Source organism: Mycobacterium sp. SM1 (assembly GCF_018361265.1).
Taxonomy (GTDB): Bacteria; Actinomycetota; Actinomycetes; order Mycobacteriales; family Mycobacteriaceae; genus Mycobacterium.
This window is the reverse complement of sequence record NZ_JAFLNH010000001.1, coordinates 516699-574369: the sequence shown is the minus strand read 5'-3', so window position 1 is coordinate 574369 and position 57671 is coordinate 516699. Positions and strand designations below refer to the sequence as shown.

Genomic DNA, 57671 nt, shown 5'->3' with positions numbered 1-57671 from the left:
GATGGTGGTGGAATATGTGCAGGAGGAGATTGGTCCACGCACGCTGTACTCTTTCGAACCGGACGCCACCACGCTCTTTGAGTCGCTGCTGCCGCGGTATCTGACCACGCGGGTCTATGCGGCGCTATTAGAATCTGCGGCATCGGAATTGGCATCGCGTCAACGAGCGATGAAGTCGGCTACTGACAATGCCGACGACCTCATCAAAGCCTTGACGCTGGAAGCCAACCGCGAGCGGCAAGCCCAGATCACTCAGGAAATCAGCGAGATCGTCGGCGGCGCGAACGCGCTCGCCGAGGCCACGAAGTGAGCTCTTATCAATAGTCCCCACGAGGAAGCGCAGAAGATATGACTACTACCGCTGAAAAGATTACAAAATCGCAAGGCACGAGCGCCAATGGCCGTGTGGTTCGGGTAACCGGGCCTGTGGTCGATGTCGAATTCCCCCGGGGTTCGATACCCGAGCTGTTCAACGCGCTGCACGTCGATGTCACCTTCGAATCGCTGGCTAAAACTTTGACGTTGGAGGTTGCGCAGCACCTCGGCGACCACCTAGTGCGCTGCATTTCTATGCAGCCCACCGACGGCCTGGTGCGTGGCGTCGAGGTGATCGATACGGGCGGCCCTATTTCGGTCCCGGTCGGTGAAGGTGTCAAGGGCCACGTCTTCAACGTGCTGGGTGATTGCCTAGATGAGCCGGGATACGGAAAAGACTTCGAGCGCTGGTCTATTCACCGTAAGCCGCCCTCTTTCGAGGATCTTGAGCCCCGCACGGAAATGCTCGAGACCGGCTTGAAGGTCATCGACCTGCTGACCCCGTATGTGCGGGGCGGCAAGATCGCGCTGTTCGGTGGTGCCGGGGTGGGGAAGACGGTGTTGATACAGGAGATGATCAACCGCATTGCCCGCAACTTCGGTGGCACCTCGGTATTTGCCGGTGTCGGCGAGCGCACCCGCGAGGGCAATGACCTCTGGGTGGAGCTGAGAGAAGCCAACGTCCTCAAGGACACCGCCCTGGTTTTCGGCCAAATGGACGAGCCACCCGGCACTCGCATGCGGGTGGGGCTGTCAGCGCTCACCATGGCCGAATGGTTTCGCGACGAGCAGGGCCAGGATGTCCTGTTGTTCATCGACAACATCTTCCGGTTCACCCAGGCCGGTTCGGAGGTGTCGACGCTGTTGGGCCGCATGCCCTCTGCGGTGGGGTATCAGCCCACACTGGCCGACGAGATGGGTGAGCTGCAGGAGCGTATCACCTCGACTCGCGGCCGTTCGATTACGTCGATGCAAGCGGTCTACGTGCCAGCCGACGACTACACCGACCCGGCGCCGGCGACCACGTTCGCACACCTGGACGCGACTACCGAACTGTCCCGCGCGGTGTTCTCTAAGGGTATCTTCCCGGCTGTAGATCCGTTGGCATCGAGCTCGACCATCCTTGATCCCAGCATCGTGGGCGACGAGCACTATCGCGTCGCACAGGAAGTCATTCGGATCTTGCAGCGTTACAAGGATTTACAGGACATCATCGCCATCTTGGGCATCGACGAGCTGTCTGAAGAGGACAAGCAGCTGGTCAACCGGGCTCGTCGCATTGAGCGGTTCCTCTCGCAGAATATGATGGCGGCTGAGCAGTTCACTGGCCAGCCGGGTTCGACCGTCCCCGTGAAAGAGACCATCGAGGCGTTCGATCGGTTGTGCAAGGGCGATTTCGATCACGTTCCTGAACAGGCGTTCTTCCTGATCGGTGGCCTTGACGACTTGGCTAAGAAGGCTAGGAGTTTTGGCGTCAAGCTGTGATGTCGCGAGGGGCAAAGGTGGTGTGTGGGCATGGCTGAAATGGACGTCGACATCGTCGACGTCGACCGGAAGATGTGGTCGGGTAAGGCTACGTTCATTTTCACTCGCACCACCGTCGGTGAGATCGGCATCATGCCTCGCCATATCCCGTTGGTGGCTCAACTGGTCGAAGATGCCATGGTTCGCGTTGAGCGCGCAGAGCAGGAAGACTTGCGCATCGCAACGCATGGCGGATATTTGACGGTAACCGAAGACGGCGGTGTCACCATCCTTGCCGAATCAGCGGAATTCGCGTCGGAGATCGATGAGGCTACCGCCAGGCATGACGCCCAGTCCGGGGACCCTAGGATCGCGGCCCGGGGGCGGGCGAGGTTACGCGCCTTGGGCGTGCTCGACTAAGCAGGCCGTGGCCGGTGAGCGCGCCCATGATCGCGGTGGTCGTGCTGGCCGCTGTGTTGCTGCTGATTGTCGTTGCGCTGAGCTATCGGTTGTGGAAGTTGCGTCAGGGCGGAACCGCGGCGATCATGCGGGACATCCCCGCGGCCGCGGGCCAGGGGTGGCGGCACGGCGTCGTTCGTTATCAGGGCGGAGAGGCCGCGTTCTATCGGCTTTCCAGTGTCCGTTTGTGGCCCGATCGTCGGCTTAGCAGACGGGGAGTCGAAGTTGTTTCGCGGCGATCGCCGCGCGGCGACGAGTTTGACATCATGACCGAGGAGATCGTGGTTTTGGAGCTGCGCGACACCACGCAGGTTCACCGGCGCGGTTATGAGCTCGCGTTGGACCGGGGTGCGTTGACCGCGTTTTTGTCATGGCTGGAATCCCGGCCGTCGCCGCGCGCACGCAGGCGCAGCCCGTGATCGGTTGCCGTATTCAGCTCTCGGGCCGCGCTGTCTGAGTGCCACCGCCTGGTTTCCAGAGTACGTCGCCGCCCGGGTTGGCCCGCCGCGCCAGGATGAACAGCAGATCCGAGAGCCGATTCAGATACTTTGCGGGCATTGCACTTACACTCTCCGGGTAGGCTTCGGCCGCGGCCCACGCAGAGCGCTCGGCGCGACGAACAATGGTGCGGGCGAGGTGGAGCAGGGCTGAGAGCGAGGAACCACCAGGCAGAACGAAAGAATTCAGTGCAGGCAAATCGGCGTTGTGTTCGTCACACCATTTCTCTAGCCGTTCGATGTAGCGTTGGGTGATTCGCAGGGGCGGATACTTCGGACTCTTGACGATCGGAGTGGACAGGTCCGCGCCGGCGTCGAACAGGTCATTCTGGATGCGCTGGAGTACATCCCTGAGGTGCTGGTCAGGATTTCCAAGCGCGAGCGCAAGGCCGATTGCCGCATTCGCCTCGTCGCAGTCCGCATACGCCACCAACCGGACGTCGGTCTTGGCGACCCGCGAGAAATCGCTCAAGCCGGTGGTGCCGTCGTCCCCGGTACGCGTATAGATGCGCGTCAGGTGAACAGCCATACGTCAAACGGTACCGGGCCAGCGACTGGGCTGACTGACAGGGGCGGCACCGTCTCGCTAAACTAACCCGAGTGGCTGAGCGGTTCGTGGTTACTGGCGGCAATCGGTTGTCGGGCGAGGTTGCTGTCGGCGGTGCCAAGAACAGCGTGCTGAAGCTGATGGCCGCGGCCTTGCTGGCCGAGGGTACCAGCACGATCACCAACTGCCCCGACATCCTCGACGTCCCGTTGATGGCGGAGGTACTGCGTGGGCTCGGCGCTCACGTAGAACTCGCCGGCGACACGGTCCGAATCACCTCGCCGGACGAACCCAAGTACGATGCCGACTTCGCTGCGGTGCGGCAGTTTCGCGCCTCGGTGTGCGTGCTGGGACCGTTGGTCGCCCGATGCAAACGGGCCAGGGTTGCTCTGCCCGGTGGCGATGCGATCGGCTCACGCCCGCTGGACATGCACCAGGCTGGCCTGCGTCAACTGGGTGCAGACTGCAATATTGAGCATGGATGCGTTGTGGCTCAGGCGGATACCCTGCGCGGTACCGAGATTCAACTTGAGTTCCCATCGGTGGGAGCTACTGAGAACATCCTAATGGCAGCCGTCCTGGCTGAGGGCGTTACCACCATTCACAACGCGGCTCGCGAACCTGACGTGGTCGATCTCTGCACGATGCTCAACCAGATGGGCGCGAAGGTCGAAGGCGCGGGTTCACCGACGATGACGATAACCGGCGTGCCGCGGCTATATCCGACCGAGCACCGCGTGATCGGCGACCGCATCGTGGCTGCCACCTGGGGCATCGCTGCGGTGATGACCCGCGGCGACATCACGGTGACCGGGGTTGATCCGGCTCACCTGCAGGTGGTGCTGCACAAGCTGCACGACGCCGGCGCCACCGTCACGCAAACTGCGGACAGCTTCCGGGTCACGCAGTACGAGCGGCCGAAGGCGGTCAATGTCGCGACATTGCCGTTTCCTGGGTTCCCCACCGATCTGCAGCCGATGGCGATCGCTTTGGCCTCGATCGCGGACGGAACATCCATGATCACCGAAAACGTGTTCGAAGCACGGTTCCGATTCGTCGAGGAGATGATCCGCCTAGGCGCCGACGCCCGCACCGACGGGCACCACGCCGTCGTGCGTGGCTTGCCGCAACTCTCGAGCGCGCCGGTGTGGAGTTCGGACATCCGGGCGGGTGCTGGCCTGGTGCTGGCGGGGCTCGTTGCCGACGGCGACACAGAGGTACACGACGTCTTCCACATTGATCGCGGCTATCCGCTCTTCGTGGAAAACCTCACCAGCCTGGGTGCCGAGATTGAGCGGGTAGAGTAAAAGCGAGTTACACCGCGCCCTGCTTCTCTGGAGCGGAGTGAAGTTGACGTTCCTGATACCGCGGAGTATAGTAACAGGGTTGCCCGCTGAAGGGTGTTGTTTGAGAACTCAATAGTGTGTTGATGGTGTTGTTTGTTGTTGTTTTTGCCGCATCCTGATGGCCCCGTGTTGGGGTGTGGTGTTTTTGTCGGGATTTCTCCTGATCAGTACCTCGTATTTGGCTTCCTTGTGTAAAGGGAGTGGGGTTTTGTGTGGAGAGTTTGATCCTGGCTCAGGACGAACGCTGGCGGCGTGCTTAACACATGCAAGTCGAACGGAAAGGCCTTTTCGGAGGCACTCGAGTGGCGAACGGGTGAGTAACACGTGGGTGACCTGCCCCGCACTTTGGGATAAGCCCGGGAAACTGGGTCTAATACCGGATAGGACCATGGCATGCATGTGCTGTGGTGGAAAGCGCGAGGTAGCGGTGTGGGATGGGCCCGCGGCCTATCAGCTTGTTGGTGGGGTGATGGCCTACCAAGGCGACGACGGGTAGCCGGCCTGAGAGGGTGTCCGGCCACACTGGGACTGAGATACGGCCCAGACTCCTACGGGAGGCAGCAGTGGGGAATATTGCACAATGGGCGCAAGCCTGATGCAGCGACGCCGCGTGGGGGATGACGGCCTTCGGGTTGTAAACCTCTTTCAGCCTCGACGAAGCCGCGGGGTGTCCCGTGGTGACGGTAGGGGCAGAAGAAGCACCGGCCAACTACGTGCCAGCAGCCGCGGTAATACGTAGGGTGCAAGCGTTGTCCGGAATTACTGGGCGTAAAGAGCTCGTAGGCGGTCTGTCGCGTTGTTCGTGGAATTCCACAGCTTAACTGTGGGCGTGCGGGCGATACGGGCAGACTGGAGTGCTGCAGGGGAGACTGGAATTCCTGGTGTAGCGGTGGAATGCGCAGATATCAGGAGGAACACCGGTGGCGAAGGCGGGTCTCTGGGCAGTAACTGACGCTGAGGAGCGAAAGCGTGGGGAGCGAACAGGATTAGATACCCTGGTAGTCCACGCCGTAAACGGTGGGTACTAGGTGTGGGTTCTTTCCTGAAGGATCCGTGCCGTAGCTAACGCATTAAGTACCCCGCCTGGGGAGTACGGCCGCAAGGCTAAAACTCAAAGGAATTGACGGGGGCCCGCACAAGCGGCGGAGCATGTGGATTAATTCGATGCAACGCGAAGAACCTTACCTGGGTTTGACATGCGCAGGACGGCGCTAGAGATAGCGCTTCCCTTGTGGCCTGTGTGCAGGTGGTGCATGGCTGTCGTCAGCTCGTGTCGTGAGATGTTGGGTTAAGTCCCGCAACGAGCGCAACCCTCGTCCCATGTTGCCAGCACGTGATGGTGGGGACTCATGGGAGACTGCCGGGGTCAACTCGGAGGAAGGTGGGGATGACGTCAAGTCATCATGCCCCTTATGCCCAGGGCTTCACACATGCTACAATGGCCGGTACAAAGGGTGGCGATGCCGTAAGGCTCAGCGAATCCTTTAAAGCCGGTCTCAGTTCGGATCGGGGTCTGCAACTCGACCCCGTGAAGTCGGAGTCGCTAGTAATCGCAGATCAGCAATGCTGCGGTGAATACGTTCCCGGGCCTTGTACACACCGCCCGTCACGTCATGAAAGTCGGTAACACCCGAAGCCGCTGGCCTAACCCCGGTTGGGGAGGGAGGCGTCGAAGGTGGGATCGGCGATTGGGACGAAGTCGTAACAAGGTAGCCGTACCGGAAGGTGCGGCTGGATCACCTCCTTTCTAAGGAGCGCCGCCCGGCCCCCCTGGGGGGCCGGGAAGCACCCGGTGCGCTGGGGGGCGCCGGGGCGGATGCGCGACAAGCACGTGAGCCGCTGCGGGGCGTGGCGGGCTTACCCATCGGCACACTGTTGGGTTTTGAGGCAACACCCGCCGGTGTTGTCGCCTCACCGTGGTGGTGGGGTGTGGTGTTTGATAGCTGGATAGTGGTTGCGAGCATCTATAAGGCGCGAAAGCGTGTTTTGTGCCTTGGTGTTGTGTGTGAATGTAAGTGTGTAAGGGCACATGGTGGATGCCTTGGCATTGGGAGCCGATGAAGGACGTGGGAGGCTGCGATAAGCCTCGGGGAGCTGTCAACCGAGCAGGGATCCGAGGATGTCCGAATGGGGTAACCCGGCACGAGTGATGTCGTGTCACCCGCATCTGAATCTATAGGGTGCGGGGGGAAACGCGGGGAAGTGAAACATCTCAGTACCCGCAGGAAAAGAAAACAACAGGTGATTCCGTCAGTAGTGGCGAGCGAACGCGGAGGAGGCTAAACCGTGCGCATGTGATACCCGGCGGGGGTTGTGCGCGCGGTGTTGTGGGGCGTTGTCCGTCTCGGGTCCGCCGGCCCGGGCGGGAGTGAAAAACCGTGGTGTTAGCCGAAGTGGCCTGGGATGGCCCGCCGTAGACGGTGAGAGCCCGGTAGGCGAAAACATCACGGCTTCCGAGGAGGCGTTCCCGAGTAGCAGCGGGCCCGTGGAATCCGCTGCGAATCGGCCGGGACCACCCGGTAAGCCTAAATACTTCCCAATGACCGATAGCGGACAAGTACCGTGAGGGAATGGTGAAAAGCACCCCGGGAGGGGAGTGAAAAAGTACCTGAAACCGTGTGCCTACAATCCGTCAAAGCCCACAGTCCGCCCGCAAGGGTCAGGACGGGTGATGGCGTGCCTTTTGAAGAATGAGCCTGCGAGTCACCGACATGTCGCGAGGTTAACCCGGGTGGGGTAGCCGCAGCGAAAGCGAGTCTAAACAGGGCGTATCACGCGTAGGCGTGTGCAGTGGCATGTCGTGGACCCGAAGCGGGGTGATCTACCCATGGCCAGGGTGAAGCGCGGGTAAGACCGCGTGAAGGCCCGAACCCACTTAGGTTGAAGACTGAGGGGATGAGCTGTGGGTAGGGGTGAAAGGCCAATCAAACTCCGTGATAGCTGGTTCTCCCCGAAATGCATTTAGGTGCAGCGTCGCGTGGTTCACCGCGGAGGTAGAGCTACTGGATGGCCGATGGGCCCGACCAGGTTACTGACGTCAGCCAAACTCCGAATGCCGCGGTGTCAAGCGTGGCAGTAAGACGGCGAGGGATAAGCTTCGCGCGTCGAAAGGGAAACAGCCCAGATCGCCGGCTAAGGCCCCCAAGCGTGTGCTAAGTGGGAAAGGATGTGTGATCGCAAAGACAACCAGGAGGTTGGCTTAGAAGCAGCCACCCTTGAAAGAGTGCGTAATAGCTCACTGGTCAAGTGATTGCGCGCCGATAATGTAGCGGGGCTCAAGCACACCGCCGAAGCCGCGGCAGACCCACGCGTTACGCGTGGGTCTGGGTAGGGGAGCGTCCCCTGACCGGGGAAGCACAGGAGTGATCGTGTGTGAAGGTCAGGGGAGTGCGAATGCAGGCATGAGTAGCGATAAGGCAAGTGAGAACCTTGCCCGCCGAAAGACCAAGGGTTCCTGGGCCAGGCCAGTCCGCCCAGGGTGAGTCGGGACCTAAGGCGAGGCCGACAGGCGTAGTCGATGGACAACGGGTTGATATTCCCGTACCCGTGTGCGCGCGCCCATACCGAATCAGATCCGCTAACCACCCAAACGGTGGCTCACCGGCGCCTTTCGGGGCGCTGGGGGCCGCCCGCTGCGTGGGACCCGCTCTGCTAGTAGGTAAGCGATGGGGTGACGCAGCAAGGTAGCCGTACCAGTCAGTGGTAACACTGGGGTAAACCCGCGGGGAGGCGCCCAGGCAAATCCGGGCGCCAGCACTCCCGAGAGGTGATGCATAGCCGTCGAGGCGAATTCGGTGACCCTCTACTGCCAAGAAAAGCCTCTAGCGAGCGCACACACGGCCCGTACCCCAAACCGACACAGGTGGTCAGGTAGAGAATACCAAGGCGTGCGAGTCAACTATGGTTAAGGAACTCGGCAAAATGCCCCCGTAACCTCGGGAGAAGGGGGACCCCCACACCGTGAACCCACCCGCTGGGGGCAGCGGCAGGGGGTGGCACAAACCAGGGAGAAGCGACTGTTTACTAAAAACACAGGTCCGTGCGAAGTCGCAAGACGAGGTATACGGACTGACGCCTGCCCGGTGCTGGAAGGTTAAGAGGACCCGTCAACCCCCCTCGGGGGGTGAAGCGGAGAATTCAAGCCCCAGTAAACGGCGGTGGTAACTATAACCATCCTAAGGTAGCGAAATTCCTTGTCGGGTAAGTTCCGACCTGCACGAATGGCGTAACGACTTCTCCACTGTCTCAACCATAGACTCGGCGAAATTGCACTACGAGTAAAGATGCTCGTTACGCGCGGCAGGACGAAAAGACCCCGGGACCTTTACTACAACTTGGTATTGGCGTTCGATACGGTTTGTGTAGGATAGGTGGGAGACTGTGAAGCACAAACGCCAGTTTGTGTGGAGTCGTCGTTGAAATACCACTCTGATCGTATTGGGCATCTAACCTCGAACCCTGGCATCGGGTTCAGGGACAGTGCCTGGCGGGTAGTTTAACTGGGGCGGTTGCCTCCCAAAACGTAACGGAGGCGCCCAAAGGTTCCCTCAACCTGGACGGCAATCAGGTGGCGAGTGCAAGTGCACAAGGGAGCTTGACTGCAAGACCCACACGTCAAGCAGGGACGAAAGTCGGGACTAGTGATCCGGCACCCCCGAGTGGAAGGGGTGTCGCTCAACGGATAAAAGGTACCCCGGGGATAACAGGCTGATCTTCCCCAAGAGTCCATATCGACGGGATGGTTTGGCACCTCGATGTCGGCTCGTCGCATCCTGGGGCTGGAGCAGGTCCCAAGGGTTGGGCTGTTCGCCCATTAAAGCGGCACGCGAGCTGGGTTTAGAACGTCGTGAGACAGTTCGGTCTCTATCCGCCGCGCGCGTTAGAAGCCTGAGGAAACCTGTCCCTAGTACGAGAGGACCGGGACGGACGAACCTCTGGTGCACCAGTTGTCCCGCCAGGGGCACCGCTGGATAGCCACGTTCGGCAAGGATAACCGCTGAAAGCATCTAAGCGGGAAACCCCCTCCAAGACCAGGCTTCTCACCCACACAGGGATAAGGCCCCCCGCAGACCACGGGATCAATAGACCAGACCTGCACACCCCGCAAGGGGCTTAGGGAACTGGCACTAACCGGCCGAAAACTTACCCACACACACCCAACCACACCAGCACAACCCACACCCCACCACACACCCACCACACCACCACAACAAAAAGAAAAGAACACAAAAAGTTACGGCGGTCCATAGCGGCTGGGAAACGCCCGGACCCATCCCGAACCCGGAAGCTAAGCCAGCCAGCGCCGATGATACTACCCAGCACGGGTGGAAAAGTAGGACACCGCCGAACACCCCACAACACCCCCCACCCCACACGGCGTGCGGGGGTGTTTTCATCGGCTAGCCACCCTCCGCCCTAAAGGTGATGTTAAACGGGCGTGGCAATCCGGATCGGCTCGTCGTGTCCCCGCAGCGTCACCGCGTCGCCCAAAACCCAATGTGGGCGCTCGCTTGCGCCCGCATTGCAGACCGTGGCCGACGATGCGAGCAGCCGGGTGCGGTGCGATTTTGCCAGCTCGCAAAGCCGTGCAGCCTCGTGGACCGGTTCGCCGATCACGGTGTATTCGAACCGTTCCTTGGTGCCGACGTTTCCGGCGACCACCTTCCCCGAGGCCACCCCGATGCCGGCCTCGCACTCGGGCACTTCGATGCTCAGGCGACGAGCGATGGCGCGCGCGGCTGCCAGTGCTGCGTCCTCGGGGTGCTCAAGGCGATTCGGAGCGCCGAAAACCGCCAACACGGCGTCGCCCTCGAACTTGTTGACCAGTCCGCAATGACGGTCCACTTCGTCGACGATTACCGCGAAAAACCGGTTGAGCAGCTGAACAATCTCTGTGGCGGGCCGGCCGGTCACAAGCTGTGTTGATCCGATGATGTCGACGAAAACCACTGTGACATGGCGTTCTTCGCCACCGAGTTTCGGCGGTTCGCGTTCTGCTGCCGCAGCGACTTCGCGTCCGACGTGACGGCCGAACAAGTCGCGCACCCGTTCCCGCTCGCGTAGGCCGTCGACCATCGCGTTGAACCCGCGCTGCAGCTCGCCAAGTTCGGTGCCGTCGAACACGATCAAATCACCACGTAGATCTCCCTGTTCGACCCGCTTGAGGGCCGACCGCACCACCCGCACTGGCGTCGCGATCAGCCACGACAGGATCCACATCAGGATGGATCCGAAGATCAGGGTCGTCGTCGAAATGATCAGCACTGCGACCGCGAACTGGGTCTCGGTCAAATTGCGCAGCGACAGTACGAAAATCGCGGTGACGGCGATGCCGATGACGGGCACACCGGAGCCGAGCAGCCATACCGTCATGATCCGGCCCATGATGCCCGTCGCGAGACGCTGCGGCGGAGGTCCTGCCTCCAGGGCTTGGGCTGCCACCGGACGCAAAGCGAACTCGGTTAACAGGTAGCAGCCGGTGGCGACCAGTACGCCGCAAAAGCTCACCGAGAACAGGAACTGCGGGATGAACCCACTGTTGACCAGGCCGTAGAGGGTCGTCAAAAACGCCGTACCGACCCCCCACAGGACGAGGTGCACCGTCGCCACCCGCCACGGGGCCAGGAAGGTGTTGCGCTCATCGGTGCGGGTGGGTTGGCGTTCCTCGATCGCCCACCGCAGTGCCGTCACGGTTCGGCGGGTGATCCAGTAGGTGCCGACCGCCAGCACGATTACCAGCCAAAGTGGGACAACCGCGAAAGTAAGCCACGCCGGGGCGTCGCTGACCACACTGGGCACCGGGAAAGCCACCGTTACCAGCAATAGTGCGACACCGATCCCAATCAGGTTCGCAGCCAGGATGAAGACGGTGAGGATGATCTGAATGCGCACCCGGCGCCGGCGCTGGCTTTCCGACACCCGGCCCAGCAGCCAGGAGCCGTAGGCGGGGGTTTCCGAGAGTCGGCCGCTTTGGTGGGTCAGCGCCTCAAGGACCCGGCCCAGGCGTTGGGCGACCGTCTTCTTGGCCGTCATGGTGGCGCCAGCTTAATTTGTTCCCGCTTGCTCGAAGCCCATGGCTTATGGTGAGTCGGGTGCGGCTCGTGATCGCCCGGTGTACGGTCGACTATCTCGGCCGGCTTACCGCGCACCTGCCGCCGGCCCGCAGGCTGCTGTTGTTCAAGGCTGACGGGTCGGTCAGTGTGCATGCCGACGGCCGCGCTTATAAGCCGCTGAACTGGATGAGCCCGCCGTGCTGGCTTACCGAGGAACTCGACGGCCCCCGGCGGGTCTGGGTGGTGCAGAACAAAGCCGGCGAGCAGCTGCGGATCACCGTTGCGGAGATCGAGCATGATTCCAGCCACGAGCTGGGCATCGACCCAGGGTTGGTCAAGGACGGCGTCGAGGCCCACCTGCAAGCGCTGCTCGCCGAGCATATCGAGTTGCTGGGGGCGGGATATACGCTGATCCGCCGGGAGTACATGACCGCGATCGGGCCGGTCGACTTACTGTGCCGCGACGAACACGGCTACTCGGTGGCGGTCGAAATCAAGCGCCGCGGCGAGATCGATGGTGTTGAGCAGCTAACCCGCTATCTCGAGTTGCTCAACCGCGACAGCAGGCTCGCACCGGTGCAGGGAGTTCTTGCCGCCCAGCAAATCAAACCGCAGGCACGCACGCTGGCTGCTGATCGCGGCATCCGTTGCGTCACACTCGATTACGATAAAATGCGCGGTCTGGACAGCGGCGAGTACCGGCTGTTCTGAGTGTTCCGGCGAGTTTCGGTTAAGCTGATGGAATGCCCCGCCGCCGCAGACTGCCTCGTCGGCAGCAGCCGATTTGGCTATTGCCGGTTACGCGCAGAGCGGAGACCGGACCCGACGGACACGACTATGAAGTGCGACCGGTCGCCGGGGCTCGTGCCGTCAAGAACTATCGGTGTCCAGGGTGTGACCACGAAATCCGCTCCGGCACAGCACATGTAGTGGTATGGCCCGTTGATTCACCATTTGCCGGAGTAGATGACCGGCGTCACTGGCATACGATGTGCTGGGCTGCGCGAACGCGGCGACGTCCGACCAGAGTGTGGCTCTAGACCCCGGAGTCGGACATCGAAGCCGGCTCGACCAATTCGATTAGCACTCCGCCGGCGTCCTTGGGGTGAATGAAGTTGATTCGCGAGTTTGCCGTTCCCCGCCTGGGAGTCTCATAGATCAGCCGAACGCCTTGGGCGCGCAACCGCTCGGTCAGCGCCTCGAGATCACTGACCCGGTATGCCAGTTGTTGCATGCCGGGCCCATGCTTGTCCAAGAACTTCGCGATCGCCGACGACCCGTCGAGAGGGGCCATCAGCTGAAGCTGCGCGCTGCCGGGAGGGGCACCTCGGACCGCCAGCATCGCCTCGTTAATTCCCTGGTCCTCGTTGACCTCTTCATGAACCAGGATCATGCCGAGGTGCTCGTGGTACCACACGATCGCGGCGTCCAGGTCAGGGACCGCAAGTCCGACGTGATCGATCGCCGTAACCAACGTGGTCGCCAGGATGGGACGAGCGTCGATTTGGTCGGTGGTCATAACCTAACGGTAACCTGTCGGCGAAGATTGTGCTTCGTAGGCCGGGCAGACCGGCCGTTCTATCCGCCCTGGAGGTAGTCGTGACCACGTCGGTAATCGTTGCTGGAGCCCGCACCCCGATCGGTAAGTTGATGGGCTCGTTGAAGGGTTTTCCGGCCACTGATCTGGGTGCCATTGCGATTGCGGCGGCACTGGAGAAGGCACAGGTTCCGCCTTCGCTGGTCGAGTACGTGATCATGGGTCAGGTGCTGACCGCGGGCGCCGGTCAGATGCCGGCTCGTCAGGCCGCGGTGGCGGCCGGCATCGGTTGGGATGTGCCTGCGTTGACCATCAACAAGATGTGCCTATCCGGCCTGGATGCCATCGCCCTTGCCGATCAGCTGATCCGGGCAGGGGAGTTCGATGTGGTGGTGGCCGGGGGACAGGAATCCATGACGCAGGCGCCCCACCTGCTGATGAACAGCAGGGCCGGCTACAAGTACGGGAATGTAACGGTTTTGGACCACCTGGCCTACGACGGTTTGCACGACGTCTTCACCGACCAGCCGATGGGAGCGCTTGCCGAGCAGCGCAACGATGTCGATAAGTTCAGCCGTCGGGAACAGGACGAGTACGCCGCGCGCTCACATCAGCGGGCGGCTGCGGCGTGGAAGGACGGGGTGTTCGACGACGAGGTGGTGCCGGTCCGCGTCCCGCAACGTAAGGGTGATCCCCTGCAGTTCAGCATGGACGAGGGCATTCGCGCCGACATCACCGCCGAATCGCTGGCCGGGCTGCCTCCCGCGTTCCGGCCAGACGGCACGATCACCGCCGGGTCGGCGTCGCAGCTCTCCGACGGCGCTGCCGCGGTTGTCGTGATGAACAAGGACAAAGCCCGAAAACTCGGGCTTACCTGGCTCGTCGAGATCGGCGCCCATGGTGTGGTGGCCGGCCCGGACTCGACGCTGCAGTCACAGCCCGCCAACGCGATCAAAAAGGCTCTTGCCCGGGAAGGCATTACGCTCGATCAGCTCGCGGTCGTGGAGATCAACGAGGCGTTCGCGGCCGTGGCGCTGGCCTCGATACGGGAACTCGGCGTGGACCCGGAAATCGTTAACGTCAACGGCGGTGCGATCGCTGTGGGGCATCCGCTTGGCATGTCGGGAGCCCGCATCACGTTGCATGCCGCCCTTGAGTTGGCGCGTCGCGGCTCCGGCTACGCGGTTGCAGGCCTATGCGGCGCCGGCGGCCAGGGTGATGCCCTGGTCCTGCGGGCCGGCTAGCGACGAGGCTGGCACGGGCGTTTGCTGGCCGGTGTGGTGCGAGCCACATGTGAACTCCGCCACAACGGCTGATCAGCATCGCCACTCGAGGGCGCGAAGTCGGGTCGGCACCGAGACGTTGGTCGATGCGACCGGGTGGAGGGGCGTCCGAGGCGCGTGACAGACTTGACCCTGTGACGCGTCCTGGACCCCGGATTGGACCTGCCATGGCCGGTGCCGTCGATCTGTCGGCTCTAAAAGAGCGGGCCCAACGGAAGGCGTCGGCCGGTGGCAATGCGGCCGCAGGGGCCTCGGCGGAAGCGGTCGGCACCGAGATCACCGAGGCTAACTTCGAAGATGAGGTGCTGGTCCGCTCCAACCAGGTGCCGGTGGTGGTGCTGCTGTGGACGCCGCGCAGCGACGTATGCCGCCAGTTGGCCGACGCCCTGGCGGGCCTAGCTGCCGCCGACAGCGGTAAGTGGTCACTGGTGACGGTCAACGTCGAAGCGGTGCCCAGGGTGGCCCAGGTTTTCGGCATCCAAGTGGTCCCCACCGTGGTTGCGTTGGCCGCGGGACAGCCGGTGTCCAGCTTTCAGGGCATGCAGCCCCCTGCGCAATTGCGCCGTTGGCTGGACTCCTTGCTGTCTGCGGTGGCCGGCAAGCTTGGCGGCGCGCCGGGTTCCGAAGAACGGGTCGACCCGGCGCTGGCGCAGGCGCGAGAACAACTGCAGGCCGGGGACTTCGCGGCCGCCCGTAACTCATATCAGGCGATCCTGGACGCCAATCCGAGCAGTGGTGAAGCCAAAGCGGCGATACGGCAGATCGACTTTCTGACGCGTGCCACCGCACAGCGGCCCGACGCTGTAGGGATTGCCGACGCGGCCCCGGATGACATCGAGGCCGCATTCGCCGCTGCCGACATACAGATCCTCAACCAGGACGTAGGCGCCGCGTTTGATCGCCTGATCGCACTGGTGCGACGCACGTCCGGCGATGAGCGCACCAAGGTGCGCACTAGGCTGATCGAGTTGTTCGACCTCTTCGACCCGTCGGACCCCGAGGTCATCGCCGCGCGGCGCAACCTCGCCAACGCGCTTTACTGAGACGTGGCGCGGTGGTCACCGAAAATCGGGTCAGGGATTTGCGTGGGTCCGCTGGGCGCTGCTAAGCCGGTTCCAGCCACAGAGCCGACGTGGGCGGTAACACCAGCACCGCCGACGCCGGGCGGCCGTGCCACGGCTCGTCGGTGGCGTCGACGCCGCCCAGGTTGCCGACGCCGGAGCCCTGGTAGGCCGTGGCATCAGTGTTGAGCACCTCACGCCACCGGCTGGCCCTGGGTAGGCCGAGCCGGTAGCCGGTGTGTTGCGTGCCGGCGAAGTTGAACACGCAGGCAAGCACCGAGCCATCGCTGCCGTAGCGTAAGAAGCTCAGCACGTTGTTGGCCGAGTCGTTGGCGTCGATCCAGGAATACCCCTCGGGGCTCGAGTCCTGGCTCCACAGCGCGGGGTGGCTACGGTAGATATCGTTGAGGTCGCGCACGAGTCGCTGGATACCAAGGGAAAAACCGTCTTCGTCCAGTTGGAACCAGTCCACGCCGCGCTGTTCGGACCATTCGGCGCGCTGGCCAAACTCCTGGCCCATGAACAGCAGTTGCTTGCCCGGGTGCGCCCACTGGTAAGCCAGCAGGCTGCGCAGCCCGGCGGCTTTCACGTGGTCGTTACCCGGCATCCGTGCCCATAGGCTGCCCTTGCCATGCACAACCTCGTCGTGGCTGAGCGGCAGTACGAAGTTCTCGCTGAACGCATAGAGCATTGAAAACGTCATCTCGTGGTGGTGATAGCTGCGATAGATCGGGTCGTGGCTGAGGTAGTCGAGCGTATCGTGCATCCAGCCCATATTCCACTTCATCGAAAATCCCAGGCCACCTAGGCTGGTCGGTCTCGATACACCTGGCCACGCAGTCGACTCCTCGGCAATGGTCACAATACCGGGAGCTACCCTGTGCGCAGTCGCGTTCATTTCCTGTAGGAATCGCACCGCCTCGAGGTTTTCCCTACCTCCGTAGATATTCGGCGTCCATCCGCCCGGAGGGCGCGAGTAGTCCAGATAAAGCATCGACGCCACCGCATCCACGCGCAGGCCGTCGACGTGAAACTCTTGTAGCCAGTAGAGCGCATTGGCCACCAGGAAATTGCGCACCTCGTGCCGGCCGAAATTGAACACATAGGTGCCCCAGTCGAGTTGCTCGCCACGAGACGGATCGGCATGCTCATAAAGCGGTGTGCCGTCGAAACGGCCCAGCGCCCAGGAGTCCTTGGGGAAGTGGGCTGGCACCCAGTCCACGATCACACCGATGCCGGCTTGATGCAGCGCGTCGACAAGAGCGCGAAAATCGTCGGGCGTACCGAATCGGGCGGTCGGCGCATAGTAAGAGGTCACCTGGTATCCCCACGAGCCGGCGAACGGATGCTCGGCCACAGGCAGCATCTCGACATGAGTAAACCCTTGCGCCACAACATAATCAGTTAGCTCTCGGGCAAGCTCGCGATAGCTCAGTCCGGGACGCCATGAGCCCAGGTGGACTTCGTAGGTGCTCATCGGCTCGACCACCGGGTTTTTCCGTGCGCGGTGCGCCATCCAGTCCGAATCGCCCCAGGTGTAGTTGCTTGACGTGACCCGCGAGGCGGTGTGCGGGGGCACTTCGGTGGCGAATGCGAACGGGTCAGCGCGGTCAGTAACCACACCATCGGCGCCATGAACACGGAACTTATACAGACCGTCCCGTGGAAAGTCCGGCCAGAACAATTCCCATACTCCCGATGAGCCGAGTACTCGCATCGGAGCATCGTTACCATTCCAGCCATTGAAATCTCCGATAAGGCTGACTCCCTTGGCGTTTGGCGCCCACACCGCAAATGACACCCCGTCGACCACACCGTCGGCGGTGGTGAAAGAGCGGGGATGCGCACCTAATACCTCCCATAGCCGCTCGTGGCGTCCCTCGGCGAATAGATGCAAGTCGATCTCACCTAACGTCGGTAAAAAGCGGTAGGCATCGGCACCGATGTAGACACCGGAACCGGTGTAGCTTATCTGCAGGCGGTAGTCCATGAGGCCGACGAACGGTAGCGCAACTGCGAATAGCCCGGACTCGATGTGCCTCAACGCGAACCGCTCACCGCCGATAAGCGCGGCGACTTCGGTCGCGTGCGGGCGGAATGCCCGGATCACGGTGTGGTCACCGTATTCGTGGGCTCCCAGGATGCTGTGCGGATTGTGATGTACGCCAGCCACCAAGCGTGCCAGATCACCGGGATCCGGCGCCAAGTTGCTCACCTGAAAGTGGTCGGTCGGCGTCATCACGGCTCACCTCCTGCGCAGCAGGGTGAATCGGGATTCTTCCGGGATCAGAGGCATGTTGATGATATGCGCGACCGCGCGAGCCGGGTCGATGCGAACATAGTTAGCTTGCCCCCATTGGTATTGCTCGTCGGTGATCTCATCGCGCACCCAAAACCGCTCGTAGGGCTCCCTGCCCAGCGCGGCCATGTCCAGCCACAGGGTCGCTTCCTCGGGTGCAAATGCATTGAGCGTAACCACCACCAGAACGCAGTCTCCGGTAATGGGGTCGAACTTGCTGTAGGCGAGTAGCGAATCGTTGTCAACATGATGGAAATGGATCGTGCGCAACTGCTGCAACGCTGGATGTAGCCGGCGGATTGCATTGAGCCGTCCGATGAATGGCTCTAAAGATCGACCTCGGGCCAGCGCGCCGGCGAAGTCGCGGGGACGCAATTCGTATTTCTCAGAGTTCAGGTATTCCTCACTACCCTCATGCAGCGCTTGGTGCTCGAAAAGTTCGTAGCCGGAATACATCCCCCATGCCGGACCCATGGTTGCCGCCAGTACGGCCCGGATGGCGAACATGCCGGGCCCGTTGTGTTGTAGCACGGCGTGCAAGATGTCCGGGGTGTTGACGAACAGGTTGGGCCGGCGATAGTCGGCGAGTGCGGCAATCTCGCGGCCGAATTCGGTAAGCTCCCACTTCGATGTGCGCCAGGTGAAATAGGTGTAGGACTGCGTGAAACCCAGTTTCGCGAGTCCGTACTGGCGCGCCGGCGGCGTGAAGGCCTCGGATAAGAACAGCACGTCGGGGTCGACCGCTTTGACTTGACCGATCAACCAGGCCCAGAAATCCGGCGGCTTGGTGTGCGGATTGTCAACCCGGAAAAACTTCACCCCGTGATCCACCCAGTAGAGCACCACGCGCAACACTTCGTCATACAAGCCGGCCGGGTCGTTGCTGAAGTTCAGCGGGTAGATGTCCTGGTATTTCTTCGGAGGATTCTCCGCATAGGCGATGGTCCCGTCGGGCAGTTCGGTGAACCACTGCCGGTGGTCTCGGGCCCAGGGATGGTCCGGTGCGCACTGCAGCGCAAGGTCGAGCGCTACCTCCATACCCAGGTCGCGGGCCACCGCGACGAACCGGTCGAAATCCTCGATCGTGCCCAGCTGGGGGTGGACAGCATCGTGGCCACCCTCATCGCTGCCGATCGCCCACGGAGAGCCGACGTCGCCGGGCGCGGCGGTCACGGCGTTGTTGGGGCCCTTGCGGTGAACCTTGCCGATGGGATGGATCGGCGGGAGATAAACCACGTCGAAACCCATGTTCGCGATGCGCGGCAGCGCTGCGGCGGCGGTGGCAAAGGTGCCATGCACCGGTCTGCCGTCGGCGTCCCAGCCGCCGGTCGAGCGCGGAAACATCTCATACCACGCGCCGAAACGCGCCAAGGGCCGATCCACCCAAACCCCGTACTGTTCACCGCGGGTAACCAGTTCGCGCAACGGGTAGCGGGCCAGCAGTTCGCCGATCTCGGGCGCTAGCGCCGGCGCGGCGCGGGTCACCGGATCACCCGGCGCACGCAGCGCCGCCGCGGCGGTGAGCAGCGGCTGGCGTTGCGCGCGCGGTACCCCGGCGGCGGCGCGTTCGAACAGCCGGGCACCCACCAGCAGGTCGTTGGACAGTTCTGCCTCTCCCTGGCCGGCGTCCAGTTTGGCCACCATCGCGTGGCGCCAGGTGCGGATCGGGTCGCCCCACCCATCGACCCGGAAGGTCCACAATCCAACGCTGTCCGGGATGAACTGGCCGTGGAATACGAAAGGCTCCGCACCCATGGTCATCGGGAGTAGCACTGGCTTGACCCGGGGACGCGCCTCGGCGGCTTCGGTGTCAAGGACCTGCACGGCCCTGACCCCGCGCAGGTCGGGCATCTGGGGGTAGCGCGGCCCGAGGTAGCGCACGACCAGGGTCGCCGCGACGGCCTCATGACCTTCCCGCCATACCGCGGCGCGAACCGGCAGCACCTCGCCGACCACCGCTTTGGCGGGGTACCGGCCGCAGGAAACGACGGGCTGGACGTCATCGATCACGATGCGGTCGGGCACCCACTACTCCGTTTCGATCCGATTGCCCGGCTCCTCCTCGGGCCGGCTGGTGGCCCGCATCGTCGCCGGAGGTTCCGATTGCCCGGCTCCTCCTCGGGCCGGCTGGTGGCCCGCATCGTCGCCGGAGGTTCCGATTGCCCGGCAAGACTCGTCACGCCAATACCCACCACGGATACCCACCGTAGTGCTGTCCGGCCACCCGCTGAGTGCCACGCGGCGGCTTCGATGCGCTGCGGTCAGCTCAGCCGTCAGTAAGGTAATGGTCCGTGAAAGCTCTCCGCCGGTTTACCGTCCGCGCTCACCTGCCGCAGCGGCTGGCCGCGCTGGATCAGCTGTCGACCAACTTGCGGTGGTCCTGGGAAAAGCCGACCCAGGACCTCTTCGCGGCCATCGACTCGACGCTATGGGAACAATGCGGCCGCGATCCGGTAGCACTGCTGGGCGCGGTCAGCCCCGCCCGGCTCGACGAGTTGGCCGTCGATGCTGACTTTGTGGGCAGGCTGGACGAATTGGCGGCCGACTTGAATGACTACTTGAGCCGTCCGCTCTGGTATCAGCAGCAGCGTGACGGCGTGGCCATGCCCACCGGGATCGCGTATTTCTCGATGGAATTCGGGGTGGCCGAGGTGCTGCCCAACTACTCGGGGGGCCTTGGAATCCTTGCCGGAGACCATTTGAAGTCGGCATCTGACCTGGGGGTGCCGCTGATCGGGGTCGGGCTGTACTACCGCTCCGGGTATTTCCGGCAGTCGTTGACCGCTGACGGCTGGCAGCGCGAAACATACCCTTCGCTGGATCCGCAGGGTCTGCCGCTACGGCTGCTGAGCGACGGCGGCGAGCCGGTGCTGATCGAGCTGGCCTTGCCGGACGCTGCGCGGCTTCGGGCGCGCGTCTGGGTAGCACAGGTGGGTCGGGTTCCGTTGCTTTTGCTGGACTCCGACGTTCCGGAGAATGAGCACGGCCTGCGCAGTGTCACCGACCGCCTTTACGGCGGCGACCAGGAGCACCGCATCAAACAGGAGATCCTGGCCGGTATCGGGGGGGTGCGGGCGATCCGGGCGTTCACCGCCATCGCAGGCTTGCCCGCGCCCGAGGTGTTTCACATGAACGAGGGGCACGCCGGATTCCTTGGGGTCGAACGTATCCGGGAACTGATCACCGAATCGGGGTTAGACTTCGACACCGCGCTGGCAGTGGTGCGCTCCAGCACGGTGTTCACCACCCACACCCCGGTACCGGCCGGCATCGACCGCTTCCCGGTGGACATGGTGCGTCGCTACTTCGATGACAGTGGTTCAGCTGCGCTGCTGCCCGGGGTGCCGACCGACCAGGTCCTCGCGTTGGGGGCCGAGGATGATCCGGGAACATTCAACATGGCGCATCTGGGTCTGCGGCTGGCGCAACGGGCCAACGGGGTCTCCCGGCTGCACGGCCGGGTGAGCCGGTACATGTTTAATCACCTGTGGCGTGGGTTCGACCCCGAGGAGGTGCCGATCGGGTCGATCACCAACGGCGTGCACGGGCCCACCTGGGCCGCGCCACAGTGGTTGCAGCTGGGGCGCGAACTGGCCGGCTCGGACTCGGCGTTGCGGGAGCCCGCGGCGTGGCAGCGACTGCAGCAGGTCGATCCCGCGCATTTGTGGAAAATCCGCTCGCAACTGCGAGCGCTGCTGATCGACGATGTCCGGGTACGGCTGCGCCGCTCGTGGCTGGAGCGCGGTGCGGCTGAGGCCGAATTGGGTTGGATCGCCACGGCGTTCGATCCGGAGGTGCTTACCATCGGGTTCGCGCGGCGAGTCCCGACGTACAAGCGGCTGACGTTGATGCTGCGCGACCCCTACCGGTTGGAACGGCTGCTGCTCGATGACGAGCGGCCGATTCAGATCATCGTCGCCGGGAAGTCGCACCCGGCCGACGAGGGCGGCAAGGCGTTGATTCAGCAGGTGGTGCGGTTCGCCGATCGCCCGGAGGTGCGTCACCGCATCGCTTTTCTGCCCGACTATGACATGTCGATGGCTCGGTTGTTGTACTGGGGCTGCGATGTCTGGCTGAACAATCCGCTGCGCCCCCTGGAGGCGTGCGGCACATCGGGGATGAAAAGTGCGCTCAACGGCGGGTTGAATCTGTCCATTCGCGATGGTTGGTGGGATGAGTGGTACGACGGTGAAAACGGCTGGGAGATACCGTCTGCCGACGGCGTGATGGCAGAAGACCGCCGGGACGACCTGGAAGCCAGCGCGCTCTATGAGCTGCTGGAGCAGGCGGTGGCACCGAAGTTTTACGAGCGCGACAAGCACGGGGTGCCACCGCGGTGGATCGAAATGGTGCGGCACACGCTGCAGGGGTTGGGTCCCAAGGTGCTGGCCTCTCGCATGGTGCGCGAGTATGTCGAGCAGTACTACCTACCGGCGGCGCAGTCGCTGCGCCGGACCGTCGGTGGTGGCGGCGACCCCGCCCGTGGTGAGTTCGAACCGGCCCGCCAGCTGGCCGCCTACCGGCGGCGGGTCGAGGAGGCATGGCCGAAAATCCAGATCACCGACGTCGACAGCACCGGACTGCCCGACACGCCGCTGCTGGGGTCGAAGCTGACCCTGACCGCGACCGTGCAGCTGGCCGGGCTGCGCCCCGATGAGGTGGTGGTGCAGGCGGTGCTGGGCAGGGTTGATGCCAGCGATGCGCTGGTGGACCCGGTTATCGTCGAGATGACCCACGCTGGCGGCGCCGGTGCCGGCAAAGAGATCTTCTCGATGACCACAGCGCTGCCGGTAGCCGGGGCGGTCGGCTACACGGTTCGGGTGCTGCCCCAGCACCCGCTGTTGGCCGCGCCCAGCGAACTTGGCCTGGTCACCCTGGCTTGACTTCCAGCGAGGCACGCAGCCGTTCGAGTGCCTTGCGAACCTGCACCGCATCGGTGGTTTGCCAGAACGGCGGCAGCGAGGCGCGCAAGTAGCCGCCGTAACGGGCGGTCACCATTCGGGAGTCGAGCACCGCGATCACCCCGCGGTCGCCGACGGTGCGCAGCAGGCGGCCCGCTCCCTGCGCGAGCAGCAGCGCGGCGTGGGTGGCGGCGACCGCCATGAACCCGTTGCCGCCGCGCGCGGACACCGCCCGCTGCCGGGCGCTGAGCAGCGGATCGTCGGGCCGCGGGAAGGGGATCCGGTCGATGATGACCAGCGACAGCGACGGGCCCGGGACGTCGACGCCCTGCCACAACGACAGCGTGCCGAACAGGGAGGTCGCGGGCTCGGCGGCGAAATGCTCGATCAGCGCGGCGGTGCTGTCGTCGCCCTGGCACAGCACCGGGGTGGTCAGCCGCTCCCGCATGGCCTCGGCGGCGGCGTGCGCCGCGCGCATCGATGAGAACAGCCCCAGCGTGCGCCCACCGGCCGCGCTGATGAGTTCGCTGATTTCGGTGAGCTGCTCAGCGGCACCGTTGCCGTCACGGCTCGGCGGCGGTAGGTGGGCGGCGACGTAGAGGATTCCGGCCTTGGCGTGCTGAAACGGCGAGCCCACGTCCAGCCCGCGCCAGCGGGGGCGGTCGGCCTGCTTACCGGGGGGCGAGCAGCTGAGACCCCAGGTCGCGGCCATCGCGTCGAAGGATCCTCCGAGCGCCAGCGTCGCCGAGGTCAACACGGTCGTCGAGCGGGCGAACACCTGGCTGCGCAGCAACCCCGCGACCGACAGTGGCGCCACCAGTAGTGCGGCCCGCGGCACATCGTGGCCATCCTCGCGCTCCAGCCAGACCACATCGTTGCGATCCGGGATCGCGGGGCCAAATGACGCCAGGATTCGCGATGCCGTTTCGGAGATGTCGATCAGGCCGGTGACCGCTTCGGCGCGTGCCGCCGCCGCCGCGGTGTCGGCGGGCGACGTGTCGATCGCCGCCCGCGCCGCATTCGCCGCGTCGCGCAGCGCGGTGAGGTGTGTCGCCAACTGGTCGCCGAGGCGATCAATGCGGCCGGGAGTTACCGCGTCGATCACCGCGGTGAAGGCGGCCGAGGCCGCTTGCATCCGCTGGGTCAGTTCCGGTTCGACCAGCCGGACGATCCGCCGGGCCGCGACGGCGAGCGCGGTCGACGTCAACTCCCGGGTGGCCACCGCCGTGACGCGATCAACCAGCTCATGGGCCTCGTCGACCACGAGCAGCCGGTGCTCGGGCAGCACGGCCGACTCGCTCAGGGCATCGATAGCCAGCAACGCGTGGTTGGTGACCACGATGTCGGCGGTGCCGGCCCGGATCCGCGCCCGCTCGGCGAAGCACTGACCGCCGAACGGGCAGCGTGACGCGCCCAGACATTCTCGCGCGGAGACGCTGACCTGCGTCCAGGCCCGATCCGAGACGCCGGGCGTCAGATCGTCGCGGTCGCCGGACTCGGTGGTCGACACCCACGCGGTGAGCCGCTGCATCTCGCGGCCCGACGCGGTGGGCGCGAGCGGCTCGAAAAGCGCATCCAACGGGTCGCGCCCGAAGTCCGGGTCGTCCGCTGCGCCGTTGTGCATCTTGTTCAGGCACAAATAGTTTCGCCGGCCCTTGAGGAGCGCGAACCGGGGCCGGCGGGGAAGCTCGCCGGCGAGGGAGTCGACCAGCCACGGCAGATCGCGATCAACGAGCTGGCGCTGCAATGCGATAGTCGCGGTGGACACCACGACCGGCGCGCCGGCCGACACCGCATGCGCAATCGCCGGGATGAGATACGCCAGCGACTTCCCGGTACCGGTTCCGGCCTGGACAACAAGGTGCTCACCGCTATCAAAGGCATCCGCGACCGCTTCGGCCATTTCCAGTTGGCCGCGGCGCTCGCCGCCACCTAGCGCGGCCACCGCGGTGGCCAGCAGCCGGGGCACGGACGGATCTGGCGTCGCTTCTCCTGGGGGTGAGGTGGTGTTGTCAGGCGGGAATGTGCAGTGTCGGGATCGCCGGCTCACCGTGTGATAAGTGCAGACCCTCCCACGGCAGGCTGCGCAGGCCGGATTCCACCAGCTTGCGCGCGGCGGTCAGGTCCACGTCGACCACCGCTTGCCCGCCGCGGACCAGCGGGGTGGTCAACACCCGGTATGGCTCATCGGTGTCGGGCGGGCGGCCCGCCGGATGCACGATCTCCTCGGTGATCGTGCCGGTCGGACGTGCCAACCGCAGAGCCTCCTTGCGCCCGCCCAGGGACTCTTTGCGGCTGCTGCGTTTCTGCACCGGCCAACCATCCACTTCCACCAGCTTGTACACCATGTTCGCGGTCGGTGCACCCGATCCGGTCACCAGCGCCGTGCCGACCCCGTAGCTATCCACCGGTTCGGCGCGCAGTCCGGCGATGGCGAACTCGTCGAGATCGCCGGACACCACAATTTTGGTCTGGGTCGCACCCAGCCGGTCGAGTTGCTCGCGTACCTGGCGGGCCAGCACCCCTAATTCGCCGGAGTCGATTCGCACCGCGCCGAGCGCTGTCCCTGCGGCCGCCACGGCGTTGGCCACTCCGGTTGTCACGTCGTAGGTGTCCACCAGCAGCGTGGTGTCGGCACCCAGCGCGTCGACCTGAGCGCGAAACGCGGCTAGCTCGTCAGGCCCGTCGGCGCGGGTGTGCAGCAAGGTGAAGGCATGGGCAGCAGTGCCCTCCGCCGGCACGCCGTATCGGCGCTGGGCCTCCAGGTTGGACGATCCGGCGAAGCCGGCGATGTAGGCCGCGCGGGCCGCCGCGACGGCAGCCTGCTCGTGGGTGCGCCGGGAGCCCATCTCGATGAGCGGGCGGCCATGGGCGGCGCTGACCATGCGGGCCGCCGCTGACGCGATGGCACTGTCGTGGTTGAAAATCGACAGTGCCAAGGTTTCCAGCACCACACATTCGGCGAAACTGCCGTGCACCGAAAGCACCGGTGAGCCGGGGAAATACAGTTCTCCCTCGCGGTAGCCGTCGACGTCGCCGCGAAATTGAAAATCACGCAGATACGCCACTGTTTCCCGGTCGAGGAATTCTCCCACCATGGCCAAGGCGACGTCATCGAACCGAAACTCGGGTAGAACCTCCAGAAACCGGCCGGTGCCGGCGACCACGCCATAACGGCGTCCCTCGGGCAGACGGCGAGCGAATAGCTCAAAGGTGGTGCGGCGATTCGCGGTGCCGTCACGCAGCGCCGCTGACAGCATGGTCAGCTCGTACTTGTCGGTCAGCAGCCCGACGGGAGACGCGCCATGCACACCGCAACGGTATCGGGTGCCGCGCGCAGCTCGGTATCCTGGAGCCATGGTTGCCTCAGCGCCTGCCAAGCCCGCAACCACCGGGCAACGGGATGTCGACGCGGTCGACGCCACTGCCGGTCCGTGGGTCACCATCGTGTGGGACGATCCTGTCAACCTGATGAGCTATGTGACATATGTCTTCCAGAAGCTGTTCGGCTACAGCGAGCCACACGCCACCAAGCTGATGCTGCAGGTGCACAACGAAGGCAAGGCGGTGGTGTCATCGGGCAGTCGGGAGGCTATGGAAGTCGACGTGTCCAGGCTGCACGCTGCCGGGTTGTGGGCAACGATGCAGCAGGACCGGTAACGCTCACCGGACTTGCGGGATCGCCGTGCGCAAATGGAAGCGGGTTGAAACGGCCGAGGGTCCCCGTTTTCGATCCGCCCTCGACCCGCACGAGGCGGCGTTGCTCAAGAACATGGTCGGCTCGCTGATCGCCATGCTCGATGAGCGAGCAGCCTCCACGCCACCAGACGAACTCGAGCAGATCACCGGCATGCGCACCGGTAACGCCGAACCACCCGGCGACGCGACACTACGCCGGCTGTTACCCGATTTCCACAAGCCGGACGGCTCCGAGAGCACCGACAGCCTGAACGCCGCGCTGCGCAGCCTGCATGAGCCGGAAATTATCGACGCCAAACGTGTTGCCGCACAACAGCTATTGGACACCGTACCGGCCGCGGGCGGGCGGTTCGAGCTAACCGAGGAAGGTGCGAACGCCTGGATCGCCGCGGTCAACGACCTCCGGCTGGCGCTGGGGACCATGCTTGAGATCGGCCCCGACGGCCCGGAGCGATTGCCCGCCGGCCATCCGCTGGCCGTGCATCTTGAGGTGTATCAGTGGCTGACCGTGTTGCAGGAATACCTGGTGTTGGCGTTGATGGGTAAGCCCGCCTGATGAATTCCATCACCGACGTGGGGGGCGTCCTCGTCGGCCACTACCAGCGATTAGATCCCGATGTGACCCTGGGCAGCGGTTGGGCGACGGGTGTCAGCGTCGTGCTGGCTCCGCCCGGCACGGTGGGTGCCGTCGCTTCCCGGGGCGGCGCGCCCGGCAGCAGGGAGACCGACCTGCTTGACCCAGCCAACACGGTGCGATACGTCGATGCCGTGCTGATCGCCGGCGGCAGTGCCTACGGGCTGGCGGCTGCGGACGGCGTCATGGGCTGGCTGGAGGAACATGACCGCGGTGTCGCGCTGGCCGGCGGGGTAGTGCCCATCGTGCCGGCCGCGGTGATTTTCGATTTGGATGTCGGCGCCTGGAAGCAGCGACCCACCGCCGAGTTTGGGTACGCGGCCTGCGAAGCGGCGGGTGTGGACGCCGCCGTCGGGACGGTCGGCGCCGGGGTGGGAGCCCGCGCCGGCGCGCTTAAGGGCGGCGTCGGCACCGCCTCGACGACGCTGGCGTGTGGCGTCACCGTCGGCGCGCTGGCCGCGGTGAACTGCGCGGGCAATGTTATCGACCGGGCTACCGGCCTGCCGTGGCTGGCGTACCTGGTCGACGAGTTCGGTCTGATACCGCCGCCGGCCGAGCAGATCGCCGCGCTGGCGCGGCTGAAAGCCCCGTCAAGCTTGCTGAACACGACGATAGCGGTGGTGGCCACCGACGGCCCGCTCAGTCCGGCCGCATGCCGGCAGGTTGCCAGCGCCGCCCACGACGGACTGGCCCGCGCTATCCGGCCGGCACACACCCCGGTCGACGGCGATATGGTGTTCGCGCTGGCCACCGGCGCCGTCGCCGCGGCACCGCCGGCCCTCGACATGCCGGCGGCGTTTTCTCCTGAGACGGCGTTGGTGAGCGCGGTCGGCGTGGCGGCGGCCGACTGCGTGGCCCGTGCTGTGCTGGCCGGTGTGCTCGCCGCCGACTCCGTGGCCGGAATACCCACGTATCGCGGCGTGTTGCCGGGAGCGTTCGAGCAACCGAGAGGACACCGTTGACGTGCTGGTGATTCGAGCTGACCTGGTGGACGCGATGATTGCTCACGCCCGCTCCGATCACCCAGACGAAGCGTGCGGGGTGCTCGCCGGCCCGGAAGGCTCCGACCGTCCCGAGCGCCACATTGCCATGGCGAACGCCGAGCGGTCGCCGACCTTCTACCGGTTCGATTCGGCTGAGCAACTCAAGGTGTGGCGCGCTATGGAAGACTCGGGCGAGGTGCCGGTTGTCATCTATCACTCCCACACCGCGACGGAGGCCTACCCGAGCCGCACCGACGTGAGCCTGGCCGCCGAACCCGATGCGCACTATGTCGTGGTGTCCACCCGCGATCCGGACCGGCCCGAGGTGCGCAGCTTTCGCATCGTCAATAGCACCGTCACCGAAGAGCCGGTCAAGATCGTCGAGCAGTATCAGGCCCAGGATCAAACCGAGGAAGAATCCGAGCTATGAGCGTCACCGTGTCCATCCCGACCATTCTGCGCGCCCACACCGGCGGCAAGAAGCGCGTCGAAGCCAATGGCGACACGCTCGCCGCCGTCATCAGCGACCTGGAGGCCCGCTACTCGGGCATCTCCGAGCGCCTCATCGACTCGGCTAATCCAGGCAGGCTGCACCGCTTCATCAACATTTACGTCAACGACGAAGACGTGCGATTCTCCGGCGGCCTGGACACCGCAATCGCCGACGGCGACTCGGTCACCATCCTGCCCGCGGTGGCGGGTGGGAGCAGATGACCCGGTACGCCTCACTGCTGCAGGCCCTGGGCAACACGCCCCTGGTCGGACTGCCGCGCCTATCACCGCGCTGGGACGACGGGCCCGACGGACCGCACGTGCGGCTGTGGGCCAAACTCGAGGACCGCAACCCCACCGGCTCGATCAAGGACCGGCCGGCGCTGCGGATGATCGAGCAGGCCGAAGCCGACGGGCTGCTGCAGCCCGGGGCCACCATCCTGGAGCCCACCAGTGGCAATACCGGCATATCGCTGGCGATGGCGGCCAAGCTGAAGGGCTACCGGCTGATCTGCGTGATGCCGGAGAACACGTCCGTGGAGCGGCGCCAGATGCTTGAGCTTTACGGAGCACGGGTCGTCTATTCCCCCGCCGAGGGCGGCTCCAATACCGCAGTGGCCACCGCGAAAGAGCTGGCCGTCGCCAACCCCTCGTGGGTGATGCTCTACCAGTACGGCAATACGGCCAACACCGACGCGCATTACTACGGTACGGGCCCCGAGCTGCTGGCCGACTTGCCCGAGATCACCCATTTCGTCGCCGGGCTGGGCACGACGGGCACGCTGATGGGCACCGGCCGGTTCCTGCGAGAGCGGGTTCCCGGTGTGCAGATCGTGGCCGCCGAACCCCGCTACGGCGAAGGCGTGTATGCGCTGCGCAACATCGACGAGGGCTTCGTTCCCGAGCTCTATGACTCCGAGGTGCTCACCGCGCGCTACTCGGTGGGCGCCGCCGACGCGGTCCGCCGCACCCGTGAGTTGATCGACGCCGAAGGCATCTTCGCGGGCATCTCCACGGGCGCGGCGCTGCACGCCGCGCTTGCGGCCGCCGCGAAGGCCGTCAAGGGCGGTCAGCGCGCCGACATCGCGTTCGTCGTCGCCGATGCCGGATGGAAGTACCTGTCCACCGGCGCCTACTCCGGGAGCGTGGCCGAGGCCGAGCGCGCCCTGGAAGGGCAGCTATGGGCATGATCCGCGCTGGCAACGATGACGCCGGCGCGGGCGGGATCAAGGAGTGGCGCTAAATGGCCGCCCAGACGGCCGGACGGTCTTCGGCGCGCCAACCACCCGACAAGAAGTCGCCCCGGTGGATGCTCGGTGCCGCGACGATCGTCACTTTTGTGGCGCTGCTCTATGTGATCGAATTGGTCGACCAGCTGACGGGTCATCGGCTGGACTACGACGGTATCCGGCCGCTGGAAGCCGATGGCCTGTGGGGGATCATCCTCGCCCCGCTGCTGCACGCGAGCTGGGCTCACCTGATTGCCAATACCGCTCCGGCGCTGCTTCTCGGTTTTTTGGTGACCTTGTCGGGTCTGGCCCGCTTCGTCTGGGCGACCGCGATCATATGGATCCTCGGCGGCGTCGGCACCTGGCTGATCGGCAATGTGGGATCGACCTGCGGGGAGACCGACCACATCGGCTCCTCCGGCCTGATCTTCGGCTGGCTGGCCTTTCTGGTGGCCTTCGGTTTTTTCACCCGCACCGTCTGGCAGATCGTTCTCGGTGTTTTGGCGCTGTTCTTGTACGGCAGCATCCTGTGGGCCGCCATACCGGTGCTTCACATGTGTGGAGGGGTGTCCTGGCAGGCGCATCTGTGCGGCGCGCTCGCCGGCGTGCTGGCGGCCTACCTGCTATCCGGGCCGGAACGCACCGCTCGCGCCCGGCGCAGAGCCGAAGCGGTGCGCCGGTGAAATCGCCGCTCGCTCCCGTCGGCATCTTCGACTCGGGCGTCGGAGGGCTGACGGTGGCCCGCGCCATCATCGACCAATTGCCCGACGAGGACATCATCTATGTGGGTGACACCGCCAACGGCCCTTACGGGCCGCTGCGCATCCCCGAGATCCGCGCGCACGCGTTGGCGCTCGGTGACGACCTCGTCGCACGCGGCGTCAAGGCATTGGTGATCGCCTGCAACTCGGCCTCCGCGGCGTGCCTGCGGGACGCCCGCGAACGCTACGACGTGCCCGTCATCGAGGTGATCCTGCCGGCGGTGCGGCGCGCGGCGGCAGCCACCCGCAACGGCCGCATCGGAGTGATCGGCACCCAGGCGACCATCGCCTCACGCGCCTACCAGGACGCGTTTGCCGCCGCCCGCGACACCGAGATCAGCGCGGTGGCCTGCCCGCGGTTTGTCGACTTCGTCGAACGCGGCATCACCAGCGGGCGTCAGGTGCTCGGTTTGGCAGAAGGCTATCTGGAACCGCTGCAGCGCGCCGGGGTGGACACCGTAGTGCTCGGTTGCACGCACTATCCCTTGCTGTCCGGAATTATCCAGTTGGCGATGGGGGACAGCGTCACGCTGGTCTCCAGCGCCGAGGAGACGGCCAAAGAGCTGGTGCGGGTACTGACCGAACTCGATCTGCTGCGTCCGCACCACGCGCCACCGGCAACCCGGCTGTTCGAAGCCACCGGTGAGCCGCAGGCATTCGTTAAACTGGCGAGCAGGTTCTTGGGACCGGCCATCACCGGCGTTCAACCCGCTCGCCGTCACATGGATGTGCGTTAGGCGCGGAGAATGATCCCCGTCGCAGAAGCGATGTTCGCCATCGCGGCGCCGAGCATGGCACAGTAGTGACCGTGGAAATCACCGTGCTCGGTTGTTCGGGCAGCGTCGTCGGCCCGGACTCACCGGCATCGGGGTATCTGTTGAAGGCGCCCGACACCCCGCCGTTGGTGATCGACTTCGGCGGGGGTGTTCTCGGCGCCCTGCAGCGCCACATCGATCCCGGTTCGGTGCATGTGCTGCTGTCGCACCTGCACGCCGATCATTGCCTGGATCTCCCGGGATTGTTCGTGTGGCGCCGCTATCATCCGACGCCGCCTACTGGTAAGGCGCTGATGTACGGGCCGAGTGACACCTGGGCGCGGCTGGGCGCGGCGTCATCGCCATACGGCGGGGAGATCGACGATTGCTCGGACATCTTCGACATTCGCCACTGGGTCGACGGTCAGCCGGTGACGCTGGGCGCGTTGACGGTGACGCCACGGGTCGTGGCGCACCCCACCGAGTCGTACGGCCTGCGGATCACCGACCCCGCCGGGGCGTGCTTCGTCTATAGCGGCGACACCGGCGCCTGCGAGACGCTCGTCGAGTTGGCCCGGGATGCCGATGTTTTTCTCTGCGAAGCATCCTGGACGCATGCGCCGGACCGCCCCTTCAATCTGCATATGTCGGGAACCGAGGCCGGGCGGGTGGCGGCGGCGGCCGGTGTGCGCGAGCTGTTGCTCACCCACATTCCGCCGTGGACGTCGCGCGAGGACGTGATCAGCGAGGCCAAGGCCGAGTTCGACGGTCCCGTGCACGCGGTGGTGTGCGGTGAGACGTTTGGTGTCCCGCGCTGATCCAGCGGTGCTGAACCCGACGGAGCACGGCCCGATGCCTGCTGGCCGGGCGAGGCCGCTCGAGCCGGTAACGGCCGGCGGCTAGTGTTGGCGGCGTGTCTAAACGAGAAGACGGCCGCCTCGACGACGAGCTTCGCCCGGTCGTCATTACCCGCGGATTCACCTCGTATCCGGCGGGCTCGGTGCTAGTCGAATTCGGCCAGACAAGGGTGATGTGCGCGGCCAGTGTCGTCGAGGGTGTGCCGCGCTGGCGCAAGGGGTCGGGTTTGGGCTGGCTCACCGCCGAATACGCGATGCTGCCCGCGGCGACATATCCGCGCGGCGACCGGGAATCGGTGACGGGCCGCATCAGCGGACGCACCCAAGAGATCAGCCGGCTGATCGGGCGGGCGCTGCGGGCTGCGATCGACTTGGGGTCATTCGGGGAGAACACCATCGTGATCGACTGCGATGTGTTGCAGGCCGACGGCGGCACTCGCACCGCGGCGATCACGGGCGCCTACGTGGCGTTGGCCGATGCGGTGACCTACCTGTCCGCGGCGGGTCAGCTGTCCGATCCGCGGCCGTTATCGTGTGCGATCGCGGCGGTCAGCGTCGGGGTCGTCGAGGGCCGCATCCGGGTGGACCTGACCTACGAGGAGGACGCGCGCGCCGAAGTCGACATGAACGTCGTCGCGACCGACACCGGAACCCTGGTGGAAATCCAGGGCACCGGCGAGGGTGCGACGTTCCCCCGCTCGACGTTAGACAAAATGCTCGACGCCGCGTTCCGGGCGTGTGACGCGCTGTTCGCCGCCCAACGCGATGCGCTGGCCTCGCCGTATCGGGGGGTATTGCCCGAAAGGCCCGCCACTCAGAAGGCGTCGGGAAGCTGACTGGGCTGCTGGTCGTCAGCCGTAACCGGAAGAAGCTGGCCGAGCTGCGCCGGATGCTGGAGCGGGCAGGTATCACCCGGTTGGCGCTACTGTCGCTCGATGACGTCGCCCCTTTCCCCGACACGCCGGAAATCGGTGCGACTTTCGAGGACAACGCGCTGGCCAAGGCGCGTGCTGCGTTCGCTGCGACGGGCCTGGCGAGCCTCGCCGACGACTCGGGGCTAGAGGTGGCCGCGCTCAACGGCATGCCCGGCGTGCTGTCGGCGCGGTGGTCGGGCCGGCACGGCGATGACGCGGGCAATGTTGCGCTGCTGCTCGCGCAGTTGCGTGATGTGCCCGACGAGCGCCGCGGCGCGGTGTTCGTGTCGGTCTGTGCGCTGGTGTCGGAATCCGGCGAGGTGGTCGCGCGCGGCGAGTGGCCCGGCACCATTGCGCACCAGGCGTGCGGTGTGGGCGGGTTCGGCTATGACCCGGTGTTCATTCCCCAAGGCTTCGACCGCACCGCCGCGCAGTTGAGCCCGGCGGAAAAGGACGCGGTCTCCCATCGCGGCCGTGCCTTGGCGCAGTTGCTGCCGGTGTTGCGCGGGCTCGCTCGAGAGTGACTGCCGGGCTTTTGACGTCGCCGCTCACGCCTCGTCGCGCAGCTACAGGTTGAACCGCGTCTTGACGGCGCGGGTCTGGAAATGTTCGACGATGATGCCCAGCAGCGGAATCGTTCCGGACAACAGCACGCCGACCGTCTTTGCGATCGGCCAGCGGACCTTGACGGCAAGGTTGAAGGCCGCCAGCACGTAGGTGAAATACACCCAGCCGTGCACGATTTCGATCCAGCGGATTTCGTGATGAAAGACCAGGTGCGAGACGATTTCGTAGCACAGCGCAATCAGCCAAAGACCGGTCGTCCACGCCATCACCCGGTAGCCGAGTAGTGCCACACGAATCTTCGCCACGGGCGTGCCCGCTGCGGTCTGCGGCGTCTCCGGTGCGCTCATGCAGTGGTCCGGTGCTGTTGTTCGGCATCGCGACGGGCGAGGTCGGCCAGGTAGGCGTTGTACTGCCTGAGTACCGGATCGTCGGGTTCGCCCCGGGCCGGCTTGGGCCTTTCGGGCAACAGCCCAGGCGGAATCTCGGTCATAACGTGGTTTTCACGCGGCTCGGGCGGTGTTTCCTCGTAGCGGACGAACTTGCGGTACGCGTAGACGAAAAACCAGGCGAACAGCGGCCACTGGAGTGCGTACCCGAGGTTTTGAAAGCTTCCCGACGCCGATTGAAACCTCGTCCACTGCCACCAGCCCAGCGCCAGGCAGCCACCGGCGGCGATGATCACCAGCACGATCAGCGCAGGTCTGCGGCGAGGCGTAGGGGGCACATTTAGACGGTACCCCGGGGTCGTCGGCGGGCGCTCAGTCGTGTCGGGCGTGCCGGGTGCTCGGCGTGGGTGAAGGTTTGGACCGGGAAGCGGCGCGATCACTCGGCCATGTTGCCACCGCTGCGGTGAGCCACCTGCGACGGATTCCCCGGCGAGCCCCGCGGTAGGATCGGCTGGCCGGCCCGCGGGCGTGATGGAACGGCAGACATGCCGGCTTTAGGTGCCGGTGCTCGAGAGAGCGTGAGGGTTCGAATCCCTCCGCCCGCACCCGTACTCACGCACCTCGTCTTTGGCAGGCCTTTGAAGGTCGTTGACAGCATCGCCGCGGCTGCGGCCTGGTTTCCTGGTGTGCTGGCTACTTTCGTTCCAATCGCGTGCCCGCATTTGGCCCGCAACCTACGAGCACCTTGCGGGGGTAGCAGGCGTCCACGGCTGACAGACGCGCGATGTGACCGGCGGCGCAACCGGGCAACCAAAATCGGCGCGCGTTGATCAGCGTCGAGGCCGGGCGGCCTTGACGAGATTGGATCCGATGATCAGGCGCTGAATCTCGCTGGTTCCCTCGTACAGCCGTAACAATCGAACATCGCGATAGATCCGCTCCACCGCAACGCCGCGCAGGTATCCGCTGCCGCCGTGGATCTGCACGGCAAGATCGGCGACCGTGCCGGCCATTTCGGTGCAGAAGAGCTTCGCCGCCGACGGGGCGACCCTGCGGTCCTCGCCGCTGACCCACAGGCGCGCCGCGTCGCGGACCAGAGCGCGCCCGGCCAGCACCCCGGTCTGCTGGTCGGCGATCATCGCCTGCACCAACTGGAACTCCCCGATCGGTGTGCCGCCCTGTGTCGCACTGGCGGCATAGGCGACGGATTCATCGAGCGCCCGCTGCGCGATCCCCACAGCCAGGGCGGCTATGTGGATCCGCCCGCGCGCCAGCGAAATCATCGCCGCCCGGTAGCCGATGTCTTCGTCGCCGCCGACCAGAGCGGAAGCCGGGACATGAACATCGGTCAAGCTGACATCGGCCGTCCATGTGCCTTCCTGGCCCATCTTGGGGTCTTTGGCGCCCACCTCCACCCCTGGCGTGTCGGCGGGCACCAGGAAGACCGCGATGCCGGCACCGTTGTCGTCGGGCGGGCGGGTTCGCGCAAAAACCACGAACAGATCGGCAACCGGCGCATTGGTGATGAACCGCTTTTGCCCGGAGATCACCCAACCACCGTTTCGCGCCGAGCCGTCACGAACAGCTGTGGTGCGCAGACCCGCCGGATTGGATCCCGCGCCCGGCTCTGTTAGCGCGAAGGAGGCGACAACCTCGCCGGCGGCCATGGGCTTCAGCCAGCGGGCTTTCTGCTCGTCGGTGCCGAAGCCGACCAAAACCTGACCGGCGATGCCGTTGTTGGTGCCGAACATCGAGCGTACCGCCGGCGAGGTATAGCCCAGCTCCATTGCCAGCTCGACATCCTGGGCCAGGTTCAGGCCGAGTCCGCCCCATTCCTGGGGAATGGCATACCCGAACAGGCCCATCTTTTTGGCCTGGTCACGCAGGTCGTCGGGCACCCGGTCGCAGGCCAGGATCTCCTGCTCGCGGGGAACCACGACGTCCCGCACGAACCGTCGCGTTTGGGTAAGGATTTCCCGGAAATCCTCATCGTCGACGGCAGCAGCCATGACTAGTCACGGTTCCTTCCGGGCCGAGCAGCACGGATGTTCACACCGTCGGCACCCAGAAACAGGGGCCGGGATGCGTGCGGAAATCATATATGAAATATGATGCCCCATCGAGTCGAGGTCGAGCACGGCGGGAGGCCAGCCGGTGTCATTGCTGCGCGGTCGGATCGCGATAGTCACAGGCGGTGCGCAAGGGCTGGGCTTTGCCATCGCGGAGCGCTTCGTCGCCGAGGGCGCGCGGGTGGTGCTCGGCGACGTGAATCGTGCGAGTGCCGAAACCGCGGCCAAGCAACTCGGTGACGACGTCGCGGTGGCGGTGTGCTGCGATGTGACCATCGCGACCGACGTGGACACGCTGGTTGCAACCGCCGTCCAGCATTTCGGCGGCCTGGACATCATGGTCAACAACGCCGGGATCACCCGCGACGCGACGATGCGCACGATGACCGAGGAGCAGTTCGACGAAGTCATCGCCGTGCATCTGAAAGGAACCTGGAACGGTACCCGCACGGCCGCGGCGATCATGCGGGAGAACAAACGCGGCGCGATCGTGAACATGTCGTCGCTGTCGGGCAAGATCGGCCTGGTCGGCCAGACCAATTACTCGGCCGCCAAGGCCGGCATCGTGGGCATGACCAAGGCCGCCGCCAAGGAGCTTGCCCACCTGGGTGTTCGGGTCAACGCGATTGCCCCGGGGTTGATCCGCTCGGCGATGACTGAAGCCATGCCGCAACGTATTTGGGAGCAGAAGATCGCCGAGGTCCCGATGGGTCGGGCCGGGGAGCCCCGCGAGGTCGCGAACGTCGCGCTGTTCCTGGCCTCCGATCTGTCCTCGTATATGACCGGCACCGTCATCGAGGTAACCGGCGGGAGGTTTATGTGAGTGCACGTCAAGCCGTGATCTGTGAGCCGGTGCGCACGCCGATCGGCCGCTACGGGGGAGTGTTCAAGTCGCAGAGCGCGGTTGATCTCGGTGTCACCGCATTGAGGGGAGTGCTCGCGAGGACTGGAATACCACCCGAGTCGGTGCAGGACGTCATCCTCGGGCACTGCTACCCCAACAGCGAGGCGCCGGCGATCGGCAGGGTGGTCGCGTTGGATGCCGGCCTGCCGGTGACGGTGCCCGGCATGCAGGTCGACCGCCGGTGTGGGTCGGGCCTGCAGGCCGTCATTCAGGCTTGTCTGCAGGTGAGCGCCGGCGAGCACGACCTTGTCATCGCCGGCGGCACGGAAAGCATGAGCAATGTCGCCTTCTACTCCACCGCTATGCGCTGGGGCGGGCACCGTGACGGCATCATGCTGCACGACGGGCTGACCCGGGGACGTATCACCGCGGGCGGGAGGAATCATCCGGTGCCGGGCGGCATGCTAGAGACCGCTGAGAACCTGCGCCGCCAATACGGCATTTCCCGCGCCGAGCAGGACGAGCTCGCGGTGACGTCCCACCAGCGCGCGGTTGCGGCGCAAAAGGACGGCATTTTCGCCGAGGAGATCATCCCGGTCGCGGTGCGAGCACGTCAGGGCGAGGAGCTGATCGACACCGACGAGCACCCCCGCGCAGACACCTCCATGGAATCGTTGAGCAAGCTCAAACCGGTTCTGCTCGCGCAGGATCCGGAAGCAACGGTCACCGCGGGCAACGCCAGCGGGCAGAACGATGCCGCGGCCATGTGCGTGGTGACAACACCGGAAAAGGCCGCCGAGCTGGGCTTGACACCCCTGGTCCGGCTGGTGTCGTGGGCAGTGGCAGGCGTGGGCCCCGGCGTCATGGGGCTCGGGCCGGTGCCCGCGACCGACGCAGCGCTTGGCAAGGCAGGGTTGCGGCTGAGCGACATCGACCTTATCGAGTTGAATGAAGCCTTCGCCGCGCAGGTGCTCGCGGTGATGCGGGAATGGAATTTCACTGCCGCCGATCGTGAGCGAACCAACGTGCACGGCTCCGGGATATCGCTGGGGCACCCGGTCGGTGCGACCGGCGCGCGGATGCTGGCCACGCTCGCACGTGAGCTCAACCGCCGACAGGGGCGTTACGGCCTGGAGACGATGTGCATCGGCGGCGGTCAGGGGCTCGCCGCTGTTTTCGAACGGGTGTCGGGCCGGTGAGCCGCCCCGCGGTGTTGCCACTGGCCGATGTGAAGGTCGTCGAGGTGTCCAGCTTCGTCGCCGCACCGCTGTGCGGTATGACGTTGAGTCAGCTTGGCGCCGAGGTGATCCGGGTGGACCCAATCGGCGGGGCATCCGATGTCTGCCGATGGCCGCTGGCAAAAAGCGGCACCTCGATTTACTGGACCGGCTTGAACAAGGGCAAGCGTTCGGTGACAGTCGATTTGCGGTCACCAGAGGGCCAGCGCCTGGTTCAGCGACTAATCGTCGAAGGCGACGGCATCGTGGTGACCAACGCCGCCGGCCTGTCCTGGCTGGCGTATGGCCAACTCGCGGCGATGCGAACCGATGTCATCCACCTGCAGCTGCTGGGCCGCCGCGACGGCTCGACGGCCGTGGACTATACCGTCAACGCGGGGACCGGGTATCCGCTCGTTACCGGCCCGGTGAACTACGCGGGGCCGGTCAACCACGTGCTGCCGGCGTGGGACGTGTGCTGTGGGCTATATGCCGCGCTGGCGGTCATCGCCGCCGTTCGCCGCCGTGACATGTCCGGCGCCGGTGCGCGCATCAGCCTGGCGCTGGAGGATGTGGCATTGGCCACCGCCGGAAACCTTGGGCTGCTCTCCGAACCCCAGGTGACCGGCGCCGAACGGCAGCGCCTGGGCAACGCCGTCTACGGCCAGTATGGGCAGGACTTCACCAGTTGCGACGGCGTCGCGTTCATGGTGGTGACATTAACCGGCCGCCACTTTCGCGACCTGGTCCAGGTAACCGGTACCGAGGCGGCGGTGACGGCGCTCGCCGGCGCCGTCGGCGCAGACTTCGGCGAGGAAGGGGAGCGCTACCGGTATCGTGACGCGCTCACCGCCCTGTTCGCCGGCTGGTTCGCCGAGCACACCGCCGAGGAGATCACCAAAGCGCTGTCGGGCACCAGCGTGTTGTTCGAGCGCTACCGGACCTTCGGCGAGGTCGCCGCGGACGAGCGGGTGACGTCGAACCCGCTCTTCACCCGGCTGCGCCAGGAGGGCGTCGGCGACTATCTGGCCCCCGGCATGCCGGCGGCGTTCGACGGTGTCCATCCGCCCAGCACGCCCGCACCCAGGCTGGGGCAGGACACCGCCGACGTTCTCATCGAGGACTTGGGATTAAGCCCGGCGGACATCGCGCGTCTGGCCGAGGCGAAGACCATCGCCTGCTAAGCGGGGCAGCCCGCTGGGTGGGGCAGACAGAAAGGCACCGCATGACCAAACTCGCCCAGACACTCGGCCTCACTGAGTTTCAAGCCGACATCATATCCGCGGTAAGGCAATTCGTGGACAAGGAGATCATTCCCAACGCTCCCGAACTCGAACGCGCCGACACCTATCCCCAAGGCATCGTCGACCAGATGCGAGACATGGGCCTCTTCGGCCTGATGATTCCGCAAGAGTTCGGCGGGCTGGGCGAGTCGCTGCTGACCTACGCGCTCTGTGTCGAGGAACTGGCACGCGGCTGGATGAGCATCTCGGGGGTGATCAACACCCACTTCATCGTCGCATACATGCTGCGCCAGCACGGAACGGCGGCGCAGAAACAACAGTACTTGCCGCGGATGGCGACCGGTGAGGTTCGCGGCGCCTTTTCGATGTCCGAGCCGGAGCTGGGCTCGGATGTCGCAGCCATCCGGACACACGCCCAACGCAATCCGGATGGCAGCTACCTCATCAACGGCCAAAAGATGTGGCTGACCAACGGTGCGAGCTCAACCCTGATCGCGGTGCTGGTACGAACAGCTGAGGGAGCGCAAAAACCGCACCGCAATCTGACGGCGTTCCTCGTCGAAAAACCCACCGGCTTCGGCGATGTGGCACCGGGTCTGCGGATACCGGGCAGGATCGGCAAGCTGGGCTACAAGGGCATTGACACCACCGAGCTCATCTTCGACGGCTATCGCGCGAGCGCCGACGACATCCTCGGTGGCGCACCCGGGCAGGGATTTTTTCAGATGATGGACGGCATCGAAGTCGGCCGGGTCAACGTCGCCGCCCGCGCCTGCGGGGTTGCTATCCGCGCATTTGAACTTGCGGTACGCTACGCCCAGCAGCGCTACACATTTGGCAAGCCCATAGCCGAGCACCAGGCGATTGCGTTTCAGCTGGCCGAGATGGCAACCAAAATCGAGGCCGCCCATTTGATGATGGTCAATGCGGCCCGCCTGAAAGATTCGGGGGAGCGCAACGACCTGGCAGCCGGCATGGCCAAATACCTGGCCAGCGAATTTTGCTCGGAAGTCACCCAGCAGAGCTTTCGCATCCACGGAGGATACGGTTACTCTACGGAGTTCGAGATCGAGCGCCTGATGCGTGATGCTCCGTTCCTGCTCATCGGGGAGGGGACGAGCGAGATACAGAAGTCCATCATCAGTAAGCGACTGCTTGCCGAATACCGGATCTGAGCGGTGACGTCTCCGGAGTTCGAGAGCAGGCCACAGCTCTCCGATGGCGTGGCCCGCCTCGCGCGCAGGCGGATCTTCGACGGAACCTATGCTGCGGGACGGTATATTCGGCTGGATCAACTGGCCGTCGAGTTGGGTATCAGCGTAACGCCGGTGCGGGAGGCGCTTTTCCAGCTGCGCGCCGAAGGGCTTTTGGCTCAACAGCCTCACCGGGGCTTTGTGGTGCTGCCGGTGACGGCCCGAGATCTCACCGATGTGGCGAATGTCCAGGCCTACGTCGGCGGGGAACTGGCCGCACGGGCGGCTATCAACATCGGCGAGGAGCAGTTACGCGACCTCAAGGAGATCCAGACTCAGCTCGAGAAAGCCTATGCCCAACGGGCTAATGACCGCGCGGTGCGCCTCAACCATGAGTTCCACCGAATCATCAACATAGCCGCGGACTCTCCCAAGCTCGCCCAGTTGATGTCACAGATCACCCGCTACGCATCCGAATCGGTGTTTCCGATGATCGTGGGCTGGCCTGAGCAATCCACGAAGCATCATCGGCGCCTGCTGGCCGCGCTAGAGCAACACGATGACAAACTTGCGCGCCGAACAATGTCGAAACACCTTACTAGCGCTGCTCTTTCGCTGACCAGCCATCTTGCCGAGCGCGGGGTGCTCGATGGCGGGGTCGCCTTGCCGCGCACACCCCCCGCGGCTGATCCGCCCCGCTGAGACCGGTGCTCGGGGCTCGGAGGTCTTGGCCCGTGGCCGGGGCAATCAAGCCGCTCCGTGGCGCGATGTAGGTCGCCGACGAGCGTCGTGTGATAACCGTTCTTACACCGGATCGAATTTGGTGATCAGCCAGTTGCCGTGAACCCTGGTCAAGGTCACCCGAATGCTGCTGGCCGCCATAGACGGATCGGGGTTGTCCTTGCTGGTGGTGGCCTGGTCGACGAAGACCAGCACGACCGCCGAATCCGGATGCAGCTCGGCGACCGCGGCGCGCATCACGTGCGCAGTGGTTTTCAACGCTTTCTGCTTGGCCGCCGGCGCGATGATCTGCCGGGTGAACTGATCGTAGTACGACAAGAAATCTCCGGCCAGGTGTGACTTGGCGGTGGCGAAGTCACGGTCCAGGCTATCGGGAGCATAGGAGAGCAGCGCGACGGTCCCGTCGGAGGCGGCGCTCAGTACCGCCCGCGCAACACCCGAGTCGGTTTGCCGGTCCGGCCGGTACTGGTGGACGTACAGCCAGGCCGCCAGCGCGGTGGAAGTCACCAACAACAAAACGAGAACCACGGGAACGAGTTTCACCCTAGGCAGTCGGCGACGCATCCCACCGTCAGGCGCCGGCCGAGCGCCTTCGTCTTGGGTGTCGCCGATGGTGATGCCCTTAGCGAGCCCGTCAGCGGACCTGGCGTCCTGCACGTCGGCCTTGTCTTCGATTGTCACGGCACGAACTCAACTTTCGACATCTTCATCTGGCCGCCGTCGTCGGAGACGGTTACCCTAAGCCGCCATGCCCGTGGATCCTCTTTAGCGCCAGCGGAATTGGTGACACGTGAGGTTGCCGACACCAATACGACAGCGGATCTTTTATCCATAGACTCCACGGCCACGGAGTTGACCGTTCCTTCGGTGACGACCTTGGACTGCTCGACCACTGTCGTGAAATCAGCGGCGCGCTGCTGAAAGTCGTCCTTGAACTCACCGGTGGAGCTGTCGAGGACCCGCTGGACGTCCTGCTTTGCCTTCGTGAAGTCGAGGGAGGTCAGGTTGATCACGCCTTGCCTGGCCCCGGCGGCAAACGCTGCGGCGCGCTGCCGTTGCTCGATGACACCGTGGTGATGCCACAGCATGGCTGCGCTCGCTGCGAGCAAACCGCAGCTGGCGATGACCGCCGCCGCTTTGGCGGTCCTGGAGAGCGGCGGCATCCGCGGCCGATGCCGCCGGGACGCACGCTCGGGCCCGTGCGGGGACGGCACGCCGACACCGTGGGCCTCACCCGTCTCGGCGGCCCTTTCGGTCGTGGCCGCCGCGGCACCGGGCTCCCTGCCGGGCGCGGCCTGGGCAGCCGGGTCGGCCGATTCCTCGGCGGCTTGCGCCTGCGCGTCACGCCGTAGCCGGATGGCTCGCGCGCGGGCACGGGCCGCGGCGGCCAGGGCCTCGGCTTCCGCCGCCTCCGCTTCGGCCAGCTCGGCCAGCGCCATGGCGTCGGCCGCGCTCATGGTGCAATCCCGGGGCCGCTCGTCGGGGTCAGCCATGGCGTTTATCTGTCAGCATCGGTATCGACTGCGCTCCGGTTTTTAGCCGCATTGCTCCTTGCTACCATCGGCGCGAGCATCGGCGCGCCGCGGCGAACTCCGACGAGCATCGATCGGCAGATTCTACCGACATCAGGCGCCTATCCTTTGACACAGCTGTGACCACTGAAGTTCATGGTTCAGGTGGTGTATGTGTCCTATTCTGTGACACGTGTCAGTCTCTCGGCGCGATGTGCTCAAACTCGCGGCTGCGACGCCGGTGATGCTGGGTCTTGACGTGGTGGCCTCCTCGCCGCTTTCCGTGCCGGCGGCCGCGGGTCCAGGTGGTGTTTTGTTGGACTACGCGGCCGGGGTCATCCCCGCCAGCGCTATCAAGGCCGCCGGTGCGGCCGGATCGATCCGGTATGTCTCCGATCGCCGGCCCGGCGGCACCTGGATGCTTGGCAAGCCGATCCAGCTCGATGAGGCACGTGACCTGTACCGCAACGGGCTGAAGATCGTATCGTGCTACCAATACGGCAAGGAGAACACCGCCGACTGGCTGGGCGGTTATCGCGCCGGTGTGACGCATGCCACGCGGGGCTGGCAGTTGCATACCGCCGCCGGCGGTCCGGTCGGTGCCCCGATCTACGCCTCGATCGATGATGACCCGTCATATGAGCAGTACAAACAGCAAGTCGCTCCCTATCTGCGCGGTTGGGAGTCGGTGCTCGGACATCAACGAGTCGGCGTCTACGCCAACTCCAAGACGATCGACTGGGCGCTGAACGACGGCTTGGGCTCCTATTTCTGGCAGCACAATTGGGGCTCACCCAAGGGGTTCACCCATCCGGCCGCCCATCTGCACCAGGTCGAGATCGATAAGCGCACGGTTGCCGGGGTCGGTGTCGACGTCAACAACATTCTCAAGCCCCAATTCGGGCAGTGGGACTAACACCGGAAACGTCGCTCGAGCAGACTCCCTCGCCCCTGTGTCGCTCGGCCGGGGGTTTGAGGGAACCCGGAAAGCCTCCGCCCCAGCAAACATCCTGCGGAAAAGCGTGGGGTGCGACGGCTGTTGGACTATGGATAAGGCGTAGCGCCGAAGATCTGCGCCAGCACAAACTTTTAACATAACAATTTGATAACAATATGGGGTTGAGCTGCGGTGTTGCGCTACTCGTGCGTAACCATCGACACGCAGGACATTTATCCCGGGCGGCGGCGGTCGCGGTGAGGCGCCGTGTTACCCACGCCACCGCTACTCGCGCGTAGAACTCATCAGTAACCGCTGCGTACCCCGGCAGCGCCAACGTGGCTATGACACCCTTAAGGCAGCCGATGTAGTTCCGTCGCGGCGTCTGGCCCTCGGGTCGGGGTCGGTGACATACCGGTCGGTGAGGATCCGGCTGGTTCGACGGGGATCGGTGCGAGCTTGTCAACACCCGCGGGGCAGCGCGCGCCTGATACGCGGAACGAACCGATACGCAACAGCAGCACGACAGGGAGATACGCAAGGTGACGATCTATGAGCACGACAGGGTGTCAGCGGGCCGCGATGGCAGTGCCCCGGAGGGCGCGCACACCCATACTCTGGTCGATCGCCTGATGGCGGGCGAGGCCTACGCGATCGCGTTCGGCGGCCAGGGCAGCGCGTGGCTGGAGCCGCTCGAGGAGCTGGTGTCTTCGGCCGGTATCGAGTCCGAGTTGGCGACACTGGTCGGCGAGGCGGAACTGCGCCTCGAGCCGGTCGCGAAGGAACTGGTCGTGGTGCGCCCCATCGGCTTCGATCCGCTGGGCTGGATTCGCGCGCTGGCCGCGGAGGATCCGGTGCCCCCGGCCAAGCAGCTAACCTCCGCCGCGGTGTCGGTGCCCGGTGTGCTGCTGACCCAGATCGCGGTGATGCGCGCGTTGGCGCGCCAGGGCCTGGATTTCTCCGCCGTGCCGCCGGTAGCGGTTGCGGGGCATTCCCAAGGGGTGCTGGCGGTCGAGGCGCTGAAGGCCGCCGGCGCCCGTGACGTTGAGCTGCTGGCCTTGGCGCAGCTCATCGGGGCCGCGGGCACGCTGGTGGCGCGTCGCCGCGGAATCTCCATTCTCGGCGACCGCCCACCTATGGTGTCGGTCACCAACGCCGACCCCGAGCGCATCCGCGCACTGCTTGACGAGTTCGCCAAGGATGTCCGTACCGTGCTGCCCCCGGTGTTATCCATCCGTAATGGCCGCCGCGCGGTGGTCATCACCGGAACCCCCGAGCAGCTGTCGCGTTTCGAGCTTTACTGCAAGCAGATCTCTGAGAAGGAGGAGGCCGAGCGCAAGAACAAGGTGCGCGGCGGCGCCGTGTTCGCGCCGGTGTTCGACCCGGTACAGGTCGAGGTCGGCTTCCACACCCCCCGGCTCGCCGACGGGATCGGCCTTGTCGCCGGTTGGGCCGAAAAGGCAGGTCTCGACGTCGACTTGGCTCGCGCGATGACCGAGGCCATCCTGGTGCGCGAGGTCGACTGGGTGGCGGAAGTCACCAGGCTGCACGAGGCCGGGGCACGCTGGATCCTCGACCTGGGTCCCGGTGACATCCTGACCCGGCTGACCGCGCCGGTGATTCGTGGCCTCGGTGTGGGCATCGTGCCGGCGGCGACCCGCGGGGGACAGCGCAACCTGTTTACCGTCGGGGCCGTTCCCGAGGTGGCGCGCCCGTGGTCCAGTTACGCCCCATCGCTGGTGCGCCTGCCCGACGGCAGGGTCAAGCTCTCCACCAAATTCTCCCGGTTGACCGGCAGATCACCAATTCTGCTGGCAGGCATGACCCCTACCACCGTGGACGCCAAGATCGTCGCCGCCGCCGCCAACGCCGGGCACTGGGCCGAGCTCGCCGGCGGCGGACAGGTCACCGAAGAGATCTTCGCAAACCGCATCGACGAGCTGACCAGGCTGCTGGAGCCCGGGCGCACCTTCGAATTCAACGCCTTGTTCCTGGATCCGTATCTGTGGAAGCTGCAGGTGGGTGGCAAGCGGTTGGTGCAGAAGGCCCGCCAGTCCGGCGCACCGATCGACGGCGTGGTCATCAGCGCCGGGATCCCCGAGCTGGAAGAGGCCGTCGAGCTGATCGATGAGCTCAACGCGGTCGGCATCAGCCATGTGGTGTTCAAGCCCGGTACCGTCGAGCAGATCCGCGCGGTGATCCGCATTGCGACCGAGGTGCCCACCAAGCCGGTGATCATGCACATCGAGGGCGGGCGCGCCGGCGGGCACCACTCCTGGGAAGACCTCGACGATTTGCTGCTGGCCACCTACTCGGAGGTGCGCTCGCGCGGCAACATCACCGTCTGCGTCGGCGGCGGCATCGGCACGCCCGAGCGGGCGGCTGACTACCTGTCCGGGCGGTGGGCGCGGTCCTACGGCTTTCCGCCGATGCCGGTCGACGGCATCTTGGTCGGCACCGCGGCGATGGCGACCAAAGAGGCCACCACGTCGCCGTCGGTCAAGCGGATGCTGGTGGAAACCCAGGGCACCGACCAGTGGGTCGGTGCCGGACAAGCCCAGGGCGGCATGGCTTCTAGCCGCAGCCAGCTCGGTGCCGACATCCACGAGATCGACAACGCGGCTTCCCGGTGTGGTCGGCTGCTCGACGAGGTGGCCGGTGACGCCGAGGCGGTTGCGGCGCGCCGTGACGAGATTATCGCCGCGATGGCCAAAACCGCTAAACCCTACTTCGGCGACGTCGGCGAGATGACCTATCTGCAGTGGCTGCGTCGCTACCTCGAGCTGACCATCGGCGACGGCAACTCCACCGCCGACACCGCCGCGCCCGGCAGTCCGTGGCTGGCCGACGCGTGGCGCGACCGGTTCGAAAAGATGCTGCAGCGCACCGAGGCGCGGTTGCATCCAAAGGAATTCGGTCCGATTGAGACGTTGTTCGCAGACCGTCAGCTGCTGGAGACTCCCCACGAGGCGATCGCCGCCCTGCTGGCGCGCTACCCCGACGCCGCGACCGTGCACCTGCACCCCGCCGACGTGCCCTTCTTCGTCACCTTGTGCAAGACACCGGGCAAGCCGGTCAACTTTGTGCCGATCATCGACAAGGACGTGCGGCGCTGGTGGCGCAGCGACTCGCTGTGGCAGGCGCACGACGCCCGCTACGACGCCGACCAGGTGTGCATCATTCCGGGCCCGACGTCCGTGGCGGGCATCACCCGCATGGATGAGCCCGTCGGGGAGCTGCTGGACCGCTTCGAGCAGGCCGCCATCGACGAGATACTGGCCGCCGGTGGGCAGCCGCAACCCGTTGCTTCCCGCCGGCGGGGCCGTACCGATGTGGCCGGGCCGCTGGCCGTCGTCCTCGACTCTCCCGATGTGCTGTGGGCAGGCCGGGCCACCACTAACCCGGTGCACCGCATCGCCGATCCCGGCGACTGGCAAGTCCACGAAAACCGCAGCGCTACACACTCATCCACCGGTGCGCGGCTGCAGGCCAGCGCCGACGACCAGGTTCTGCTGAGCGTTCCGGTGTCCGGTTCCTGGGTCGAAATCCGTCTCACGTTGGCCGCCAACACAATTGACGGGGGTATGCCGGTTGTCAGCACAGCGGACGCGACCAGCGCTATGCGCTCGGTGCTGGCCATCGCCGCCGGTGTCGACGGGCCGGAAGCGCTGCCTCCAGTAGACGACGGAACAGCAACCGTAACGGTGGAGTGGAACCCGGAACGGGTCGCCGACCACACCGGGGTCACGGCTACCTTCGGCGAGCCGCTGGCACCCGGGCTCACCACCGTGCCTGACGCACTGGTAGGTCCTTGCTGGCCAGCGGTTTTCGCGGCAATCGGCGCTGCGGTCACCGAAACCGGGATGCCCGTGGTGGAGGGACTGCTGAGCCTGGTGCACCTGGATCATGCCGCCCGGCTGGTCGGTCCACTGCCCACAGTTCCTGTCGAATTGACTGTCACTGCAACGGTTTCAACAGCCGTCGACACCGAAGTTGGTCGTGTCGTGCCGGTCTCGGTCACGGTAGCCGGAAAAGACGGGGCGGTGCTTGCCACCCTCGAGGAGCGGTTCGCGATCCGTGGGCGCACCGGCGCCGCCGAGCTCACCGAGCCGGTCCGGGCCGGAGGCGCGGTGTCGGATAACGCGACCGAGACTCCCCGGCGACGCCGGCGCGACGTCAGACTCACCGCACCGGTCGACATGCGGCCATTCGCGGTGGTGTCCGGTGACCACAACCCGATTCACACCGATCGCGCCGCAGCATTGCTGGCGGGGCTGGAATCGCCGATCGTGCACGGTATGTGGCTATCCGCCGCCGCGCAGCACGTGGTGACTGCCACCGACGGGCAGGCCCGCCCGCCGGCGCGCCTTGTCGGCTGGACCGCGCGCTTTTTGGGCATGGTTCGCCCCGGCGACGAGGTCGACTTCCGTGTCGATCGGGTCGGGATCGATCAGGGTGCCGAGATCGTGGAGGTCGCCGCTCGTGTCGGCCCGGATCTGGTGATGTCGGCCAGCGCACGGCTGGCCGCTCCCAAGACGGTGTACGCGTTCCCCGGCCAGGGCATCCAGCACAAGGGCATGGGCATGGAGGTGCGAGCGCGCTCCAAGGCCGCCCGCAAGGTGTGGGACTCGGCGGACAAGTTCACCCGTGAGACCCTGGGCTTTTCGGTGCTGCATGTGGTGCGCGACAACCCTACCAGCATCATTGCGCGCGGCGTGCACTACCACCACCCCGACGGGGTGCTGTACCTGACGCAGTTCACCCAGGTGGCGATGGCCACCGTGGCGGCGGCGCAGGTGGCCGAGATGCGCGAGCGCGGAGCCTTCGTCGAGGGCGCGATCGCATGCGGGCACTCCGTGGGTGAGTACACCGCGTTGGCCTGCGTGACCGGGATCTATGAGCTTGAGGCTTTGCTGGAAACGGTGTTTCACCGTGGGTCGAAGATGCATGACATCGTGCCGCGCGACGAGCTGGGTCGCTCCAACTACCGGCTGGCGGCCATCCGCCCCTCGCAGATCGACCTCGCGGATGCCGACGTTCCGGCGTTCGTAGCCGAGATCGCTGAGCGCACCGGGGAATTTCTTGAGATCGTGAATTACAACCTGCGCGGCTCCCAATACGCGATCGTCGGCACCGTCCGTGGACTGGAAGCGCTGGAGGCCGAGGTCGAAAAGCGTCGCGAAATGACGGGGGGCAAGCGGTCATTCATTTTGGTTCCGGGCATCGATGTGCCGTTCCACTCGCGTGTGCTGCGGGTCGGTGTGGCGGAATTCCGCCGCTCGCTGGACCGGGTCATGCCGCACGACAAGGATCCCGATCTGATCATCGGGCGCTACATTCCCAACCTAGTGCCGCGGCCGTTCTCCTTGGATCGCGACTTCATTCAAGAGATCCGCGACTTGGTGCCGGCCGAGCCACTCGATCCGATCCTCGCCGACTACGACACTTGGCGCAGGGAGCGGCCGCGCGAAATGGCGCGCACGGTGTTCATCGAGCTGTTGGCCTGGCAGTTCGCCAGTCCGGTGCGCTGGATCGAGACGCAGGACCTGTTGCTCACCGAAGAGGCCGCCGGGGGGCTAGGTGTGGAACGGTTCGTCGAGATCGGTGTGAAGTCGGCGCCGACCGTGGCCGGATTGGCGAGCAACACCCTCAAGCTGCCCGAATATGCCCACAGCGCAGTCGAAGTGCTCAACGCGGAACGCGATGCCGCGGTGCTGTTTGCCACCGACACCGATCCCGAGCCGGAGCCCGGGGACGAGGGTGATGGGGAACCGGCTGCGCCCGAGGCGGTCACGAGCGATGCAGTCCCGGCGCCGGCGCCGGCCACCGCTCCGTCGGGCGCTCCCCGCCCGGAGGACATCCCGTTCGACGCGGCCGACGCCACCCTGGCGTTGATCGCGCTGGCGGCCAAAATGCGCATCGACCAGATCGAGGAGCTGGACTCCATCGAGTCCATCACCGACGGCGCCTCGTCGCGGCGCAACCAGCTGTTGGTGGACCTGGGTTCCGAGCTGAGCCTGGGCGCCATCGACGGTGCCGCGGAGGCCGACCTGGCCTCGCTGCGGTCGCAGGTGACGAAGCTTGCGCGCACCTATAAGCCTTACGGGCCGGTGCTTTCCGACGCGATCAACGACCAGTTGCGGACGGTCCTGGGGCCCGCCGGCAAGCGGCCCGCCGCTGTCGCGGAGCGGGTGAAGAAGGTCTGGCAGCTCGGCGACGGGTGGGCGAAACACGTCACCGTCGAGGTCGCCCTGGGAACCCGTGAGGGCACCAGCGTTCGTGGCGGTGCCCTGGGACACCTGCACGAGGGCGCGTTGGCCGATGCGGCCGGCGTCGACAGGGTGATCGACGCCGCGGTCACCGCGGTCGCCGCGCGCCGGGGCGTCGCGGTGGCCCTGCCGTCCTCGGGGGGTGGCGGCGGTGCCACCGTCGACGCGGCCGCGCTCAACGAGTTCACCGAGCAGATCACCGGCCGCGACGGCGTGCTCGCGTCGGCGGCCCGCCTGGTGCTCAGCCAGCTGGGGCTGGACGACCCGGTCACCGCGTCGCCGGTCGCGACCGACGCCGAGCTGGTCGACCTGGTCACCGCGGAACTCGGTGCGGACTGGCCACGGTTGGTGGCACCGGTGTTTGACGCCAAGAAAGCCGTTCTCTTCGACGACCGCTGGGCCAGCGCGCGCGAGGACTTGGTCAGGCTGTGGCTGGCCGATGAGGACGAGATCGACGCTGACTGGGCGCGGCTCTCCGAGCGGTTCGAGGGTGCCGGTCACGTCGTCGCGACCCAGGCCACCTGGTGGCAGGGCAAATCCCTGGCCGCCGGGCGCCAGATCCATGCCGCGCTGTACGCCCGCATTGCCGCCGGGGCGGAGAACCCCGACAACGGGTGCTACAGCGACGAAGTGGCGGTGGTGACCGGCGCGTCGAAGGGCTCGATCGCCGCATCGGTGGTCGCCCGGCTGCTGGATGGCGGCGCCACCGTTGTCGCGACCACTTCCAGGCTGGACGACGAGCGCCTGGCCTTCTACCGCACGCTGTATCGAGACCACGCCCGCTACGGGGCGGCGCTGTGGGTGGTGCCGGCGAACATGGCCTCCTACAGCGACATCGACGCGCTGGTCGAATGGGTCGGCAGTGAGCAGACCGAAAGCCTTGGGCCGCAGTCTATCCACGTCAAAGACGCGCTCACTCCCACGCTGCTGTTCCCCTTCGCGGCACCCCGGGTTGCCGGCGACTTGTCCGAGGCCGGCGCGCGCGCCGAGATGGAGATGAAGGTGCTGCTGTGGGCGGTGCAGCGGCTCATCGGTGGGCTGTCGAAGATCGGCGCGGAGCGCGATATCGCGTCGCGGCTGCACGTAGTGCTGCCGGGTTCGCCCAATCGCGGCATGTTCGGTGGCGACGGTGCCTACGGTGAGGCCAAGTCGGCGCTGGATGCCGTGGTGGCGCGCTGGCGCGCGGAGTCGTCATGGGCGGCGCGCGTCACCCTCGCGCACGCGCTGATCGGCTGGACCCGCGGCACCGGGCTGATGGGCCACAACGATGCCATTGTCAGTGCTGTTGAAGAAGCGGGCGTGACAACGTATTCCACCGACGAGATGGCCGCGATGCTGCTGGGCCTCTGCGATGCGGAGTCCAAAGCGGCGGCGGCCCAAGCTCCGCTCACGGTTGACCTGACCGGTGGGCTGGGCGACGTCGAGCTCGACCTGGCCGGGCTGGCGGCCACCGCCCGCGAGCGGGCGGCGTCGGAGTCCGGGACCGTTGACACCGCGCCAGCGGCCACCATCGCCGCACTGCCGTCCCCGCCGCGCGGCTACACCCCGGCGCCGCCTCCGCCCTGGGACGACCTCGATGTCGACCCGGCCGATCTGGTGGTCATCGTCGGCGGTGCCGAACTGGGCCCCTACGGATCGTCGCGCACCCGTTTCGAGATGGAGGTCGACAACGAATTGTCGGCCGCCGGTGTGCTCGAGCTGGCCTGGACCACCGGACTGATCCGCTGGCACGACGACCCCCAGCCCGGTTGGTATGACACCGAATCCGGTGAGCTGATCGACGAATCCGAACTCGTTGAGCGCTATCACGACGCCGTGGTGGAACGCGTCGGGATCCGCGAGTGGGTCGATGACGGCTCGATTGACCCCGATCATGCCTCGCCGCTTTTGGTCAGCGTGTTCTTGGACAAGGACTTCACGTTCGTGGTGTCCAGCGAGGCCGAAGCGCGGGCTTTCGTGCAGTTCGACCCGGAGCACACCATCATCCGCCCGGTGCCCGACTCCACCGACTGGCAAGTTACCCGCAAAGCCGGCACCGAGATCCGGGTTCCGCGGAAGAACAAGCTGTCCCGCACCGTGGGCGGCCAAATCCCGACCGGGTTCGACCCCACCGTATGGGGCATCCCGGCAGACCTCGCCAGCTCCATCGACCGGCTGGCGGTGTGGAACATCGTCGTGACCGTCGATGCGTTCCTGTCCGCCGGGTTCACCCCGGCCGAGGTGATGCGCTACGTGCATCCCACGCTGGTGGCCAACACCCAGGGCACCGGTATGGGCGGTGGCACCTCCATGCAGACGATGTATCACGGCAACCTGCTCGGCCGGAACAAACCCAACGACATCTTCCAGGAAGTGCTGCCGAATATCATTGCCGCGCACGTGGTCCAGTCCTACATCGGCAGTTACGGCGCGATGATCCATCCGGTAGCGGCGTGCGCCACCGCCGCGGTCTCGGTGGAGGAAGGCGTCGACAAAATCCGGTTGGGCAAGGCCGAGCTGGTGGTGGCCGGCGGGCTGGACGACCTGACCCTGGAAGGCATCATCGGTTTCGGTGACATGGCGGCCACCGCCGACACCGAGATGATGCGCGCCAAGGGCATCAGCGACTCGCGGTTCTCCCGGCCCAACGACCGGCGGCGGCTGGGCTTCGTGGAAGCGCAGGGCGGCGGCACAATCCTGCTGGCCCGCGGTGACCTCGCGTTAAGGATGGGTCTGCCCGTGCTGGCCGTGGTGGCCTACGCGCAGTCGTTCGGGGATGGCATACACACCTCGATCCCGGCGCCCGGGCTCGGCGCTTTGGGTGCCGGGCGCGGGGGCAAGGACTCACCGCTGGCACGGTCCTTGGCCAAACTGGGTGTCGGCGTTGACGACATCGCGGTGATCTCCAAACACGACACCTCGACGCTGGCCAACGATCCCAACGAGACCGAGCTGCACGAGCGGCTGGCCGACTCGCTGGGCCGCTCACCGGGAGCGCCGCTGCTCGTGGTGTCGCAGAAGAGTTTGACCGGGCATGCCAAGGGCGGCGCGGCGGTCTTCCAGATGATGGGCATGTGCCAGATGCTGCGCGACGGGGTGATTCCACCCAACCGCAGCCTGGACTGCGTCGATGACGAGCTGGCCGGCTCGGCGCACTTGGTGTGGGTCCGTGACACGCTGCGACTGGGCGACAAGTTCCCGCTGAAAGCGGGGCTGATCACCAGCCTTGGGTTCGGCCACGTCTCCGGTGTCATCGCGCTGGTGCACCCGCAGGCCTTCCTGGCCGCACTGGATCCCCAGGAGCGCGAGCGCTACCAACGGCGGGCCGATGCCCGGCTGCTGGCCGGCCAGCGCCGGCTGGCCGCCGCCATCGCCGGCGGACCGCCGCTATATGAGCGCCCCGCCGACCGTCGCTTCGACCATGCGGTGGCAGAGAAGCCGCAGGAGGCGGCGATGCTGCTTAACCCGGCGGCGCGGCTGGGGGACGGCGACGTCTACCTCCGATGACTTGCGCCATCAGCTAGCGTGTCCAACCATGGGCATCGTTGGTGTGGGGATCGACCTGGTCTCCATCCCTGATTTCGCTGACCAAGTCGACCAGCCGGGAACGGTGTTCTTTGAAACCTTCACCCCCGGCGAGCGCCGTGACGCCTCCGACAAGAGCTCATCGGCCGCCCGGCACCTCGCGGCGCGATGGGCGGCGAAAGAGGCGGTGATCAAAGCGTGGTCGGGGTCGCGGTTCGCGCAGCGGCCGGTGCTGCCGGAGGGTATTCACCGCGACATCGAGGTGGTCACCGACGTGTGGGGTCGGCCGCGGGTGCGGCTCTCCGGGGCCATCGCCGAGCATTTGACGGACGTGACGATCCACGTGTCGCTGACCCATGAAGGGGACACCGCCGCGGCGGTGGCCATTCTGGAAGCGCCGTGACCGTCGGCGAGCAGTCGCAAAAACCCCCAATTCGGGGTCCGGGTGGGTGCTTTTGCGACTGCTCGCGGGGAGGGCGACCGTTAGCCTCAAAGCCGTGAGCGATCTGGCCGACCGTGTCCGCGATGTGCTGCCCTCGGTGCGGCGCGACCTGGAGACGCTGATCCGCATCGAATCGGTGTGGGCCGACCCGGCACGCCGGCCCGAGGTTTACCGCTGCGCACAGACGGTCGCGGAGCTGTTGTCGCAGGCAGGTTTTCCCGATGTCCGGATCGTCGGTGAGGGCGGCGCGCCGGCCGTCATCGCTCGCCATCCCGCGCCGCCGGGAGCCCCCACGGTGCTGCTGTACGCGCACCATGATGTTCAGCCCGAAGGCGATCCGCGTCAGTGGGTCTCACCGCCGTTCGTGCCCACCGAGCGCTGCGGGCGGCTCTATGGACGTGGTAGTGCCGACGACAAGGCGGGCATCGCAACGCATTTGGCGGCGTTTCGGGCACATGGCGGCAGGCCGCCGGTGGGGGTGACCGTGTTTGTCGAGGGCGAGGAGGAGTCGGGGTCCCCGTCGCTGGGCCGGCTGCTGGCCGCCCACCGCGACGAGCTGGCCGCCGACGTGATCGTCCTGGCCGACTCGGTCAACTGGAGCACGGAGGTGCCCTCGCTGACGGTGTCGCTGCGCGGGCTCGTCGATTGCGTCGTCGAAGTGGCCACCCTCGACCACGGGCTGCACTCGGGGCTGTGGGGCGGCGTGGTGCCCGACGCATTGAGCGCGCTGGTGCGGCTGCTGGCCAGCCTGCACGACGACGACGGCGAGGTGGCGGTGGCCGGTCTGCATGAAAGCACCACCGCGGCCATCGACTACCCGCCGGAGCGGGTGCGGGCCGAATCCGGTCTGCTGGACGGGGTCGCGGAGATCGGATCGGGCTCGGTGACGCAGCGGTTGTGGGCCAAACCGGCGATCACCGTAATCGGCATCGACACCACACCGATTGCGGCGGCGTCGAACACGCTGATCCCACGGGCCCGGGCGAAGATCAGCATGCGAGTCGCCCCAGGCGGTGACGCCGCGGCGCACCTGGACGCCCTGCGCAGGCATCTGCACACCCACGCACCGTGGGGCGCGCACGTCGAGGTCCTTCCCGGGGAGATCGGCCAGCCCTGCGCCATCGACGCGAGCGGTCCGGTGTATGACGCCGCGCGGGCGGCGCTCCGCCGGGCGTGGGGCACCAACCCGGTCGAGATGGGGATGGGCGGCTCTATCCCGTTCATCGCGGAGTTCGCCGCCGCGTTCCCGAAGGCGACAATCCTGGTGACCGGGGTGGAAGACCCCGCCACGCAAGCGCACAGCGTCAACGAGAGCCTGCACCTGGGTGTCCTGGAACGCGCCGCAACCGCCGAGGCGCTGCTGCTAGCGGCCCTGGCCTGACCGGGCCGGTCGTTCACCTGAGCCCTCGTGTGGAGAGGTACCTGGAGATGTATAGGTTTGCCCACCTTCGAGCGAGTTGTGAAATCGCTCGAAGGTGGGCAAACCTTCCCCCGTTTCTGAGTACAAACTATCGGGGCTGAAGCGAATCCACCGTTTTGCCTGGGTTAGACACCCAGGTCCCGGCGCAGCTTGGCGACGTGGCCGGTGGCTTTGACGTTGTATTGGGCGAGCGCTATCCGGCCCTTTTCGTCGACGACGAATGTCGAGCGGATCACGCCCTGCACCGTCTTGCCGTACATCTGCTTGTTCCCGTAGGCGCCCCAGGCGGCGAGCACGCTACGGTCGGGGTCGGACAGCAGCGGGAACGTCAGCCGGTGGGTGTCACGGAATTTGGCCAGCTTCGCCGGCGGGTCCGGGGAGATGCCGACGACGTTGAGGCCGGATTCGTTGAGATCGCGCAGGTTGTCGCGGAAGTCGCAAGCCTCTTTGGTGCAGCCTGGCGTCAAGGCCGCCGGGTAGAAGTACACGATCAGGCGCCGGCCCCGGAAGTCGGCCAGCGACACGGTGTGGCCGTCGGCGTCGGGCAGGCTGAAGGCGGGTGCTTTGTCGCCGGGCTTCAGGCGTGGGGTCTCGGTCAACGGCGTTACCTCTCTGTTCACCGCGGCGTCGCAATGAGCACCGGCTGCTCTAGGGTAGTTCGGCAAGAAACCATTTTCAGACCGAGCCGTCGACGGCCCGGCGCGGGCGGACATGGAGGACAGCGTGGCGGACCGGGATCCCGACACCATCAAGCACGAGATCGACCAGGCCCGCGAGCAGTTGGCGTCGACCGTGGACTTACTGGTTGAACGGGCCAATCCTCGCCGGGTCGCCGACGACGTCAAAGGCTGGGCGATCGAGTTCCTCACCAGACCCGTGGTGGCCGTTTCCCTGGCCGGTGTCGGCGCAGTGGTCGTTTTCTTGGTGATCCGCAAGATCAGGAATCGATGATCGCAAACGACACGCGGGCATCGCTGCCGACGGACATCGCCGCCGACGTGGAACTGCTGACGTGGTGCGCCGTCAGGGTTTCGAACCCCGGACCCGCTGATTAAGAGTCAGCTGCTCTACCAACTGAGCTAACGGCGCCTGGATAGTTCTGGGATCTGTCTGCGACAATAACAGGCGTTGCACGGCAGGCTGAAATCCCCGGCATGGAGGTCGTGGGGAGCCTCACAGCGCTATCGCCTGCTTGTCCCTAGACTACTGCCAAGTCTATGGGGTTCAGCCCGGGCGTGAGGTGGGAAAGGTATGTGGCGGGTCGGTTCGATGGCCCCTCGCCGGGGGCGCCAAGCCTGGTCTGTGGCGCTGCTAGTCCCGGCGATCGTGCTGGGCGCCGGAGCCTGCAGCAGTGGCGGTGGCGGCACCGCTCCGGCGAAGGTTATCGCCGACAAGGCCACGCCGTTCGCCGATTTGCTGGTCCCTAAACTCACCGCGTCGGTGACTGACGGCGCCGTCGGTGTCGCCGTCGACGCTCCGGTGACGGTGGCCGCCGAGGACGGAGTCCTGGCGTCGGTCACCATGGTCAACGAAAACGGCAAGTCGGTCAGCGGTCAGCTCAGCCCTGACGGCGTGCACTGGTCCACCACCGAGCCGCTGGGCTACAACCGCCGCTACACCCTCAACGCGAAGGCGCTCGGGCTGGGCGGTGTGGCCACCCGTCAGATCACCTTCCAGACCCATTCCCCCGCGAACCTGACCATGCCCTACGTGGTGCCGCAGGACGGCGAGGTGGTTGGTGTCGGCCAGTCGGTGGCGATCCGGTTCGACGAGAACATCGCCAACCGGGCGGCCGCCGAGAAAGCAATCAAGATCACGACCACGCCACCGGTCGAAGGCGCGTTTTACTGGTTGAACAACCGTGAAGTGCGCTGGCGCCCAGAGCGTTTCTGGAAGCCTGGCACGGCCGTGGACGTCGCGGTCAACACCTACGGCGTGGACTTAGGCGACGGTGTTTTCGGCGAGGACAACGTGCACACGCATTTCACCATCGGTGATGAGCTCATCGCGACCGCGGACGACACCACCAAAATGTTGACCGTGCGCATCAACGGTGAGGTGGTCAAGGTCATGCCGACGTCGATGGGCAAGGACAAGACCCCCACCGCTAACGGCATCTACGTGGTCGGGGAACGGTTCAAGCACATCATCATGGATTCGTCCACCTACGGGGTGCCGGTCAACTCGCCCGACGGGTATCGCACCGAGGTCGACTGGGCCACGCAGATCTCCTACAGCGGGG

The 57671-nt window shown here is 65.6% G+C and carries 45 protein-coding genes, 2 tRNA genes and 3 rRNA genes (2 of these 50 cut by a window edge); 36 read left to right on the top strand and 14 right to left on the bottom strand.

Annotated elements, in window-relative coordinates; all coding sequences use genetic code 11:
• The 4 genes in view from MSM1_RS02605 to MSM1_RS02590 are tightly spaced (at most 38 nt apart) and all read left to right on the top strand, a layout consistent with a single transcriptional unit that may run on beyond the window.
• Positions 1-310, top strand: the 3' portion of a protein-coding gene (locus tag MSM1_RS02605) for a F0F1 ATP synthase subunit gamma (RefSeq protein ID WP_213440051.1). Its footprint begins 605 nt before the window's first position; only the last 310 of its 915 coding nucleotides appear in the window; its start codon lies off the left edge, out of view; its stop codon occupies positions 308-310.
• A 38-nt stretch (positions 311-348) separates the two neighbouring features.
• Positions 349-1800, top strand: coding sequence for a F0F1 ATP synthase subunit beta (atpD, locus tag MSM1_RS02600; RefSeq protein ID WP_213440050.1), 1452 nt, complete (start codon positions 349-351; stop codon positions 1798-1800).
• Between the two features lie 30 nt (positions 1801-1830).
• The gene (gene atpC / locus MSM1_RS02595) at positions 1831-2199 is read left to right on the top strand and encodes an ATP synthase F1 subunit epsilon (protein WP_213440049.1); all 369 of its coding nucleotides are present in this window, start codon (positions 1831-1833) and stop codon (positions 2197-2199) included.
• Positions 2200-2213: 14 nt separating this feature from the next.
• A complete protein-coding gene (locus tag MSM1_RS02590) occupies positions 2214-2657 on the top strand; it encodes a DUF2550 domain-containing protein (RefSeq protein ID WP_213440048.1) in 444 nt (147 codons plus the stop codon).
• A gap of 13 nt (positions 2658-2670) precedes the next feature.
• Here the strand turns inward: MSM1_RS02590 and MSM1_RS02585 are convergent, their stop codons facing one another.
• On the bottom strand, positions 2671-3264 hold the full coding sequence (locus MSM1_RS02585) for a cob(I)yrinic acid a,c-diamide adenosyltransferase (RefSeq protein WP_213440047.1): 594 nt from the start codon (positions 3262-3264) through the stop codon (positions 2671-2673).
• A 71-nt stretch (positions 3265-3335) separates the two neighbouring features.
• Between MSM1_RS02585 and murA the strand changes: the two genes are divergently transcribed.
• The 4 genes from murA to rrf all read left to right on the top strand — a co-directional run bounded on the left by murA (position 3336) and on the right by rrf (position 9977).
• Positions 3336-4589, top strand: coding sequence for a UDP-N-acetylglucosamine 1-carboxyvinyltransferase (gene murA / locus MSM1_RS02580; protein ID WP_213440046.1), 1254 nt, complete (start codon positions 3336-3338; stop codon positions 4587-4589).
• A 248-nt stretch (positions 4590-4837) separates the two neighbouring features.
• Positions 4838-6375 (top strand): 16S ribosomal RNA (locus MSM1_RS02575).
• Positions 6376-6637: 262 nt separating this feature from the next.
• Positions 6638-9778: ribosomal RNA gene (locus MSM1_RS02570) — 23S ribosomal RNA — on the top strand.
• 84 nt (positions 9779-9862) lie between these two features.
• Positions 9863-9977, top strand: a 5S ribosomal RNA gene (rrf, locus tag MSM1_RS02565).
• Together the 16S, 23S and 5S rRNA genes form the textbook arrangement of a ribosomal RNA operon.
• 78 nt (positions 9978-10055) lie before the next feature.
• Here the strand turns inward: rrf and MSM1_RS02560 are convergent.
• Positions 10056-11660: an adenylate/guanylate cyclase domain-containing protein gene (locus MSM1_RS02560; protein ID WP_213440045.1), complete on the bottom strand. Its 1605-nt coding sequence runs from the start codon at positions 11658-11660 to the stop codon at positions 10056-10058.
• Between the two features lie 59 nt (positions 11661-11719).
• On the opposite strand from MSM1_RS02560, the gene nucS reads away from it, so the two are divergent.
• Both nucS and MSM1_RS02550 read left to right on the top strand, forming a co-directional pair.
• On the top strand, positions 11720-12391 hold the full coding sequence (gene nucS / locus MSM1_RS02555) for an endonuclease NucS (RefSeq protein WP_213440044.1): 672 nt from the start codon (positions 11720-11722) through the stop codon (positions 12389-12391).
• 32 nt (positions 12392-12423) lie between these two features.
• The gene (locus MSM1_RS02550) at positions 12424-12720 is read left to right on the top strand and encodes a hypothetical protein (RefSeq protein ID WP_213440043.1); all 297 of its coding nucleotides are present in this window, start codon (positions 12424-12426) and stop codon (positions 12718-12720) included.
• On the opposite strand, the gene mce is transcribed toward MSM1_RS02550, so the two are convergent.
• The gene (gene mce / locus MSM1_RS02545) at positions 12717-13199 is read right to left on the bottom strand and encodes a methylmalonyl-CoA epimerase (protein ID WP_213440042.1); all 483 of its coding nucleotides are present in this window, start codon (positions 13197-13199) and stop codon (positions 12717-12719) included. The genes MSM1_RS02550 and mce overlap by 4 nt on opposite strands.
• A gap of 80 nt (positions 13200-13279) precedes the next feature.
• On the opposite strand from mce, the gene MSM1_RS02540 reads away from it, so the two are divergent.
• Together MSM1_RS02540 and MSM1_RS02535 are read left to right on the top strand one after the other, a co-directional pair.
• Positions 13280-14461 carry an acetyl-CoA C-acetyltransferase gene (locus tag MSM1_RS02540; RefSeq protein ID WP_213440041.1) on the top strand — a complete coding sequence of 394 codons (1182 nt, stop codon included), beginning with the start codon at positions 13280-13282 and terminating at the stop codon, positions 14459-14461.
• Positions 14462-14634: 173 nt separating this feature from the next.
• On the top strand, positions 14635-15543 hold the full coding sequence (locus tag MSM1_RS02535) for a tetratricopeptide repeat protein (protein ID WP_213440040.1): 909 nt from the start codon (positions 14635-14637) through the stop codon (positions 15541-15543).
• Between the two features lie 61 nt (positions 15544-15604).
• Here MSM1_RS02535 and glgB read toward each other — a convergent pair whose 3' ends face one another.
• Positions 15605-17800, bottom strand: coding sequence for a 1,4-alpha-glucan branching protein GlgB (gene glgB, locus MSM1_RS02530; RefSeq protein ID WP_213440039.1), 2196 nt, complete (start codon positions 17798-17800; stop codon positions 15605-15607).
• 6 nt (positions 17801-17806) lie between these two features.
• Positions 17807-19885 carry an alpha-1,4-glucan--maltose-1-phosphate maltosyltransferase gene (locus tag MSM1_RS02525; RefSeq protein ID WP_213440038.1) on the bottom strand — a complete coding sequence of 693 codons (2079 nt, stop codon included), beginning with the start codon at positions 19883-19885 and terminating at the stop codon, positions 17807-17809.
• A gap of 266 nt (positions 19886-20151) precedes the next feature.
• Between MSM1_RS02525 and MSM1_RS02520 the strand changes: the two genes are divergently transcribed.
• The gene (locus MSM1_RS02520) at positions 20152-22743 is read left to right on the top strand and encodes a glycosyltransferase family 1 protein (protein WP_213440037.1); all 2592 of its coding nucleotides are present in this window, start codon (positions 20152-20154) and stop codon (positions 22741-22743) included.
• Here the strand turns inward: MSM1_RS02520 and MSM1_RS02515 are convergent.
• Entirely contained in the window at positions 22730-24730 is a 2001-nt protein-coding gene (locus MSM1_RS02515; protein WP_307857261.1) for an ATP-dependent DNA helicase, read from the bottom strand. The genes MSM1_RS02520 and MSM1_RS02515 overlap by 14 nt on opposite strands.
• A gap of 43 nt (positions 24731-24773) precedes the next feature.
• Positions 24774-26021, bottom strand: coding sequence for a nicotinate phosphoribosyltransferase (locus MSM1_RS02510; protein ID WP_236055110.1), 1248 nt, complete (start codon positions 26019-26021; stop codon positions 24774-24776).
• A 97-nt stretch (positions 26022-26118) separates the two neighbouring features.
• Between MSM1_RS02510 and clpS the strand changes: the two genes are divergently transcribed.
• The 11 genes from clpS to MSM1_RS02455 all read left to right on the top strand — a co-directional run bounded on the left by clpS (position 26119) and on the right by MSM1_RS02455 (position 33609).
• Positions 26119-26421 carry an ATP-dependent Clp protease adapter ClpS gene (gene clpS, locus MSM1_RS02505; RefSeq protein ID WP_213440035.1) on the top strand — a complete coding sequence of 101 codons (303 nt, stop codon included), beginning with the start codon at positions 26119-26121 and terminating at the stop codon, positions 26419-26421.
• A 25-nt stretch (positions 26422-26446) separates the two neighbouring features.
• Entirely contained in the window at positions 26447-27016 is a 570-nt protein-coding gene (locus MSM1_RS02500; protein ID WP_213440034.1) for a DUF2017 domain-containing protein, read from the top strand.
• Positions 27016-28056 (top strand): P1 family peptidase, encoded by a 1041-nt coding sequence (locus tag MSM1_RS02495; RefSeq protein ID WP_213440033.1) that lies wholly within the window; start codon positions 27016-27018, stop codon positions 28054-28056. The genes MSM1_RS02500 and MSM1_RS02495 overlap by 1 nt, the downstream gene beginning before the upstream one ends.
• Positions 28007-28507, top strand: coding sequence for a M67 family metallopeptidase (locus MSM1_RS02490; RefSeq protein WP_307857331.1), 501 nt, complete (start codon positions 28007-28009; stop codon positions 28505-28507). Before MSM1_RS02495 ends, MSM1_RS02490 begins: the two co-directional genes overlap by 50 nt.
• The gene (locus MSM1_RS02485; protein ID WP_213440031.1) at positions 28504-28791 is read left to right on the top strand and encodes a MoaD/ThiS family protein; all 288 of its coding nucleotides are present in this window, start codon (positions 28504-28506) and stop codon (positions 28789-28791) included. The genes MSM1_RS02490 and MSM1_RS02485 overlap by 4 nt, the downstream gene beginning before the upstream one ends.
• The gene (locus MSM1_RS02480; protein ID WP_213440030.1) at positions 28788-29759 is read left to right on the top strand and encodes a cysteine synthase; all 972 of its coding nucleotides are present in this window, start codon (positions 28788-28790) and stop codon (positions 29757-29759) included. Before MSM1_RS02485 ends, MSM1_RS02480 begins: the two co-directional genes overlap by 4 nt.
• 53 nt (positions 29760-29812) lie before the next feature.
• Positions 29813-30481 (top strand): rhomboid family intramembrane serine protease, encoded by a 669-nt coding sequence (locus MSM1_RS02475; RefSeq protein ID WP_213440029.1) that lies wholly within the window; start codon positions 29813-29815, stop codon positions 30479-30481.
• A complete protein-coding gene (murI, locus tag MSM1_RS02470; protein ID WP_213440028.1) occupies positions 30478-31296 on the top strand; it encodes a glutamate racemase in 819 nt (272 codons plus the stop codon). Before MSM1_RS02475 ends, murI begins: the two co-directional genes overlap by 4 nt.
• Positions 31297-31361: 65 nt before the next feature.
• Entirely contained in the window at positions 31362-32132 is a 771-nt protein-coding gene (locus MSM1_RS02465; protein WP_213440027.1) for a cyclic nucleotide-degrading phosphodiesterase, read from the top strand.
• A gap of 95 nt (positions 32133-32227) precedes the next feature.
• Complete coding sequence (rph, locus tag MSM1_RS02460) at positions 32228-33007, top strand: ribonuclease PH (protein ID WP_213440026.1); 780 nt, start codon at positions 32228-32230, stop codon at positions 33005-33007.
• Positions 33004-33609 (top strand): non-canonical purine NTP pyrophosphatase, encoded by a 606-nt coding sequence (locus MSM1_RS02455; RefSeq protein WP_213441302.1) that lies wholly within the window; start codon positions 33004-33006, stop codon positions 33607-33609. The genes rph and MSM1_RS02455 overlap by 4 nt, the downstream gene beginning before the upstream one ends.
• 42 nt (positions 33610-33651) lie before the next feature.
• Here the strand turns inward: MSM1_RS02455 and MSM1_RS02450 are convergent, their stop codons facing one another.
• Positions 33652-33999 (bottom strand): DUF3817 domain-containing protein, encoded by a 348-nt coding sequence (locus MSM1_RS02450; protein WP_213440025.1) that lies wholly within the window; start codon positions 33997-33999, stop codon positions 33652-33654.
• Positions 33996-34376, bottom strand: a complete 381-nt coding sequence (locus MSM1_RS02445; RefSeq protein WP_213440024.1) for a hypothetical protein — start codon at positions 34374-34376, stop codon at positions 33996-33998. Before MSM1_RS02445 ends, MSM1_RS02450 begins: the two co-directional genes overlap by 4 nt.
• Positions 34377-34560: 184 nt before the next feature.
• Here MSM1_RS02445 and MSM1_RS02440 point away from each other — a divergent pair.
• Positions 34561-34643, top strand: a tRNA-Leu gene (locus tag MSM1_RS02440).
• Between the two features lie 225 nt (positions 34644-34868).
• On the opposite strand, the gene MSM1_RS02435 is transcribed toward MSM1_RS02440, so the two are convergent.
• Positions 34869-36047, bottom strand: coding sequence for an acyl-CoA dehydrogenase family protein (locus MSM1_RS02435; RefSeq protein WP_213440023.1), 1179 nt, complete (start codon positions 36045-36047; stop codon positions 34869-34871).
• Between the two features lie 145 nt (positions 36048-36192).
• Here MSM1_RS02435 and fabG point away from each other — a divergent pair, with 145 nt between their 5' ends.
• Genes fabG through MSM1_RS02410 form a run of 5 tightly spaced genes read left to right on the top strand, consistent with a single transcriptional unit; the run spans position 36193 to position 41307 of the window.
• Positions 36193-36930 carry a 3-oxoacyl-ACP reductase FabG gene (fabG, locus tag MSM1_RS02430; RefSeq protein ID WP_213440022.1) on the top strand — a complete coding sequence of 246 codons (738 nt, stop codon included), beginning with the start codon at positions 36193-36195 and terminating at the stop codon, positions 36928-36930.
• A complete protein-coding gene (locus tag MSM1_RS02425; RefSeq protein ID WP_213440021.1) occupies positions 36927-38150 on the top strand; it encodes an acetyl-CoA C-acetyltransferase in 1224 nt (407 codons plus the stop codon). Before fabG ends, MSM1_RS02425 begins: the two co-directional genes overlap by 4 nt.
• Entirely contained in the window at positions 38147-39352 is a 1206-nt protein-coding gene (locus MSM1_RS02420) for a CoA transferase (protein WP_307857260.1), read from the top strand. Before MSM1_RS02425 ends, MSM1_RS02420 begins: the two co-directional genes overlap by 4 nt.
• A gap of 41 nt (positions 39353-39393) precedes the next feature.
• A complete protein-coding gene (locus tag MSM1_RS02415) occupies positions 39394-40587 on the top strand; it encodes an acyl-CoA dehydrogenase family protein (RefSeq protein WP_213440020.1) in 1194 nt (397 codons plus the stop codon).
• 3 nt (positions 40588-40590) lie between these two features.
• Positions 40591-41307 carry a GntR family transcriptional regulator gene (locus MSM1_RS02410; protein ID WP_213440019.1) on the top strand — a complete coding sequence of 239 codons (717 nt, stop codon included), beginning with the start codon at positions 40591-40593 and terminating at the stop codon, positions 41305-41307.
• Between the two features lie 102 nt (positions 41308-41409).
• Here the strand turns inward: MSM1_RS02410 and MSM1_RS02405 are convergent, their stop codons facing one another.
• Both MSM1_RS02405 and MSM1_RS02400 read right to left on the bottom strand, forming a co-directional pair.
• On the bottom strand, positions 41410-42027 hold the full coding sequence (locus MSM1_RS02405; RefSeq protein WP_213440018.1) for a hypothetical protein: 618 nt from the start codon (positions 42025-42027) through the stop codon (positions 41410-41412).
• Positions 42024-42839, bottom strand: coding sequence for a hypothetical protein (locus tag MSM1_RS02400; RefSeq protein ID WP_213440017.1), 816 nt, complete (start codon positions 42837-42839; stop codon positions 42024-42026). Before MSM1_RS02400 ends, MSM1_RS02405 begins: the two co-directional genes overlap by 4 nt.
• A gap of 211 nt (positions 42840-43050) precedes the next feature.
• On the opposite strand from MSM1_RS02400, the gene MSM1_RS02395 reads away from it, so the two are divergent.
• From MSM1_RS02395 to MSM1_RS02380, 4 genes are all read left to right on the top strand, one after another.
• Positions 43051-43773, top strand: coding sequence for a DUF1906 domain-containing protein (locus MSM1_RS02395; protein ID WP_213440016.1), 723 nt, complete (start codon positions 43051-43053; stop codon positions 43771-43773).
• Between the two features lie 563 nt (positions 43774-44336).
• Entirely contained in the window at positions 44337-53549 is a 9213-nt protein-coding gene (locus MSM1_RS02390; RefSeq protein ID WP_213440015.1) for a type I polyketide synthase, read from the top strand.
• A gap of 28 nt (positions 53550-53577) precedes the next feature.
• On the top strand, positions 53578-53970 hold the full coding sequence (locus MSM1_RS02385; protein ID WP_213440014.1) for a holo-ACP synthase: 393 nt from the start codon (positions 53578-53580) through the stop codon (positions 53968-53970).
• 46 nt (positions 53971-54016) lie between these two features.
• A complete protein-coding gene (locus MSM1_RS02380) occupies positions 54017-55390 on the top strand; it encodes a dipeptidase (RefSeq protein ID WP_307857259.1) in 1374 nt (457 codons plus the stop codon).
• Between the two features lie 164 nt (positions 55391-55554).
• Here the strand turns inward: MSM1_RS02380 and bcp are convergent, their stop codons facing one another.
• Positions 55555-56028 (bottom strand): thioredoxin-dependent thiol peroxidase, encoded by a 474-nt coding sequence (gene bcp / locus MSM1_RS02375; RefSeq protein WP_213440012.1) that lies wholly within the window; start codon positions 56026-56028, stop codon positions 55555-55557.
• A gap of 124 nt (positions 56029-56152) precedes the next feature.
• Between bcp and MSM1_RS02370 the strand changes: the two genes are divergently transcribed.
• Positions 56153-56380: a DUF3618 domain-containing protein gene (locus MSM1_RS02370; protein ID WP_213440011.1), complete on the top strand. Its 228-nt coding sequence runs from the start codon at positions 56153-56155 to the stop codon at positions 56378-56380.
• Between the two features lie 62 nt (positions 56381-56442).
• On the opposite strand, the gene MSM1_RS02365 is transcribed toward MSM1_RS02370, so the two are convergent.
• A tRNA-Lys gene (locus tag MSM1_RS02365) sits at positions 56443-56518 on the bottom strand.
• Between the two features lie 162 nt (positions 56519-56680).
• On the opposite strand from MSM1_RS02365, the gene MSM1_RS02360 reads away from it, so the two are divergent.
• A protein-coding gene (locus MSM1_RS02360) for an Ig-like domain-containing protein (RefSeq protein WP_236054710.1) crosses the window boundary here: on the top strand, positions 56681-57671 show its 5' portion. Its footprint extends 245 nt past the window's final position; only the first 991 of its 1236 coding nucleotides appear in the window; the start codon lies at positions 56681-56683; its stop codon lies beyond the right edge, outside the window.

Excerpts from the sequence above, each read along its gene's own strand:
- clpS (WP_213440035.1), top strand. The coding sequence starts at position 26,119 with ATGGTTGCCTCAGCGCCTGCCAAGCCCGCAACCACCGGGCAACGGGAT.
- MSM1_RS02400 (WP_213440017.1), bottom strand. The coding sequence starts at position 42,839 with ATGGCTGACCCCGACGAGCGGCCCCGGGATTGCACCATGAGCGCGGCC.
- MSM1_RS02495 (WP_213440033.1), top strand. The coding sequence starts at position 27,016 with ATGAATTCCATCACCGACGTGGGGGGCGTCCTCGTCGGCCACTACCAG.
- mce (WP_213440042.1), bottom strand. The coding sequence starts at position 13,199 with ATGACCACCGACCAAATCGACGCTCGTCCCATCCTGGCGACCACGTTG.
- MSM1_RS02485 (WP_213440031.1), top strand. The coding sequence starts at position 28,504 with ATGAGCGTCACCGTGTCCATCCCGACCATTCTGCGCGCCCACACCGGC.
- MSM1_RS02560 (WP_213440045.1), bottom strand. The coding sequence starts at position 11,660 with ATGACGGCCAAGAAGACGGTCGCCCAACGCCTGGGCCGGGTCCTTGAG.
- MSM1_RS02450 (WP_213440025.1), bottom strand. The coding sequence starts at position 33,999 with ATGAGCGCACCGGAGACGCCGCAGACCGCAGCGGGCACGCCCGTGGCG.
- MSM1_RS02550 (WP_213440043.1), top strand. The coding sequence starts at position 12,424 with ATGCCCCGCCGCCGCAGACTGCCTCGTCGGCAGCAGCCGATTTGGCTA.
- atpC (WP_213440049.1), top strand. The coding sequence starts at position 1,831 with ATGGCTGAAATGGACGTCGACATCGTCGACGTCGACCGGAAGATGTGG.
- MSM1_RS02385 (WP_213440014.1), top strand. The coding sequence starts at position 53,578 with ATGGGCATCGTTGGTGTGGGGATCGACCTGGTCTCCATCCCTGATTTC.
- MSM1_RS02435 (WP_213440023.1), bottom strand. The coding sequence starts at position 36,047 with ATGGCTGCTGCCGTCGACGATGAGGATTTCCGGGAAATCCTTACCCAA.
- atpD (WP_213440050.1), top strand. The coding sequence starts at position 349 with ATGACTACTACCGCTGAAAAGATTACAAAATCGCAAGGCACGAGCGCC.
- MSM1_RS02585 (WP_213440047.1), bottom strand. The coding sequence starts at position 3,264 with ATGGCTGTTCACCTGACGCGCATCTATACGCGTACCGGGGACGACGGC.
- MSM1_RS02415 (WP_213440020.1), top strand. The coding sequence starts at position 39,394 with ATGACCAAACTCGCCCAGACACTCGGCCTCACTGAGTTTCAAGCCGAC.
- MSM1_RS02510 (WP_236055110.1), bottom strand. The coding sequence starts at position 26,021 with ATGCTGTCAGCGGCGCTGCGTGACGGCACCGCGAATCGCCGCACCACC.
- MSM1_RS02475 (WP_213440029.1), top strand. The coding sequence starts at position 29,813 with ATGGCCGCCCAGACGGCCGGACGGTCTTCGGCGCGCCAACCACCCGAC.
- glgB (WP_213440039.1), bottom strand. The coding sequence starts at position 17,800 with ATGACGCCGACCGACCACTTTCAGGTGAGCAACTTGGCGCCGGATCCC.
- MSM1_RS02480 (WP_213440030.1), top strand. The coding sequence starts at position 28,788 with ATGACCCGGTACGCCTCACTGCTGCAGGCCCTGGGCAACACGCCCCTG.